At 38.5% G+C, this 57,671-nt stretch carries 48 protein-coding genes and 1 other RNA gene (1 of these 49 running past the window's edge); 31 read left to right on the top strand and 18 right to left on the bottom strand.

Annotation, left to right across the window (positions count from 1 at the left end; genetic code table 11):
- The 3 genes from H4J62_RS09025 to H4J62_RS09015 all read right to left on the bottom strand — a co-directional run.
- Positions 1 to 115, bottom strand: the beginning of a protein-coding gene (locus tag H4J62_RS09025; RefSeq protein ID WP_182214047.1) for a hypothetical protein. It extends 416 nt beyond the left edge of the window; 115 of the gene's 531 nt are visible here — the first part of the coding sequence; the start codon lies at positions 113 to 115; its stop codon lies off the left edge, out of view.
- Between the two features lie 157 nt (positions 116 to 272).
- Positions 273 to 479, bottom strand: coding sequence for a hypothetical protein (locus tag H4J62_RS09020; protein WP_182214045.1), 207 nt, complete (start codon positions 477 to 479; stop codon positions 273 to 275).
- Positions 480 to 514: 35 nt separating this feature from the next.
- The gene (locus H4J62_RS09015) at positions 515 to 901 is read right to left on the bottom strand and encodes a hypothetical protein (protein WP_182214044.1); all 387 of its coding nucleotides are present in this window, start codon (positions 899 to 901) and stop codon (positions 515 to 517) included.
- Positions 902 to 1,094: 193 nt separating this feature from the next.
- Here H4J62_RS09015 and hsdR point away from each other — a divergent pair, with 193 nt between their 5' ends.
- From hsdR to H4J62_RS08995, 4 genes are all read left to right on the top strand, one after another.
- Complete coding sequence (hsdR, locus tag H4J62_RS09010; protein WP_182214042.1) at positions 1,095 to 3,542, top strand: EcoAI/FtnUII family type I restriction enzme subunit R; 2,448 nt, start codon at positions 1,095 to 1,097, stop codon at positions 3,540 to 3,542.
- A 78-nt stretch (positions 3,543 to 3,620) separates the two neighbouring features.
- Positions 3,621 to 5,105, top strand: a complete 1,485-nt coding sequence (locus H4J62_RS09005) for a type I restriction-modification system subunit M (RefSeq protein ID WP_182214041.1) — start codon at positions 3,621 to 3,623, stop codon at positions 5,103 to 5,105.
- A gap of 2 nt (positions 5,106 to 5,107) precedes the next feature.
- Positions 5,108 to 6,832, top strand: a complete 1,725-nt coding sequence (locus H4J62_RS09000; protein ID WP_182214039.1) for a restriction endonuclease subunit S — start codon at positions 5,108 to 5,110, stop codon at positions 6,830 to 6,832.
- A 128-nt stretch (positions 6,833 to 6,960) separates the two neighbouring features.
- Positions 6,961 to 10,740: an RNA-directed DNA polymerase gene (locus H4J62_RS08995; RefSeq protein ID WP_182214037.1), complete on the top strand. Its 3,780-nt coding sequence runs from the start codon at positions 6,961 to 6,963 to the stop codon at positions 10,738 to 10,740.
- A gap of 385 nt (positions 10,741 to 11,125) precedes the next feature.
- Here H4J62_RS08995 and H4J62_RS08990 read toward each other — a convergent pair whose 3' ends face one another.
- The 7 genes from H4J62_RS08990 to smpB all read right to left on the bottom strand — a co-directional run bounded on the left by H4J62_RS08990 (position 11,126) and on the right by smpB (position 17,149).
- Positions 11,126 to 12,469: a primase-helicase family protein gene (locus H4J62_RS08990; protein ID WP_182214035.1), complete on the bottom strand. Its 1,344-nt coding sequence runs from the start codon at positions 12,467 to 12,469 to the stop codon at positions 11,126 to 11,128.
- A complete protein-coding gene (locus H4J62_RS08985) occupies positions 12,466 to 13,356 on the bottom strand; it encodes a toprim domain-containing protein (protein ID WP_182214034.1) in 891 nt (296 codons plus the stop codon). Before H4J62_RS08985 ends, H4J62_RS08990 begins: the two co-directional genes overlap by 4 nt.
- Before the next feature lie 111 nt (positions 13,357 to 13,467).
- Positions 13,468 to 13,758 (bottom strand): AlpA family transcriptional regulator, encoded by a 291-nt coding sequence (locus tag H4J62_RS08980; protein WP_182214032.1) that lies wholly within the window; start codon positions 13,756 to 13,758, stop codon positions 13,468 to 13,470.
- 144 nt (positions 13,759 to 13,902) lie between these two features.
- Entirely contained in the window at positions 13,903 to 14,673 is a 771-nt protein-coding gene (locus tag H4J62_RS08975; RefSeq protein WP_182214030.1) for a DUF6387 family protein, read from the bottom strand.
- 131 nt (positions 14,674 to 14,804) lie between these two features.
- A complete protein-coding gene (locus tag H4J62_RS08970) occupies positions 14,805 to 16,043 on the bottom strand; it encodes an integrase domain-containing protein (protein ID WP_182214029.1) in 1,239 nt (412 codons plus the stop codon).
- Between the two features lie 179 nt (positions 16,044 to 16,222).
- Positions 16,223 to 16,572, bottom strand: a transfer-messenger RNA (tmRNA) gene (ssrA, locus tag H4J62_RS08965).
- A gap of 94 nt (positions 16,573 to 16,666) precedes the next feature.
- A complete protein-coding gene (smpB, locus tag H4J62_RS08960; protein WP_070377008.1) occupies positions 16,667 to 17,149 on the bottom strand; it encodes an SsrA-binding protein SmpB in 483 nt (160 codons plus the stop codon).
- A gap of 150 nt (positions 17,150 to 17,299) precedes the next feature.
- Here smpB and H4J62_RS08955 point away from each other — a divergent pair, with 150 nt between their 5' ends.
- Entirely contained in the window at positions 17,300 to 17,740 is a 441-nt protein-coding gene (locus tag H4J62_RS08955; protein ID WP_070374314.1) for an SRPBCC family protein, read from the top strand.
- Positions 17,733 to 18,113 (top strand): RnfH family protein, encoded by a 381-nt coding sequence (locus H4J62_RS08950; protein ID WP_070374313.1) that lies wholly within the window; start codon positions 17,733 to 17,735, stop codon positions 18,111 to 18,113. Before H4J62_RS08955 ends, H4J62_RS08950 begins: the two co-directional genes overlap by 8 nt.
- Positions 18,114 to 18,182: 69 nt before the next feature.
- Here H4J62_RS08950 and H4J62_RS08945 read toward each other — a convergent pair whose 3' ends face one another.
- The 3 genes from H4J62_RS08945 to nadK form a co-directional block, all read right to left on the bottom strand.
- Positions 18,183 to 18,530: an outer membrane protein assembly factor BamE gene (locus H4J62_RS08945; RefSeq protein WP_070374311.1), complete on the bottom strand. Its 348-nt coding sequence runs from the start codon at positions 18,528 to 18,530 to the stop codon at positions 18,183 to 18,185.
- Between the two features lie 134 nt (positions 18,531 to 18,664).
- Positions 18,665 to 20,353, bottom strand: a complete 1,689-nt coding sequence (recN, locus tag H4J62_RS08940) for a DNA repair protein RecN (protein ID WP_070374310.1) — start codon at positions 20,351 to 20,353, stop codon at positions 18,665 to 18,667.
- 109 nt (positions 20,354 to 20,462) lie between these two features.
- Complete coding sequence (gene nadK, locus H4J62_RS08935) at positions 20,463 to 21,344, bottom strand: NAD(+) kinase (protein ID WP_070374309.1); 882 nt, start codon at positions 21,342 to 21,344, stop codon at positions 20,463 to 20,465.
- 455 nt (positions 21,345 to 21,799) lie between these two features.
- Between nadK and grpE the strand changes: the two genes are divergently transcribed.
- The 3 genes from grpE to dnaJ all read left to right on the top strand — a co-directional run bounded on the left by grpE (position 21,800) and on the right by dnaJ (position 25,941).
- Positions 21,800 to 22,453, top strand: coding sequence for a nucleotide exchange factor GrpE (grpE, locus tag H4J62_RS08930; RefSeq protein ID WP_182175999.1), 654 nt, complete (start codon positions 21,800 to 21,802; stop codon positions 22,451 to 22,453).
- A gap of 281 nt (positions 22,454 to 22,734) precedes the next feature.
- Positions 22,735 to 24,648 (top strand): molecular chaperone DnaK, encoded by a 1,914-nt coding sequence (gene dnaK, locus H4J62_RS08925; protein ID WP_070374307.1) that lies wholly within the window; start codon positions 22,735 to 22,737, stop codon positions 24,646 to 24,648.
- Positions 24,649 to 24,804: 156 nt separating this feature from the next.
- Positions 24,805 to 25,941 carry a molecular chaperone DnaJ gene (gene dnaJ, locus H4J62_RS08920; RefSeq protein WP_070374306.1) on the top strand — a complete coding sequence of 379 codons (1,137 nt, stop codon included), beginning with the start codon at positions 24,805 to 24,807 and terminating at the stop codon, positions 25,939 to 25,941.
- A 95-nt stretch (positions 25,942 to 26,036) separates the two neighbouring features.
- On the opposite strand, the gene H4J62_RS08915 is transcribed toward dnaJ, so the two are convergent.
- Complete coding sequence (locus tag H4J62_RS08915; RefSeq protein WP_182214027.1) at positions 26,037 to 26,894, bottom strand: choice-of-anchor H family protein; 858 nt, start codon at positions 26,892 to 26,894, stop codon at positions 26,037 to 26,039.
- Positions 26,895 to 27,194: 300 nt separating this feature from the next.
- Between H4J62_RS08915 and H4J62_RS08910 the strand changes: the two genes are divergently transcribed.
- The 5 genes from H4J62_RS08910 (at position 27,195) to H4J62_RS08890 (ending at position 31,895) form a co-directional block, all read left to right on the top strand.
- Entirely contained in the window at positions 27,195 to 27,482 is a 288-nt protein-coding gene (locus tag H4J62_RS08910) for a PepSY domain-containing protein (protein ID WP_182214025.1), read from the top strand.
- A gap of 5 nt (positions 27,483 to 27,487) precedes the next feature.
- The gene (locus H4J62_RS08905; protein ID WP_070374303.1) at positions 27,488 to 28,162 is read left to right on the top strand and encodes a response regulator transcription factor; all 675 of its coding nucleotides are present in this window, start codon (positions 27,488 to 27,490) and stop codon (positions 28,160 to 28,162) included.
- A 26-nt stretch (positions 28,163 to 28,188) separates the two neighbouring features.
- Positions 28,189 to 29,526: an ATP-binding protein gene (locus tag H4J62_RS08900; protein WP_182214023.1), complete on the top strand. Its 1,338-nt coding sequence runs from the start codon at positions 28,189 to 28,191 to the stop codon at positions 29,524 to 29,526.
- A 105-nt stretch (positions 29,527 to 29,631) separates the two neighbouring features.
- Positions 29,632 to 31,062: a DUF3300 domain-containing protein gene (locus H4J62_RS08895; protein ID WP_182214021.1), complete on the top strand. Its 1,431-nt coding sequence runs from the start codon at positions 29,632 to 29,634 to the stop codon at positions 31,060 to 31,062.
- 164 nt (positions 31,063 to 31,226) lie between these two features.
- The gene (locus H4J62_RS08890; protein WP_182214019.1) at positions 31,227 to 31,895 is read left to right on the top strand and encodes a hypothetical protein; all 669 of its coding nucleotides are present in this window, start codon (positions 31,227 to 31,229) and stop codon (positions 31,893 to 31,895) included.
- Between the two features lie 74 nt (positions 31,896 to 31,969).
- Here the strand turns inward: H4J62_RS08890 and H4J62_RS08885 are convergent, their stop codons facing one another.
- Entirely contained in the window at positions 31,970 to 32,443 is a 474-nt protein-coding gene (locus H4J62_RS08885; RefSeq protein WP_070374299.1) for an Lrp/AsnC family transcriptional regulator, read from the bottom strand.
- Between the two features lie 279 nt (positions 32,444 to 32,722).
- On the opposite strand from H4J62_RS08885, the gene H4J62_RS08880 reads away from it, so the two are divergent.
- From H4J62_RS08880 to H4J62_RS08855, 6 genes are read left to right on the top strand one after another with little or no spacing between them, the layout of a single operon-like run.
- Positions 32,723 to 35,512 carry a monovalent cation/H+ antiporter subunit A gene (locus H4J62_RS08880; RefSeq protein WP_182214018.1) on the top strand — a complete coding sequence of 930 codons (2,790 nt, stop codon included), beginning with the start codon at positions 32,723 to 32,725 and terminating at the stop codon, positions 35,510 to 35,512.
- Entirely contained in the window at positions 35,512 to 35,856 is a 345-nt protein-coding gene (locus H4J62_RS08875) for a Na+/H+ antiporter subunit C (RefSeq protein WP_070374297.1), read from the top strand. The genes H4J62_RS08880 and H4J62_RS08875 overlap by 1 nt, the downstream gene beginning before the upstream one ends.
- Positions 35,853 to 37,370 carry a monovalent cation/H+ antiporter subunit D gene (locus tag H4J62_RS08870; RefSeq protein ID WP_182214016.1) on the top strand — a complete coding sequence of 506 codons (1,518 nt, stop codon included), beginning with the start codon at positions 35,853 to 35,855 and terminating at the stop codon, positions 37,368 to 37,370. Before H4J62_RS08875 ends, H4J62_RS08870 begins: the two co-directional genes overlap by 4 nt.
- A complete protein-coding gene (locus tag H4J62_RS08865; protein WP_070374295.1) occupies positions 37,370 to 37,906 on the top strand; it encodes a Na+/H+ antiporter subunit E in 537 nt (178 codons plus the stop codon). The genes H4J62_RS08870 and H4J62_RS08865 overlap by 1 nt, the downstream gene beginning before the upstream one ends.
- Positions 37,900 to 38,169 carry a K+/H+ antiporter subunit F gene (locus H4J62_RS08860; RefSeq protein WP_182176009.1) on the top strand — a complete coding sequence of 90 codons (270 nt, stop codon included), beginning with the start codon at positions 37,900 to 37,902 and terminating at the stop codon, positions 38,167 to 38,169. The genes H4J62_RS08865 and H4J62_RS08860 overlap by 7 nt, the downstream gene beginning before the upstream one ends.
- A 10-nt stretch (positions 38,170 to 38,179) precedes the next feature.
- Entirely contained in the window at positions 38,180 to 38,512 is a 333-nt protein-coding gene (locus tag H4J62_RS08855) for a Na+/H+ antiporter subunit G (RefSeq protein WP_070374293.1), read from the top strand.
- A 244-nt stretch (positions 38,513 to 38,756) separates the two neighbouring features.
- On the opposite strand, the gene H4J62_RS08850 is transcribed toward H4J62_RS08855, so the two are convergent.
- Complete coding sequence (locus tag H4J62_RS08850) at positions 38,757 to 41,252, bottom strand: S8 family serine peptidase (protein ID WP_182214015.1); 2,496 nt, start codon at positions 41,250 to 41,252, stop codon at positions 38,757 to 38,759.
- 765 nt (positions 41,253 to 42,017) lie between these two features.
- Here H4J62_RS08850 and H4J62_RS08845 point away from each other — a divergent pair.
- Genes H4J62_RS08845 through H4J62_RS08830 form a run of 4 tightly spaced genes read left to right on the top strand, consistent with a single transcriptional unit; the run spans position 42,018 to position 45,146 of the window.
- Positions 42,018 to 43,472, top strand: coding sequence for a curlin (locus tag H4J62_RS08845; RefSeq protein ID WP_182214013.1), 1,455 nt, complete (start codon positions 42,018 to 42,020; stop codon positions 43,470 to 43,472).
- 46 nt (positions 43,473 to 43,518) lie between these two features.
- Positions 43,519 to 43,923: a curli production assembly/transport protein CsgE gene (locus tag H4J62_RS08840; protein ID WP_259364969.1), complete on the top strand. Its 405-nt coding sequence runs from the start codon at positions 43,519 to 43,521 to the stop codon at positions 43,921 to 43,923.
- Between the two features lie 17 nt (positions 43,924 to 43,940).
- On the top strand, positions 43,941 to 44,357 hold the full coding sequence (locus H4J62_RS08835; protein WP_182214011.1) for a curli assembly protein CsgF: 417 nt from the start codon (positions 43,941 to 43,943) through the stop codon (positions 44,355 to 44,357).
- Between the two features lie 3 nt (positions 44,358 to 44,360).
- Entirely contained in the window at positions 44,361 to 45,146 is a 786-nt protein-coding gene (locus tag H4J62_RS08830) for a CsgG/HfaB family protein (protein WP_182214008.1), read from the top strand.
- Between the two features lie 77 nt (positions 45,147 to 45,223).
- Here the strand turns inward: H4J62_RS08830 and H4J62_RS08825 are convergent, their stop codons facing one another.
- Positions 45,224 to 45,928 carry a LuxR C-terminal-related transcriptional regulator gene (locus tag H4J62_RS08825; RefSeq protein WP_182214007.1) on the bottom strand — a complete coding sequence of 235 codons (705 nt, stop codon included), beginning with the start codon at positions 45,926 to 45,928 and terminating at the stop codon, positions 45,224 to 45,226.
- 315 nt (positions 45,929 to 46,243) lie between these two features.
- On the opposite strand from H4J62_RS08825, the gene H4J62_RS08820 reads away from it, so the two are divergent.
- From H4J62_RS08820 to H4J62_RS08810, 3 genes are all read left to right on the top strand, one after another.
- A complete protein-coding gene (locus H4J62_RS08820) occupies positions 46,244 to 46,810 on the top strand; it encodes an elongation factor P hydroxylase (RefSeq protein WP_182214005.1) in 567 nt (188 codons plus the stop codon).
- Positions 46,803 to 47,939, top strand: coding sequence for an ATP-NAD kinase family protein (locus H4J62_RS08815; RefSeq protein WP_182214003.1), 1,137 nt, complete (start codon positions 46,803 to 46,805; stop codon positions 47,937 to 47,939). The genes H4J62_RS08820 and H4J62_RS08815 overlap by 8 nt, the downstream gene beginning before the upstream one ends.
- Positions 47,940 to 48,003: 64 nt before the next feature.
- Positions 48,004 to 48,297 (top strand): YfcL family protein, encoded by a 294-nt coding sequence (locus H4J62_RS08810; RefSeq protein WP_182214002.1) that lies wholly within the window; start codon positions 48,004 to 48,006, stop codon positions 48,295 to 48,297.
- Positions 48,298 to 48,319: 22 nt separating this feature from the next.
- On the opposite strand, the gene mnmC is transcribed toward H4J62_RS08810, so the two are convergent.
- Positions 48,320 to 49,612, bottom strand: coding sequence for an FAD-dependent 5-carboxymethylaminomethyl-2-thiouridine(34) oxidoreductase MnmC (gene mnmC, locus H4J62_RS08805; RefSeq protein ID WP_182214000.1), 1,293 nt, complete (start codon positions 49,610 to 49,612; stop codon positions 48,320 to 48,322).
- Positions 49,613 to 49,788: 176 nt separating this feature from the next.
- Between mnmC and fabB the strand changes: the two genes are divergently transcribed.
- The 4 genes from fabB (at position 49,789) to H4J62_RS08785 (ending at position 57,407) form a co-directional block, all read left to right on the top strand.
- Positions 49,789 to 51,000 (top strand): beta-ketoacyl-ACP synthase I, encoded by a 1,212-nt coding sequence (fabB, locus tag H4J62_RS08800; RefSeq protein WP_070374288.1) that lies wholly within the window; start codon positions 49,789 to 49,791, stop codon positions 50,998 to 51,000.
- A gap of 203 nt (positions 51,001 to 51,203) precedes the next feature.
- Complete coding sequence (locus tag H4J62_RS08795; protein WP_182213998.1) at positions 51,204 to 52,337, top strand: 4-phosphoerythronate dehydrogenase; 1,134 nt, start codon at positions 51,204 to 51,206, stop codon at positions 52,335 to 52,337.
- Positions 52,338 to 52,387: 50 nt separating this feature from the next.
- A complete protein-coding gene (locus H4J62_RS08790; protein WP_070374286.1) occupies positions 52,388 to 53,407 on the top strand; it encodes an aspartate-semialdehyde dehydrogenase in 1,020 nt (339 codons plus the stop codon).
- A 241-nt stretch (positions 53,408 to 53,648) separates the two neighbouring features.
- A complete protein-coding gene (locus H4J62_RS08785) occupies positions 53,649 to 57,407 on the top strand; it encodes a FimV/HubP family polar landmark protein (protein ID WP_182231333.1) in 3,759 nt (1,252 codons plus the stop codon).
- The last annotated feature ends 264 nt before the right edge of the window (positions 57,408 to 57,671 follow it).

Below are 57,671 nucleotides of genomic sequence, written 5' to 3'. Positions count from 1 at the left end.
GAGCTGTTGCGTAATTCAACAGATACTTATTACACCAACCTTTGGCACTTATACCTGTTTGGCTATGTTCAAACCAAAATTTAAGCTGCAGTTTTTCCCAATTGATTTTAGTCATGCAAAGCATCGTTGTGTATTTTATAAGAGGAAGTATATAGTTTTGAAGTTGAAATTATATCAATCTACTATTTAAAAAATAAAAAGAATGACATATAGCCGTTTAACTAACTGCTAATTGATGATTTAGAGGGGAATAGCCTATTGATGTTAAGCACTTAAGCTTGATGTTTTAGTATCGTATTGAGCGCTTCGGTCTGCGCTTCGTGTTGGTCGACTCCCATTCCCTGAAGTACTTCCATTTCCCGCACTGTCATTTTCGCTAACGCTGCCGTTTCGCTTTCCAGCTCCGTTTCGCTCATTGTTTGATACTTCGGTTTGCTGTTGAGCACTGACGCCTTGATTATCGCTTGTATTTTGTTCATCATATTATCCTCGCGTTTATTGTTTGGCCATGAAACTAAAAGCTAGCGTTTACACTATACATTTGAATGTAGCCAAAAACAGATGCTCCCAAATAGGCGAAATAACCCATTCTAGAATAAAGGACACCCGATTTTATCCCTAACTGCTCGAATACCTCTAATGAAATAGATTTTTCTTCAGAGCTACTAGCTCTAGGTTTATAAACAATTAAAACTATTATCGTAGCAAAAATAGGGGTGTTATGGTTCCAGGCAAAAAATCCGCTAACCCAAAAAACAGAGTACCCAACCATCGATATGACAAATACCCATGCTAAGGGCTTTTTCGCCAGCATGAATATAAAGTTATTAGATTGAGCAAAAATTACAATTATTATAAAGGCTAACCCTGCAATGGCTAGTATTTGACTTAAAACTTCCATGTATTTACCTATAGCATTTAACTGACATATAAAATATAGACCAGTTAAGTGACATTAGGAACTTGTTATTGTCTTTTTCGATGTTTACACACTGATTTCAATGAATATAATGTTCGATAAAATTGACAAATCATTACAATTATCGCACCTTGTATACTGCATAATGGACAAGCAGTAACACCAAGGCATAATCATGGACAAAAAGAAGCTCACCGAAACCGACATAATCAGCAAATACATCATGCCCGCAGTTCAAAGCGCTGGCTGGAATTTGATGAAGCAAATACGGCAAGAAGTTAAATTACGTGATGGTAAAGTTATCGTTCGTGGTCAATTGGGTGTACGTAAAACTGTTAAGTCAGCTGATATTGTCCTTTACCATAAGCCTAATATTCCACTGGCTGTTATTGAAGCCAAAGCCAATAAACATGAAATAGGCAAGGGCATGCAACAAGGGCTTGATTATGCCCGTTTACTTGAAGTGCCCTTTATCTTTGCTTCAAACGGCGATGGCTTTATCTTCCATGACAAAACTAACCCTGCCCAACTTGAAACACGCATAGAGCTTTCAGACTTTCCTAAACCTGCGCAACTATGGCAGAAGTATTGCGCTTATCGCGGTTTTACTGCAGCTCAGTTACCTTTAATTACACCAGACTACCATGATGATGGCAGTGGCAAAGCGCCGCGTTATTATCAGTTACAAGCCATTAATAAAACCATTGAAGCCGTATCTAACGGACAAAACCGTATCATACTGGTTATGGCTACAGGCACTGGTAAAACCTATACCGCCTTTCAAATTATTTGGCGCTTATGGAAGTCTCGCCAGAAGAAGCGCATTCTATTTTTAGCCGACCGCAATATATTAGTCGATCAATCAAAAAATAATGACTTCTTACCCTTTGGCTCAGCGATGACCAAAGTGACCAAGCGAACAGTCGACCCTGCTTTTGAAATTCACCTGGCACTTTACCAAGCATTAACCGGCCCTGAAGAGAGCCAAAAGGCTTACAAACAAGTTGATAAAGACTTCTTTGACCTTATCATTATCGACGAGTGCCATCGTGGCAGTGCAAGTGAAGACAGCGCATGGCGTGAAATACTAGAATACTTTAGCGCTGCGACTCAAGTTGGCTTAACCGCTACACCTAAAGAAACCGAAGAAGTATCGAACATCGACTACTTTGGTGAGCCGGTATACACCTATTCTCTCAAAGAAGGCATTGAAGATGGCTTCTTAGCCCCCTATAAAGTGGTTCGTGTTGATATTGATGTTGATTTACAAGGCTGGCGTCCCACCAAAGGGCAAATAGATAAACAAGGTGAACTCATTGATGATCGCATTTACAACCAAAAAGACTTTGATCGCACCTTAGTCATCGACGAACGCACAACGCTAGTGGCACAAACCATTACCAGCTATTTAGAACGAACTGATCCTATGGCTAAAACCATCGTCTTTTGTAACGATATCGATCACGCTGACCGTATGCGCCGCGCCTTGGTTAACTTAAACCCTAAACAAGTGGCTAAAAACGAAAAGTACGTGATGAAAATCACCGGCGATGACGAAATAGGTAAAGCGCAGTTAGACAATTTTATTAACCCCAAAAAAGCTTACCCTGTTATTGCCACTACCTCTGAATTAATGAGCACAGGTGTTGATGCTAAAACTTGTAAACTCGTTGTGCTTGATCAAAACATTCAATCGATGACTAAGTTCAAGCAAATTATTGGTCGCGGCACTCGTATCGACGATAGGTATAATAAGCTTTGGTTTACCATTCTCGACTTCAAAAAAGCAACAGAGCTATTCGCCGATGAAAAGTTTGATGGCGAAGCCGTTAAAGTCATGGTGTCGAAACCAAAAGATATTATTGACGATGAAAACGACTCATTTATTGATGAACTTACAGGTGATGTTGAGCAAGTAGCTCCAAGTGAAGGCGCTATTAATACAGTTACCGAATCAGAGCAAGACTATGACACTGGCGCTAACCAAGATGATGGCGAAATTAATAGTGACTGGGGTGAAGATGAAGACGAAAAACGTTTTATCAAATTCCAAGTCTCAGGCGTTAAGGTTAAGAAAATGGCCGAGCGTGTGCAATATTACGACACCGACGGCAAGCTAGTAACCGAGTCGTTTAAAGACTACACCCGTAAAACCATACAAAAGCAATTTACCTCACTTGATGACTTTACCCGCAAGTGGAATGCAGCTGAGCGTAAACAAACCATTATTGACGAATTAGCCAACGAAGGCGTTATTTGGCAGGCACTCGAAGACGATATAAGCAAAGAACTCGACCCGTTTGACCTTATATGTCATATCGCGTTTGACCAGCCACCATTAACGCGACAAGAGCGTGCGAACAACGTTAAAAAGCGTAACTACTTCACTAAATACTCAGAACAAGCACAAACAGTGCTTAATGCCTTACTCGATAAGTACGCTGACTCAGGTGTCACCGAGATAGAAAGTATACATGTGCTTAAAGTTCAGCCGTTCGATCAAATGGGCAAGCCAATGGAGATAGCAAAGCAAGCCTTTGGCAACAGAAAAGGGTATGATCAAGCCATAACCGATTTAGAAACAGCGCTTTACCAACATAGTAAAATCGATAAAGCCAGTTAACCTTAAACAAACAATTTTAATGCACCATGAGCCAATCATAGGTGCATTTTATTATCCGAAATATAAGTAGAGCCCTATATGTCAGTCAGTTCAGTGATCAAGTCCATTCAAGATATTATGCGTAAAGATGCCGGTGTAGATGGCGATGCCCAACGATTAGGGCAAATGTCTTGGTTACTTTTCCTTAAAATATTTGACGCCCAAGAAGAAGCATTAGAGTTTGAATTGGAAAACTATCAAGAGCCAATACCAACGCAGTACTTATGGCGTAACTGGGCACAAGACAATGAAGGTATCACTGGTGACGAATTATTAGAATTTGTCAACGATCAACTTTTTATCGATCTTAAAAACTTAACCGCACCCATAAAGCTTAACCCACGCGGTTATGTCGTGCGTGAAGCCTTTAGCGATGCCTTTAACTACATGAAAAACGGCACGCTACTGCGCCAAGTGATCAACAAGCTTAATGAAATTGACTTTACCGACTCACAAGAGCGTCACCTGTTTGGTGATTTATACGAGCAAATATTAAAAGACTTACAAAGTGCCGGTAATGCTGGCGAGTTTTATACCCCGCGCGCCGTTACCCGCTTTATGGTGAACCGTGTTGATCCTAAACTGGGCGAAAGCATTCTCGATCCCGCTTGTGGTACAGGTGGCTTTTTAGCGTGTTCGTTTGACCATGTTAAAGACAATTATGTTAAAACCGCCGCTGATCACCAAATATTGCAAAAACAAATTCACGGCGTTGAGAAAAAACAATTGCCGCACTTACTCTGTACCACCAATATGCTACTACACGGCATTGAAGTACCGGTACAAGTAAAACACGGCAATACCTTAAATAAACCGCTTTCAAGCTGGGATGAAGAGTTAGACGTTATTGTCACCAACCCTCCATTTGGAGGCACGGAAGAAGACGGTATTGAAAAGAACTTTCCTACTGAAACCCGTACCCGTGAAACCGCCGATTTGTTTTTACAGTTAATTGTTGAATTGCTGGCGTCGCCAACTACAGCAAAACAGGGGGGCCGTGCGGCGGTAGTATTACCAGACGGCACTTTATTTGGTGAAGGCGTAAAAACCAAAATCAAAAAACTATTAACCGAAGAATGTAACTTACACACTATAGTACGTTTACCTAATGGCGTATTCGCCCCGTATACCAGTATTAAAACTAACATACTGTTCTTTAGCAAAGGCAAACCAACGACAAAAGTTTGGTACTACGAGCATCCATACCCAGCTGGCGTTAAAAGCTACAATAAAACCAAACCAATGAAGTTTGAAGAGTTTCAAACCGAAATTGACTGGTGGGGCAACGAGGCTGATGGTTTTGCCTCGCGTGTTGAAAACGAACAAGCTTGGCAAGTGAGTATTGACGATATTATTGCTCGCAACTTCAACCTTGATATTAAAAACCCCCATGTCGGCGAAGTGATCAGTCATGATCCAGAAGAGTTATTAACTGATTACGCTAAACAGCAAGATGATATTCAAGGTTTACGTGATCAACTTAAAGGTATTTTGTCAGCGGCACTTGCTAGTGATGGTAAATAGTAATGACTGATATAAAAGACTTAATTACTGACAATATTGATTTGTGGACTAGCGCGATTAAAAAGCGTAATTCACAAGGTCGTGGTTCAAGTAAAAAGATCCAGTTAACGGGCATTAAAAAGCTGCGTAAGCTTATTTTAGAGCTAGCTGTGCGTGGTAAGTTAGTACCACAATATAACAATGATGAGTCTGTTACCGTTCTACTTGATAAAATCGCAGCAGAAAAAACGCAACTCATCGTTGATAAAAAGCTCAAAAAGCAAAAGCCACTACTAGCTATTACTAACGAAGAAAAGCCCTTTGAAATACCTACATCATGGAACTTTAAAAGGTTTGGCGATGTAATGTTTAATCGTGACGGTGAAAGGAAGCCAGTTTCAGCTGCTGAACGAAAGGGTATACAGGGAAAATATGACTATTACGGTGCTTCAGGTGTAATAGATCAAGTTAATGGCTTCTTGTTTGATAAATCACTCCTACTAATAGGTGAAGATGGTGCAAATTTAATTAGCAGAAGTACACCAATCGCTTTTCTTGCTCATGGTAAATATTGGGTTAATAACCACGCTCATGTGTTAGATGGGATTACAACTCAATTTCTCGAGTTTATCGCATTACATATTAATGCAATCTCACTTGAAGACTATATTACTGGCACAGCACAGCCTAAAATGAATCAAGCAAAAATGAACAGTATTGTAGTAGCTATACCTCCAGAAGCCGAACAACATCGTATTGTTGCTAAAGTCGACAAACTGATGGCCTTGTGTGACCAGTTAGAGCAACAAACCGAACAAAGCCTAATTGCACACCAAACCTTGGTTGAAGTGCTGCTAGCGGCGTTAACAAACAGTGAAAACGCGGACGACTTCCAAATAAGTTGGCAACGTATCGCCGAGCACTTTGACGTACTGTTCACCACCGAACACAGCATAGAGCAACTAAAACAAACCATCTTACAGCTAGCCGTCATGGGCAAACTCGTGCCACAAAATCCAAGCGACGAACCAGCCAGCGCACTACTTGAGAAAATAGCCGAAGAAAAAGCACAATTAATCGCTGATAAGAAGATTAAAAAACAAAAACCAATACCAGTCATTACTGGTGACGAAAAGCTGTTTGAATTACCTAATGGTTGGGTGTCATGCAGTTTAGCTGAATTAATTCCTCAATTTCAGAATGGGGCATCAAGTCGTGGAGATAGTGACGGTAAAGATATTATAGTATTAAGACTAGCGGATATTAAGAATTGGCAAGTATCTTTTGTTGATACTAGAAGTATTGCCATTAGTGAAAAGTCTAGTGAACGATATACCCTAGAAAAAGGTGATGTACTGATAATTCGTGTTAATGGGAGCGCTGATATTGTCGGTAGATTTATTACTTGTCATCAAAAATACGATGCAATTTATTGTGACCACTTTATACGTATGCGATTCCCAATAAAGTGCTTTTCATCTTCATATTTATCTCTGCTTGGATCTTCATCATTGATAAGAGAGAGAATAGCTGATTTGTTTGTTAGTACTGCGGGTCAAAAAACGGTTAACCAGACTCACATCGGCTCGTTAAGTGTTACTTTACCACCAATAGCCGAGCAACACCGTATCGTTGCTAAAGTCGATGAACTCATGGCCTTGTGTGAGCAACTCAATGCCCGCCTAAGCGACGCCCAAACCACACAACTACACCTCGCCGATGCTGTGGTTGAAAATGCACTTAACTAGCGTACGAGTATTTAAAACGTAATGAGAGACATATTAGTTGGCATAAAACATTAATCATTTAATTTGATGTAACGGCATAAGAAGTTGCTCAAGCCAGTTGAATTAGGCATTTATAAAAGGACATAGCGTTGAATTTACTTAACAACAAGTATAGGGAATTAAAGCCTACGGCAGACTATTTAACCGACCCTGTGGTTTTAGCTCAGGCTTGGAAAAAGGCTAATCAACATATCCGATTAACTAACTGGTATGCCGATACGTTTGAATTAGACCGTACTATCATCGATCTTGAAACCAAGCTAGCTGAATGGAAAGTTAATTACGAGAAAAAAGAGCTTTCGTTTGAAAAACTCAAGCTTATACCCGCACCTAAAACTTCCCAATGGGAGTTTCATAAGGTAGGTGTGTTTGGTGCTGTTGAGTTGATTGGTAATGACCCCGCTGATATCGAACGCCTAGAAGGACTATCACATCGCTGGCAACCTGTTGTTGATGATGAGGGTGAAGCAAAAGGTTTAAGACCACTTGCTCATATTTCGATAGCAGATCAAACTATTTTTACCTCGTTGATGATGTGCTTGGCCAATCAAGTAGAGACACTGCAAGGCAATGCTTCAACAGACTTTAATGATGTACATGAGAAGAATGTTGTTAATTATGGTAATCGTCTTTATTGCCAGTTCAGTGATGATAAAGCTAAATTTTCATGGGGTAATAGTACTACTTACAGTAAATTTTTTGCTGACTATCGAAAGTTTCTTACTCGTACACTTCATTTTGGCGGTTTGGCCTCTAGGTATAAAACTTCCAGCGAAAAGGTCTATGAAATTCATTTAGATCTCACTAAATTTTTTGACCTAATCAATAGAGATACTTTAATTGAACAAATTAAAACCATTACAGCTGATGATGACCCATTATTAGATAGGTTATTACTCGCTTTTAAAGATTGGCAATGGGACAAAGACAGCCCTGCTGTTTACAAAGATGTTTGTGCTAGTAAAGATGTTCCTGATATACCTAAAGGCATTCCCCAGGGGTTAGTAGCTGGTGGTTTTTTTGCTAATATTTACTTGCTTGATTTTGACCACTGGTTTGCCCAACAGATTGGCCAAAGCTTTAAAGACTCTAGTTTAGTATTAGCTGATTATTGTCGTTATGTCGATGACATGAGATTAATAGTTGTGGCTAAAAACGGAGAAAACCAAGGTGACGTTAAAACGTTTATCGAAAAATATATAGGTGATGAACTTGCGAAAATAGGGCTTAAATTAAATGACAAGAAAACACACGTCGAATTGTTTAAACCAAAAAATGGTGGCATCTCATCCAAACTCAATGATATTCAAAATAAAGTCAGTGGTCCTATTTCACTTAATGAAATAGATGAGCATTTAGGACATTTAGAAGGATTAGTCACTCTGGCGACAAAGCTTAGTGAAGGTAACGACACCATTGAAAATACTAATCCATTAGCAACCATTGAAAAACCAGTTCAAGACGTTCGTGGCGATACGTTATTACGTTTTTGTGCTAATAAAATCCATACATTACTTAAGCAAAAACGCAGTATGGTAGCTCAAGAAGTAAATGAGTTGGGTGAGCCTATTCCTGGCAGTTGGGATTACCTTCAAGAGCACATGGCAAGAAAGTTTATTGCCGCTTGGAGTAAAGACCCTTCACTTACTTTGTTGCTCAAAAAAGGGATAGAGTTTTTCCCGAATAAAAGCTTTATTCAACCAGTCATTGAACAGCTTGAATTAGTAATACAAAGGGGCGGTAAAGAAGAATACATAGCCCGTTACAACATGAGCGAAATTTTCAGGCATGTCGCAACAGTGGTGCATGCTAAAGATAAGTGGGCATTGCCAGCACATAGCAATGTTGGGCCGTTTTATGAGTATTTACAAAATGTGGCTATTGATATTATTGGCGATTCAACACGGGCCAATACCAGTTTAGGTAATCAAGCCAGATTTTTTTGTTTAGTTAGAAACGACTCTCCGCTAGATAAAGATACGAATGATCAGAACTTTAATATCATCACAAAAATGATGAAAGGTTATCGCAATATATCATCTAAGTTAGACAGTATTGATTTGATTTGTAATTCGATACTTGCTTTTCAAATGGCGATAGATAAACCGGCAGTTGTAAGGGCTGTATCTTGCTTATTAGAAAAACAATCTCCCTCACTAAAACAAATATCAATATTTAAAAAGTTCATTGAGATAGTTTCGTCTGAATCACCCGAGTTTTTTGAGGTACTTATTAAGTATGCAAATGCGCAAAGCCTTAACTGGGTTAAGAGCCATCGTGATTTAATTGAAAGAACTGGGTTCTATCAACAACCTATTAAAGGAAAGCTAACTGAATTAACTAGCGAGGTTTCATTATTAGGTATTGTTAAACGAACCGATAACCCTTTTGCCCATGAAAATGGCATGCTTAAATTACTTGATACGTTATTAGAGCAAGCAACAGAAAATGACAGTTATTTTGAAGAAGTCATTGATATTAATAACAGTAAAATAAAGTGTGATGATTGGACTAAGCTTCAAAACTTAGACGTTGAGATTTTATTTACTCCTACTTGGCTTGATGATAACGGTTTATATCCAATACCTGAATGGGTAAGTAAAGAGCATAAACCGTTGTACCGCGTAGGTGTTTTTATTCGTTCATGCCTTCTTGGCAAACTTGATTGGTCTTCTAGTCACTTTACACATAGAGATAATACTAAATATTCAGGAATTAAAACCAGTTTTGTAAAACGTCAGCTGGGCATGATGCATTCACCCGAAGCACTAAATGGTGATACGGCACCCATGAGTGATTGGCTTTCTTGTTTGTTATTTAGATTACTCCAGTGGCCTGGAATTCAATTAAATGATACTTACGAGGAATGGCCATCTAATTGGGATTTAACATCGCTGCATAAGTTAATTAAAAATAGAATAACTAAGCAGAGGATTTTTTTCTGCCAGTTATCAGGCATACCAGGTTATGTACAACGAATTGACTTAGGTTGGAACAAAGATAAAAAAGACTTAAAAGTTGTGATGGTACAGGCTTTGTTACCGCTTAAAGGCGACTTTCAAGCTCACGGTTTATTACTTGATAGTCCTCAATATAGAGCACGGCACCGTAGGCATGTAGCAAGTGTTGCAGAGTTAATACTTCATAAAATTAATAGCCAAAATAGTATTGATGACGATAAATATAAAAAAGCAGATGTTGATCTAATTATTTGGCCTGAACTCGCTGTAAATATTGAAGATGTTGATATTTTAGAGCGATTAGTTGATAAAACAGGAGCTATGATTTTTACAGGCTTAACATTCATTGAATTAAAAGGTATTAAAGGACCTAATAACGTTGGCATGTGGTTGATACCCAACATGCAAAAAAATGGTCGACAATTTATTCGTCGTTTGCAAGGTAAACAGCATATGATGGCCGATGAAAAAGATCATGCTATGCCTTGGAGACCTTATCAATTATTTGTTGAGTTAATTCATCCCGCATTTCCAAATGAGCCTGGATTTAAATTAACAGGCGCTATCTGCTATGACGCAACCGACATTAAATTAAGCGCTGATCTGAAAAATAAGTCAGATGCTTTTATTGTGCCTGCATTGAATAAAGATGTAGCTACTTTTGACTCCATGGTTGATTCACTTTATTACCATATGTATCAACACGTGGTCCTGGTTAATACAGGAGAGTTTGGTGGGTCTGTAGCAAAAGCGCCCTACAAAGAAAAATATGACAAGTTAATTACCCATGTTCACGGTTCACATCAAGTGAGTATTTCTAGCTTTGAAATGAATATGTTTGATTTTAGAGAAATAGGTCTTGGGATGAAATCAGGCAAAGCGGAGAAAACTAAGCCTGCGGGTTGTTAGAAATGATATTGTTTAAAATAGTTAATTATTGACGAATTATTAGAAAGGTCAGAGGCCCTAAACAGAGAGTTTAGTCGTTTTTTTAATATGGCCCAGCAGATAAAAGTAGATGCGTAGATATATAGCTCTTTTGCTCTACCACCTTTGCCATTTATTAAAATAACCATATATAACAGGGACTCTAGCTGGTATAGGTAGCTAATTGACCTATACCATTTATGTTGTTCACCTCTACCATCCGTAATAAATTATTAATAGTTAACCTTAAATTGGTATAGGTTGTCTGGCACTAGTATAGGTAGTATAAAAACCTATTCCAGTTACAAGCCTTTATACATAGGCTTGTTATTAAATTGGTATAGGTGGTATAGGTAAATTAGTATTATTAGAAAACATCATCGATGTTATGCCCTAAGTATTTAGAGAAAATTGCTTTGAAATCTTCATTGTTGGGTAAGTCGTAATATATACCTTTGCCTCTGCCCGATCGGCCTATCCCTTTGAAATTAAAGCTTATCATTGTTTTTCCTATTTGGCTTCTTACGCTGGCTTTTGTTGGTGTAAGGTTATTATTTTCAGCCCACTCCATGTAAAGTGATATTAAATCGTTAACGTAAAGCCTCGCAACATTGTTGAATGGTTTTTCTTTATGTAATTCTTCATGGAAAAAGGAAAGTGTTGGAACAAGGCTTGATAGTTTTTCTTCAATTAACCCCGTTGTTACCGGCGCCTTATAGGGATTAAATGAGCTAATATCTATCTGAAATAAATGCTCAAGAAAATAGGATGCACCATCACCGTCAATTAAAGCATTTAATTCACTGAAATACTTTTTGTCATCAACCTTTTTGGAGGATGGCTCTATGACTAAAAATCGCCTTTCTCTAGTGCCAGCTCTTAGTATTTGTCCGTGATTACCTGCAAAAATGAAACGAGCAAAATTGGGTATTGGCTCTGCATCAATGCCTTTTAACTCTAAACTGATTGTAGGCTCTGAAATAATTCCTTTCGCTTTATCAAAAACAGCTTTACTGGTTAAGTCTACTTCATCACCAAAGATTAGTAATTTTCCAGCAATAACCGAATTAAAACGGCCTGTTAGTTGATAATGTCCATTAACTTGATTCGCGTTTGAACCAAGCATTTTTTTTAATAACTTATAAAGCGTTCCTTTACCGGTTCCTTCTGCCGATTTCATTAAAATAGCAACGGATGGTTTTTCTTCTGGTTTTTGAAATATGTGCGCTAGCCAATGCAAGAAGTAGTTTGAAGCAACACTATCGCCACCACATAATATTTCGTGTATATGCTCGAGTATGAGCGTAATGTCACCTCCTAACGGGGCGCAACCAAACCCCTTAAAGGTATTAAATAGTTTTAAGGGGGCTACTGAAGCGTCTGGGTAATATCCAATTCCATCAGCATAAAATGATTTAGCAGGCCATTTAAACCAAGCTCTACCTTGATTCAATCCTGCTATTTTAGGTTTATGTTCGAAGTAATTATAAAAATCTTTAATACTTTCAAACGTCATTCGTGTGCCGTCAATTGAACAGGGCTTGAATGTCATTATTCGATGCTTGGCGCCAATAACAATATGATTATATTTATCATTCATTTTAGTTAATGTTTCAAGATCGCTATTAGTAATGACTTGCCCGTTTATTGTTACTGGCTCGGCTGGCGCGTCTACTGTTGAAAGTTCAATAACATTATTACATTCTTTCATGATACAACCTTAGTATTTAGACTTTGCTCGTAGTCGTTCCAGTCGGTTAACCCTGCAAGCTTTTGCTCAAAGGTGAATGGTGGAAAGGCTGTTTTAGCTCTGATGATAGAAGCAGCATTAATCGCTTTGTCTTTACCTGTATTTACGCCTGTTTTACGCTCGGTTAGGTAATCATCGTCACCTGTGATAATTATTTCTACATCAGGCCAACGATGTCGTGCAATTTTCGCTATGGGAGCTAAGTTATTTGCATTCATAGCGGCTAACACTGAATGCCCGGTTAATTGATAAACACTAACTGCCGTAGAAAAGCCTTCGGCAATATATAATCGTTTTAATGGTTGATTTATTGGTATTTCAATAGGGCAACATAAACCTGTAACCCTGCCACCTTTAGTGAATTTTTTAAAACCGTGCTCATTAATTGTTTGCACGTTTATTAACTCTGCTTTATCCAAAGAGTAATCAATAAGCGGGATAACCAGCAAACCATCATGGCAACGTATGACATTAGGAGGAGAAATCCCCTTAGTGGTTAGGTAGTTATGATCGGTTATCTGTTTAGCATTGTTATATAATGCTAAAGCATTTTTTGTTGCTTCAAATTGTTTTATAGTTCGTACTTTTTTAGCTGCTTCGATTGCTTTTCGAATCTCAATTCGTTCTTGTTTATTCTGAGTGTGACCATCAGGTTTCCATGTTTCAGTTATGCCCGTTTGCCAATCTCCGATTACGATAGTAGGGCTTTCAGTAAAAGCTATATACCAACCGTTTCTTCTTTGAGGACTTAATTGCGTCGGAACTCTATGAAGTTCTGCGTCACAGATTAATTGCTTAACCAACAAACCGAAATTGATAGCCGCCGTTAATTTATCTTGGTAGTTCATAGATACTCCTATGGTAAGTATTTCCATTCAATAGACAAGCAGACCTGTAAGTGTTTTTTCTTTCTTTTTGTTGATGGAATATACTTTTAAAATAATTCATAAAAACAATCCCTAATTTGAAAGATACTTGCGTTGCTCAATTAAAAGACTAACCAGTGTTTTTATTTCGTCTTGATTTTTATCTGTGGCCATAGCCACTAAAACGGCGGTGATTTCATGCTTTAAATAGCCCTTCGAATTTGCACCAAGCGTTATAGCCTTTGGCAATAAGCCAGCGTTTATCTTGTTATGAAAATTACTTTTAGATATGCCAAGCATGGTTAACGCCTGTGGTTTGCGGATGATTTGTAAATCAGGTTTTTGTACAACATTGAATGTTGGGTTATGTGCGGTATGGTTCATGGTTCGCCTCAGTTGTTTGCGAGTGGATTAACTGAGGAGATTGTTACTGTTCTGGTAGAATGTTAAATTAGTGAAAAAAAATTAATTTTTTAAATGATTTACTTACTAACAAAATTAGTAGAACTTTTACAATTTAAATTTCTACTATATGAGTCTGTAATCATCATTTAATATAATTTCAGCGAAAGGAAGTACTGTTTGTTTTAGCTCTGTTTCTCCTTTTTCTCCATTTGGGTATATAGTAACGGTTAATACTCGATGAGGAATATTTCTATTTTCTAATAAGCTCCATATTTTTAAGTCTAATAGTGGAATTATCTTATAGTCTATTATTTTTTTGAAGTGGGAAGGCTTTGAATAAATATTTTCGGTTGGTTCATTTATTTCTAATACCTTTCTCCAATGAGGAAGTAGTTTTTTTATATCTGAAAGAATTGTTTTATCTGAATTTTCCTTTAGATTAATGACCATGTGGGCATGTACATGATTTTTATTTAGATCAACTAGATCAAAGTATTCACTGTAAGCGTCGTAATCGAGCGGATTAAATTTTTCTTTGTTAGCAATTAATCGATCATCTTTAATTAATTTATGTGTAAATCCTATAGCATTTAATGCTTTTAATGGTCTAACTGCACTTGTCCACGGCAGATCAGGAAGCAACTCATCGTCATCTTTGAATTTAAACACTTCAGTCACTATCGCAATGCCATTTTTAATTAATGACCACTCAGCTTTCGAACTAATATGAGTAAAGTCAGATTCCGTTGTAAAACCGTGTTTAACACAGCGCAATAAAAACCTCCGATAACTGATTTGTTCAGTTAATTCATCATCACTCAATAAAGAGATAGAATCATAATTCTTCAGCTTAAACCAAGTAGGTAAATCTTTTTTTGTTTTAATAACCTTCATTTCTTTCTCTAAATTGACTTCGGTTTAATTGATAACAGTTACAATTTTTATTGTTTCCCATAATTGATACTGTCAACGTTTCTAGTTTCCTATTGATTTATGCTAATCACATCTTAATTATATAAATTCTATCAAACCGCTTTTAAAAACTGAGTACCTGATAGTGAAAAATTACCTGTTGCACAGGTTTCAATATGATCTGACCACCAAGTCATCATTGTAGCTCTACGGTTTAGGTAATCAGCGCGGTTATAAGCGCGTCTAACTTCATTGCTGTCAACGTGTGCTAAAGCCGCTTCAATAACATCGCCGTCAAAACCTTGTTCGTTTAATGTGGTACTAGCTAAAGAACGTAATCCATGAGCGACCAATTTATCTTTATAACCCATACGTTTTATGGCTGTGTTTGCTGTTGATTCATTAGTATGTTTCCTAGGGTTTCTATCGGCAGGGAAAATGTATTCTCTATGGCCGCTTATTGGCTTAATAGCGCTGAGTAAGTTTAATGCCTGTTGGGTCAAAGGAACACTGTGAGGACGTTTCTTCTTCATTCGCTCTCCAGGTATATTCCAAAGTTTGTTATCAAAATCTATTTCATCCCATTTAATGCCAGCGGCTTCACTTGGCCTTACCATGGTATGAAGCTGCCACTCTATTAAGTATCGGGTAACAATTTTTATGCTGGCAACACTTAAAGCTTGCATAAATTTAGGTAGTTCATCAGGTTTTATAGTTGGCATGTTTTGCTTTTTAGGTTTTTCAAAAGCAGCTTTAACACCGGCCAAAGGATTTGAATGAATAAGTCCGGTATTAACCGCGTAGCTCATTATCTCATTCAGGCGTTGATTAAGGCGCTTAACAGTTTCAAGACTGCCTTTTTCAGCTATAGGCTGTACTGTTTTAATCGCAATAGGGGCTGTAACTTCTGATATGGGGTACTTACCGAGATCAGGAAATACATGTAATTCAAGTGATCGCCAAACATCAGTCGCATAATCTTTAGAGATTTGAGCTCTTTTAACTTCAAACCATTTCGAAGCTACATTAAGCAGAGTATTCTCTATTCGTTCTTTGTTCTCGCGCGATAGATTGTCTTTATGTTCTTTTGGATCAATATCTTTAGCTAGTAACTCTTTTGCTTTGGCCCTTAGCTTTCTAGCGTCAGCTAAGGAAATGTCAGGATAAACACCAAATGTTAAGTTAGTTCGTTTTTTGGTAAAGGGCCTGTAGTACTTCAAAAGCCATTTTTTAGTACCCGTAGGATTTATTTTTAGTTCTAAACCATCACCATCAAACAAACTAGTCACTTTAGTTTGAGGTTTTGCCTTGTCGACTTCGGTATTCGTTAGGGGTCTGGTTACTCTAGCCATGGGTAAATATCCGTTTTAGTACTACATAAATACAGCTTATCATTTTGTGGTACTAAGTATAGTACTAAAAAATCTGGATTAGAGTAAACAGGATAGGACGCCACAGGTCAGTAATGCAGGGTATATCACTGATTTTAGACGAAAAAAAAGACGCCCTAGGACGTCTTTAATTCATTGTGTGGTGGAGCGGGGGGGAATCGAACCCCCGTCCAAAAAGCCTACATCCTTGGTACTACATGCTTAGTCGATTATTTGTTTAACCAATTAGACGCCAATCGACAGGCTTCGTCATGGTGAGCTTAATACTATTTCGCGGTTCAGCCTTAAGCGTGCTTCCCTCGCTATCCTATTTGGGGTGACCATCGATCCTCTAAACAATAGGAGAATTTTTGAGGCGATGGCTAGCCTAAGCGGCTAGTGCGAACGTATCGTCGTTTGCAATTATAGTTTTGCGGCTTTTTACCAGGCAAACCGCCCCTGGGCATGCACCTCGGGTTTCATGAATCTTGTCGAATCCTAGATCCGCCCCAAAGTTTTTATATCTTAATTATAAACTTATTCAGTCTATAAAGCGCATTGTACAGCGCTTCTTTTAAATAAACAACGTGTTAATTGTTAACTTGTTATCGATCTAAATTCTTATTTTTCATTAATCGGCCTTTATCAACAGCCCATTCTCTGTCTTTGATATCAGAACGCTTATCATGGTCTTTCTTACCTTTACCCAAATAAAATTCGAGTTTGACCCAATTTGCTTTCCAATACATCGCCGTGGCAATTAATGAATAACCATCACGCTCTACAGCTGCGGTTATTTTCTCTAATTCACGTCGATTCAACAGTAACTTGCGGTCACGATTAGGTTCGCATACTACGTGACTAGAAGCAGCATTGAGCGGCATTATTTCAGCACCCAGTAAATAAGCTTCACCGTTTTTTACGTGTACATAACAATCAGAAATATTAACTTTTCCGCTACGGATACTTTTAATTTCCCAACCCTGCAGGCTCATCCCACCTTCAAACTTATCAGTTAAAGAATAGTTATGACGAGCTTTTTTGTTTAACGCAATAGTATTGCTGTTTGATTTTTTTTTCTGTGCCATTATATTTCCATTTTGTTTGCCATCAAAAATAGCAATCGCAAACATTATACGGAGAATTATTGATATTTGAATGATTAATTTCAATTTTTCTGTTTAATGCCTTTTGCTCACGGCTTTGTTATCATTACCCTTTAAAGTTGAGGAAAATAAATGCCCGTAATTAGTCGCAGCGCTTTAGTGATGTATAGCGTTGACCAAATGTATCAATTAATTAATGATATTGTTGCTTATCCTCAATTTATCCCAAATTGTGGTGACAGTAAGATAATTTCTCAGCAAGGTAATGAAGTTACAGCTGCTTTGATGGTTTCGAAGGGGGTTCTAAAAAAATGGTTTACCACCAAGAATACCTTGATTGGTAATAATAAAGTGCAACTCGATTTAGTTGACGGTCCTTTTAAAAAGTTGACGGGTTACTGGCAACTAACTGAATTATCTGAAGAAGCTTGTAAGATTAGTTTGCATTTAGAGTATGAGTTTTCGAGTAAAGTATTCGATTTGGCATTTGGCCGTGTTTTTACAAGTTTGACCAATAATATGGTACAAGCTTTTACACAAAGAGCTAAAGAGGTTTATCATTCTAATGGTTGATAGCATAGAGATAGAGCAAGAACTTGCTCAACGTAAAATACAAATAGAAGTTGTTTATGGACTACCCGATAGACAAGAGCTATTAACGCTTTTAGTCGATGAAGGCACCTTGTTAGAGCAAGGTATTATCGCTTCAGGTATTTTATCTGTTTTTGAAGAAATAGATTTAACCGTAAATAATGTTGGTATTTGGAATCGAGCCGCTAAGTTAACGGATACTTTACGAGATTTAGATCGTATTGAAATATATCGACCTTTAATTGCTGACCCAAAAGAGGTTAGAAAGCGCCGAGCTGAAAAAGCAAAAGATGAAGGGCGTGCCGATAAAGTTACCGGTGGTCGTGTTGACCCGCGTCGAAATAAAGCCAGCTAAAAAAATCGCAAAATTTAAAGTAAAAAAAACGGCTATTAAGGCCGTTTTTTTATGGGACTAAAATATTTATTAGTTAACCATAGGAACGTAAAAGTTGTCACCTAAGACAAAGTCACCTTCTGCGCTGGCTAATAATTCATTATCAAAATAGAGGATAAATTTCTTCTTAACGTTAAACTCTTCACTTCGACCTGATTTTAATAAGTAAACATAGTGCAATGTATCATTGCCAAATGCATCGTTAACAACAGGGCTACCAAGTACAAATTTTACTTGTTCTTTAGTCATGCCAATTTGAAGCTTGTCGATATCTTTTTGTTCTAAAAAGTTTCCCTGAGGAATGTCAAAACGATAGACCCAGCTTGAGCAGGCAGAAAGAGATAGGGCAATAGTAATGGCTAAAATGCGAAATAACATGTTTTTTCATTTATCCTAATAAGTTCGAATGGGGATGATAACTAAGCCCGCGAAGAGATACAAAACTATTTTCAATTTATTTTGCACCTTTGTGCCTCAACTCAGGTTATTTACTTAACGCTAAAATTAATTTATTAACCGGCAAGTAACTCTTGAGCATTAGCCAAGCTGTTATCTGTTATTTTATTCCCCGCTAATAAGCGAGCAATTTCTTGGACTCTGCCATTAGCACTTAGTTCCGTTACTTTTGTTTCTGTAAACTCGCCATCGGTTAATTTACTAACAAATAACTGTTGATGCCCTTTGCAAGCGACCTGTGGTAAATGTGTTACACAGATAACTTGAGTGTTTTGGGCTAATTCTTGTAGCTTGCTACCGACCATTGCCGCTGTTGGGCCACTAATACCGACATCAACTTCATCAAATATTAAGGTCGGTGTGATCACCTTGTCAGCCAAAATAACCTGCATGGCTAAACTAATACGTGATAATTCGCCACCAGAAGCAACTTTGTTCATCGCTTCTAATTTTTGCCCTGGGTTAAGGCTAATAAGAAAGTTTATTTCATCAAGGCCAAACGGCGATAAAGCTTCAACATTAACTTGCTGTACTGATACGTCAAATATGCCGTTGTTCATATTGAGCTCTTTCATGCTCAGCGTGATTTTTTTACTGAGTTTTTTTGCCGATTTTACTCTTGATGTTGATAATGCCTGAGCAGATTGTAGGTAATGTACTTTAGCTTTTTCAATGTCTACGTATGCTGTATCTAGTCTTGAACCGTCTGAATTTATGACATGTAAGGCTTGTTTTATCTCTAAGTGTAACGTTGGCAAATGCTCGGGTGCCACTTGATGTTTTTTAGCAAGTTGAATAGCGAGCGAGTAGCGGTCTTCAATCATTTGATAAGCTTCTGGATCGAGTTCAAGCTTATCGTAGTAGTGCTTTAGTTCATCATTAGCATCTTCTACAAGAATAAGTGCTTCGCTCAAGGTGTTAGCAATATTTGCTAACTTAGGATCCATATGAACTAAATCATTCAACTGTTCGCAGTTGTTTCTTAGGCTGTCTGAAATATTGTGATTTTCGTTTTCAGATAAAGTTTGCAATGCTTTCAAAGTGCCGGTCAATAATGACTGACCGTTACTATGACGTTTGTAATCACTTTCTAGAATTTGAAACTCACCCGTTTGTAGTGAAAATTCGTCTAGCTCGGTCACTTGGTATTGTAATAACTGCAGTTTTGCTTCGCGTTGTTCTTTACTTTCTTGTAACTGTTTTAGTTCTGTATTGAGATTTCGCCATTGCTGATAGTAATATTGAACGTCGTCTAATAAGTGCTGATGATCGGCATACTCATCAAGTATTTTACGCTGTTGAGCCGGCTTAACAATGAGTTGATGATCGTGTTGGCCATGAATACTTATTAAAAATTGTGCAATATCTTTAAGTTGGGCAAGCGGAACTTGGCTACCGTTAATATAGGCCTTTGAGCGTCCTTCAGCTGATATTACTCGGCGCAAAATACATTCACAATCTAATTCAGCATCGTGTTCGTCTGTTAGGGAGAGGCCATTTTTTTTCAGCCATTTTTGTGCGGAAATGTTTTTGTTGATATCAAAGGTTGCGGCTAACTCTGCTTTTTTGGTATTGGGTCTTACAACATTAGTGAGCGCTCTATCGCCTAAACATAAACCTAAGGCATCAATAGCTATTGATTTACCCGCACCTGTTTCTCCGGTGATGGTTGTCATACCTTTGCGCCAATCTATATCTAGGGAGCGCACAATGGCGAAGTTTTGAATGTTAAGATGTAAAAGCATGAGAAACCAATTCACTGTATAAATATGTGTACCTGTTAATTTATACAGTAAAGTGGTTTTGTGCAAGTGTTAATCGAATAAAAATTCAACAGCTTGAATTTGTTAAAAATTAATAAAGCTTATTGCCCCAACTTAATTTACTTCGCAGTACATTAAAGTAGTCATGGTCTAGTGGATGAACTAATCGCAGCGTATATTCACTTTTTCTGATAATAACTTCATCACCTGGTAATACCGCTAAAATAACATGGCCATCACAACTTACTTGTAAGCTTTCATAGTTCTCATTGGCGAGTAATAATTTTATTTCACTATTGCCGTCGACGACTATGGGTCTACTGGTTAGGGTGTGCGGAAACATCGGCACTAAAGATAAGGCATTTAAATTGGGTGTTAAAATTGGACCACCTGCCGACATTGAATAGGCGGTTGAGCCAGTAGGTGTTGACACGATTAAGCCATCAGAGCGTTGGCTGAACATAAAGCTACCATCAATGTAAACTTCAAATTCAATCATGCTGGCTACTTTTCCTGCGTGTAGCACTGCTTCATTGACTGCACTGTTAGAGCTTTTTAATTTTCCGTGGCGATAAACTTCTGCTTCAATAATAAAACGTTGCTCAGCGCGCGACTCGCCACGTAAAATTTTCTCAAGTGGTTCAATTAATTCATCGGGCGATAAATCGGTAAGAAAGCCTAAGTTCCCTCTGTTTACACCAATAACACCGATATCAAAACATGATAAAACCCTCGCGGCACCTAACATATAACCATCACCGCCCACGACTATAGCCAGGTCAGCTTGTTCACCAATTTCTACTAAGGTACTAATCGTTAGATTATCGATATCGATTGATGGGGCAACTGAGCTTTCAATTAATACCTGATAACCTTGTCCGGTAAGAAATTGATAGAGCGCTGTTATTGTTGCGCCGGCTCCTTCGTGATTTGGTTTGCCTATTAAACCTATGGTGTTATAAATTTTGCTCATGTCTACGCAGTAAGTTGTTTGTATCTTAGGATTAATAATAGTTTCGCTGTATTTTCATGGCTTGTAAAGTTGACTTTTTTATAAATCATTTACTGACTACCATTTTGATTAAATTTTTCGCTTTCATCGAGATTTAAAAGATTTAGGGTTAAGGCATTAATTGAAGAGAATGCTTATTTATTCGAAACAAACAATGTAGGCTGTAAGCCTTTTAAAGTGGAGGTTTAAGCGTTTTTAAACGATTGGATAACTGCAGGTAATTGCTTTTAAATAGAATGACTATATATAAAAAAATGATATTTGTTCTCAAAACGCTAACCAGCGCTCAGTAACAACAAACTTAATTAAATTGTATTTAAGCTTGAATCGTAGCAAGAAGTCCCCATAATTACCGTTATCAGATTTATATAACCTTTATATTGTTAAATATATTATTAGTTTATTTTGGAGCTTTCATGACTAATGAGTCAACAGAAAACAAAAATACAGCTGAAGCATCAACAGAAGCTTTAACGCCCGAAGAAATTATGGCGCAAGAAATTATCGACCAAGCTGAAGAGCAAGTCGAAGTTCAACATATTCATGCCCATGAAGTGATTAGTGCCGAGCAAGAAAAGATTAACGAACTTGAGTTAAGCCTTTCTTCAGCGCAAACCACTATCGCAGATCAAAAAGATTCTGTGGTTCGTGCTAAAGCAGAAGTTGATAATATTCGCCGCCGTAGCGCACAAGACGTCGATAAAGCACGTAAATTTGCTTTAGAAAAATTTGCTGCTGAAATGTTAGTGTCAGTAGACAATTTAGAACGTGCTTTGCAGAATATAGATAAAGAAGATGAAAACAATACCGGCATTATTGAAGGTCTTGAATTAACCCTACAAGGTTTAATTGCTTCGTTAGAAAAATTTGGCGTTAAAGGTGTTGATCCACAAGACCAACCTTTTAATCCTGAATTGCATCAAGCGATGTCTATGCAAGAAGTTCCGGGCGTTGCGCCAAATACCGTTATTGCTGTGATGCAAAAAGGTTATGAACTCAATGGCCGTTTAATTCGTCCAGCGATGGTAATGGTTTCTAAATCTGCTCCGGTAGTTGATACCACAGCATAAAAAATATCATTAAAAAAAGCGGTAAGAAGTTTCTATAAAACTTCTTACCGCTTTTTTGTTTTTAGCAGGCAAATAAGTTTTATTAGGGCGTTTTATCGCTATCGGTGAGAAACAACAAAAAAATCTTCACAAATAGCTAAATAATGAAATAAATTTACTTTTTTTCTTGGAAATTAGTTGAAAAGGATTTTACTGCCCCCACTATTTGTTTCATCAACAGGTTTATTAAAAAATCTTATTTTAATAAGCTTTATTTTAATTAGTATTCGGAGATCCTCAAGATGGGCAAAATAATCGGTATTGACCTAGGGACAACAAACTCTTGTGTTGCTGTACTAGATGGCGGCAAAGCACGTGTAATTGAAAATGCAGAAGGCGATCGTACAACTCCTTCAATTATTGCATACACAGAAGATGGCGAAACGTTAGTAGGTCAACCTGCTAAACGCCAATCTGTTACAAACCCAAAAAATACATTATACGCGATTAAGCGTTTAATTGGTCGTCGCTTTGAAGACGAAGAAGTTCAGCGTGATATTAAAATTATGCCTTTTGGTATTGTTAAAGCTGACAACGGCGATGCTTGGGTTACAACACGTGATAAGAACGTTGCACCACCTCAAGTTTCAGCTGAAGTTTTAAAGAAAATGAAAAAAACTGCTGAAGACTTTTTAGGCGAAGCAGTAACAGAAGCAGTAATCACAGTTCCTGCTTACTTCAATGATTCACAACGCCAAGCAACTAAAGATGCGGGTCGTATTGCTGGTCTTGAAGTTAAACGTATTATCAATGAGCCAACTGCTGCTGCTCTTGCTTACGGCATGGACAAGCAAGAAGGCGATAAAGTTATTGCTGTTTACGACTTAGGTGGTGGTACTTTCGATATTTCAATTATTGAAATTGATGAAGTTGAAGGCGAGCACACGTTTGAAGTATTAGCGACTAACGGTGATACTCACTTAGGTGGTGAAGATTTTGATAACCGTTTAATCAACTATCTTGTTGCTGAATTTAAGAAAGACCAAGGTATGGATTTAACGACTGATCCTCTTGCAATGCAGCGTTTGAAAGAAGCAGCAGAAAAAGCTAAATGTGAACTTTCTTCAGCACAACAAACAGATGTTAACTTACCTTACATCACAGCTGACGGCAGCGGCCCTAAGCACATGAACATTAAAGTAACGCGTGCTAAATTAGAGTCTTTAGTTGAAGACATGGTTAAAGCAACGTTAATACCATTAGCACAAGCGCTTAAAGACGCAGACTTATCAGTAAGTGATATCAATGATGTTATCTTAGTTGGTGGTCAGTCACGTATGCCAATGGTACAAAAAGCAGTAACAGAATTTTTCGGTAAAGAACCTCGTAAAGATGTTAACCCTGATGAAGCCGTTGCCGCTGGTGCAGCAATACAAGCAGGTGTTCTTTCTGGTGATGTAACTGACGTACTTTTATTAGACGTTACGCCATTATCATTAGGTATCGAAACAATGGGCGGCGTGATGACGAAAGTTATCGATAAAAACACCACTATCCCAACTAAACAGTCACAAACCTTTTCTACAGCTGACGATAATCAAGCTGCGGTAACGGTTCATGTTGTTCAAGGTGAGCGTAAGCAAGCGTCTGCAAACAAATCTTTAGGTCAATTTAACCTTGAAGGTATCGATGCAGCACCACGTGGAACACCACAGATTGAAGTAACTTTCGATATTGATGCTGATGGTATTTTACACGTAACAGCTAAAGATAAGAACACAGGTAAAGAACAGAAGATTACCATTAAAGCTTCTTCTGGTTTATCTGATGAAGAAGTAGAACAAATGGTACGTGACGCAGAAGCTAACGCTGATGAAGATGCTAAGTTTGAAGAATTAGTTAAAGCACGTAACCAAGCTGACGGTCTAGTTCATACCACTCGCAAGCAAATTGTAGAAGCGGGCGATGACTTACCAAGCGAAGACAAAGAAAAAATTGAAACAGCATTAACTGAACTTGAAACTGAGATCAAAGGCGATGATAAAGAAGCGATTGAAGCTAAATCTCAAGCCGTTATCGAAGCATCAGCTAAGTTAATGGAAATTGCTCAAGCGAAAGCCGGTGCTCAAGAAGGCGCTCCTGAATCAGACGGCGCTGCGCCAGCTGATGACGATGTTGTTGACGCTGAATTTGAAGAAGTTAAAGAAGACAAATAGTCTTCAATAACGGAAAATATATAAGCGCTGGTTTAAACACCAGCGCTTCTTACGTTAAAAATCGTTATAAAATGCCATTGAAAATAGCTAACTATTTATAATGTCATTTTACTTAATTAATATCTAAAATTTCAACACCAGTTAAAAGAAGTCACTATGTCAAAACGCGATTATTATGAAGTGCTAGAAGTATCAAAAGATGCGTCTGAGCGTGATATCAAAAAAGCCTACAAACGTTTAGCGATGAAGCTTCATCCTGACCGTAATGCCGGTGATAAAGACAAAGAAGAGCTATTTAAAGAAGTTAAAGAAGCTTATGAAATTCTAAATGACGACCAAAAGCGTGCTGCGTTTGACCAATATGGTCATGCTGCATTTGAACAAGGTGGTCATGGCGGTGGCGGTGGTCATGGTGGCGGAGGCTTCGGTCAAGATTTTGGTGATATTTTTGGTGATATTTTTGGTGGTGGCCGCGGTGGCGGACGTCAGCAACGTCAACAACGAGGTTCAGATCTTCGCTACAACCTAGAGTTAAGTCTTGAAGATGCTGTTCGGGGTAAAACCTTAGAAATTAAAGTACCAACTTTTGTTAGTTGTGAGCCTTGTGATGGTTCTGGCGCTAAAAAAGGTACCAGTGCAAAATCTTGTACAACTTGTCATGGTCATGGCCAGGTACAAATGCGTCAAGGTTTGTTTGCTGTTCAACAGACTTGTCCAACATGTAGTGGTAAAGGTAAAGTTATTGCTAGCCCTTGTACCTCATGTCGCGGTCAAGGCCGAGTTGAAAAAACCAAAACACTTTCAGTGAAAATACCGCCAGGTGTAGATACAGGTGATAGAATTCGCTTGTCAGGCGAAGGTGAAGCTGGTGAACATGGTGCACCTGCAGGTGATTTATATGTACAAGCAAATGTACGTGATCATAAAATATTTGTCCGTGATGAAAACAACCTTTATTGTGAAGTGCCTATTAGCTTTACCACAGCAGCATTGGGTGGCGAAATAGAAGTACCAACACTTGAAGGTAAAGTGAAGCTGAAAATACCTAAAGAAACGCAAACGGGTAAAATGTTCCGTTTACGTGGTAAAGGTGTTAAATCAGTACGCAGCCACTCAATAGGCGACTTGATGTGTAAAGTTGTTCTAGAAACACCGGTTAACTTGTCTGGCGATCAAGCAGATTTACTGCGTCAGTTAGACGAAAAGATGGGTAAAAGCACCATAAAGCATAGCCCTAAAGAGACCGGTTTCTTTGATGGCGTTAAAAAGTTTTTTGATGACCTGAAAAGCTAAAGTACTGCCATTCGATGAGCTAAAAGTTTGTTGAAATATAGACATTAAAAAAGCCACAAACTTGTTTGTGGCTTTTTTGTTTTTCTGGCTAATGATTAATGGCGCTTTACTCGCATAAGTAGACCACTGAGTAATACCAATAATAAGCCAAACAGACTGCCGCCATGAGTTTGTCTGATCTCGACGACTTCTATTACTTCTATTACTTCTATGACTTCAGTATAAACCTGGTCATACTCAGCACTCTCTAACGGCAGTGCGTATAACGCGTTACTGTCATCCGCACTGTAACTCGCAGCGATCCCCTGATAACCGACTTGATATAAGTCGATTAACACATCGTAGTGATCACTTTCATAGCCCGACATAAATGTAGAAATAACTTCGTATTCATCGGCATCAGTGTCGCCTTCTATAAGAAAATTATCTGTGGTGAAATAGTGCTGCCAAGGGCCACCATTTTTACTGAGATAGAGTAAAGCATACACTTCGGCGAGGTGATTTTCGCTATAGCTATATACGTCTGCATCAAAAGTCACACTGAAAGTTTGATAATAGCCATCTCTGTCATAATCTTCTTGCAGAAAACTCGCCGCACTATAAATACTGAACTGTTGATCATAGTGGTTACTCACTTTTTGTGTGGCTTCACCACTTTTTGTTTGTGCCGTGCTCTTTGCTTGATTATTAAGTGTAGATCCTCTTATGTGAGCATTCGCTTTGCCGCTGACTTGATCGGATAGCTCGGCTAGCTTATTCGTTGCAATTATTTTTTTTCGCTGTGACTCAGTGATACTGTGTTTAAGTGCTCCTTGAGAAACACTAGCGGGTAAAACCTTTAATTCGCTGGCAGTGACATAAGTTAAAGGTAATATGCTAAAGGTTATCAATAACATTATTTTTTTAAGTGAATTCGCACGAACTGACTTCGCTGTTTTATTATTTATTAACATAATATATCCTACCTGCTTTGTTTAGTGGTGCTATTAAAGCGCAGTAAAGATGAATGTAAGCTGAACACTTTATCAGTACCATCGAGAAAACTCGGTACTTTAGTGCCGAGTAGTTCACTGGTAAGCTATGATATATCTGTTGATTTATCAGCGGGAACTCTAGTTACCCCTCGTTATAAAATAGATATAGCGGCTTTAAAGGAATGTTCAGCTGATATTCAGTTGCTAAGGTTTATAATTTTAAATAAGCTATGGCTATGTATAGTTAGACTCACTTTTAACGTTGTCTTTGGAATAACCATGAAATTTGCTTTACCGTTAGTTTTTCTTTTTATCGCTACACTTTCTATTGATGCAATGGCTCAAGGAACGGGTGTATCAGCAAGTAATATGCAAAAAAATAATCAGCAACAGTTGAAAGTGAAAAGTAGTAAAGATGCCGCAAAATTAGCTAAAAGTCGTTTTGGTGGAAAAGTGCTAAAAGTTGAGAATAAAAAGTCGGGTTATCGGGTAAAATTAATTAAAACTGATGGTCATATCATCTCTATTTATGTTGATGCTAAGACAGGGAAAATTAATGGAGGGTGATCACTATGCGGTTGTTATTTATTGAAGACGATATTGCTTTACAGCAAAACCTATATGCCCATTTAACTGCCGCTCATTATCTAGTCGATGTGGCGAGTGATGGCGAAACAGGCTTATTTCAAGGGCAAGAATATCCATACGACGCTGCTATTATAGATGTTGGTTTACCTATAATAGATGGTATCAGTGTGATTAGATCTCTGCGTGAAAAAAATATCGACTTTCCCATTTTGGTGTTAACTGCAAGAGATAGTTGGCAGGATAAAGTGGCTGGCTTAGATGCCGGAGCCGATGATTATTTAACCAAACCTTTTCAAGCTGAAGAATTACTCGCCCGCTTAAATGCACTGATCAGACGTTCTGCAGGGCAAGCAAGTCCGTTAATAAAGAATGGCCCGTTAAGTCTTAATACCAAAAGCTTGCAGGTTGAAGTCGATAATAAGGCAATAAAGTTAAGTAGTTCAGAATATAAGTTACTTGAGTATATGATGCTTCACCTTGACGAAGTGACTTCAAAGGCAACACTGACTGAACATATTTATGACCAAGACTTCGATCTCGATTCAAATGTTATTGAAGTATTTATCAGGCGCTTAAGAAAAAAACTCGACCCAGATAATAGCTATGGTTTTATCGAAACCTTGCGCGGCCATGGCTATAAATTAAAGCGGTTAGATTAATGAGGTCACGTGGATATACCAAGTAAATGAACTCCTTAAAAGTTCGATTATTATTAAGTACGTTAGCGATGACGGTAGTGATGCTGCCTATTATTGGCTTAACCTTATCGAATGCCTTTGAACGGCAATTAAATGTAGCGTTGAAAAACGAGTTGAAAGCCTATAGTTATTCTATTTTTACTGTGGCAGAAGTTGAAAATAATCTCTTGTTAATGCCGGAGCTCTTGCTAGAAAACCAATTCAATATTAACCAATCAGGCTTGTATGCCTTAATTACCAAACGGTCAAAAGAAACGCAAATAGGCGCGATAAAAAACAAAATACTTTGGCAATCACAATCTCTGCTGACCTTGTCTCTAACGGCGGTATTGCCATCGCCTGATGTTGGGCAAACACTGATTTCAAAAATAAGCCTAGCGGACAGTCCTCATCTACTTTATAGCTTTAGTGCGAGTTTTTCTGATAACGGCCAAGACTTTGAAATAACACTGCATCTGATAAAAGACCAACAAGCCTTATTAAGCGCTCTAAATGACTTTGAAAAAACATTATGGGCATGGCTGCTGGCATTAATGGTTGTCTTTGTTTTTGTACAAATTGCCTGGTTATTATGGACCTTGAAACCATTAACTGTATTATCTCAAGAGCTTGAGCATATAGAAAAAGGCCAAAAGAAAGCCCTAGACGCCAACTATCCTCTTGAATTACAACCGGTGACTCAGCAATTAAACGCCTTATTGGCACTGGAAGAGAACCAACGAAAACGCTATCGTAATGCCTTGTCGGATTTAGCGCATAGCCTTAAAAATCCACTGGCAGTTATTCAAAGCCAACAGAATATTTCAGCAAGCGCCGGTGAACAATTAACATTAATTAATAACATTATTGAACATCAACTTAAAAGAGCTCAAAGTGCCGGGCAGTCTTCATGGCACTTAGGTGTAAAAATTAAGCCCGTTGTAGACAAGCTAATCAGCACGTTAGCGAAAATATATCATGATAAGAATTTATCATTTGACGTCAATGTTGATGCAAGTGCGATATTTAAGGGTGATGAAGCCGATTTAATGGAAATTTTAGGAAACCTTCTCGATAACGCCTGTAAAGCGGCTAAGCATAAAATTGCCATTAGCGTGATTAGTTCTGCAAAAATATTAACGATTGAAATTGCCGATGATGGCGCGGGTATTGAAGCGTCTCAACGCGATATTATTTTATCGCGTGGTGGCAGAGCAGACACCTATCAAGCGGGTCATGGTATTGGTTTAGCTATTGTTAATGATTTAGTCAGTAGTTATCAAGGCCAATTAACCATCAGTAACTCAACAACACTTAATGGTGCTGTTTTTACACTTATCTTTTAAACCCTTGTAGGCTTTGTTAACAAATAGCCGAGAAAGCTGTTCAGGTTACGTTCAGTTTAGTGTTGTTATCTTTGTGTTCTAGAATTAGTCATAAGGATTATAACGATGAAAAAAGTCACGTTTTTATTCAGCTTTACTGCCTTAGTTAGCTTTAACTTGTACGCTGAGTACCAGCCTTCACAGTCAGCGCTTCAGCAACAAGTGCAACAAGTGCAACAAGAGCAGCAGCTATTTAGTGAAGCTGAATTAGCACAAATGCTAGCACCCATTGCACTTTATCCCGACAGCTTATTAACTCATATCTTAATTGCTGCTACCTATCCTATTGAAATAATCGAAGCCCATCGCTGGCTAAAGAAAAACACAAGACTAAATACTGAGCAAGTGGCTCAAGCGGTAAAAGATTTTAATTGGGATGCCAGTGTTAAAGCATTAGTGCCTTTTGAGCGTATTCTTAGCCGACTTAGTGACGATTTAACCTGGACTCAACAGCTCGGTGATGCTTTTTTACAAGATGAGTCGATATTATTAGAAAGTATTCAACGGTTAAGAAAGCAAGCTCAACTTGCCGGAAACCTGGGTGAAATGGATAATATGGAGGTTAGCTATCAAGACAGTAATATTGTTATTGAAGCAAGAGAGAAGGAGATTGTTTATGTGCCGTACTATGATACACGCATGGTTTATGGTGCTTGGCATTGGTCATCTTATCCTCCTGTTTACTGGCAACCTCAGCGTAGTGTTTATGTAAGTCGCTCCAATCCTTTCTATTGGCATGCTGGCGTTCATATTTCGTTTGATTATTTTTTTAGTGCTTTTCATTGGCATAATCGCCAGGTGGTTGTAGCGAATACTCGTCGTTCTTCATATCGCTACTATGAACAGCGTCCTCGTCACTTAATTGCTAATGGTGGCTATGCTAAACGTTGGAGACACCAGCCCGTTCACCGTAAAGGTGTGGCTTATCGAAACAAGCATACTCGCGTTAAGTATAAGGACAAGCGAGTAAGGATCAGCGAATCTAGCAATAGAAATCATGCTGTCGTGCACAATAAGCTACAAGGTAATACCAAGCGAGCTCTATCTACCATAAGGCACAAGCCCAATGAAAGCGCTCGACGAGTAAATCGTATAACTGACAAGGCGACAAATACTTTTTCAAAACCTGTATCAAAACATGTATCAAAGCCGACAACAAGACAGCACAGATCTTATGATCAGTCTAAAAAAACTAAAGCCGAAAAGGTTTACCGAGCGAGTCGAACTGTAAATAAAGAAAGGCCCAAACAGCTTGCCACTAACATCGATAAGAAAAGTGCCAAGCAGCATACTTATCGTTCTGCTAATATTTCAATTAGTTCTAAAAGACAAGGTTCAAACAAAAAGCATGATAACCAAAGTAGGGTCATTAAAACAAAGCGTTCAAACGAAAAGCATAATAAACAAAGTAGGATTGTTAAAACAAAGCGTTCAAACGAAAAGCATGATAAACAAATTAGGATAGTTAAAACAAAGCGTTCAAAGACTGACAAGTAACGATATTAGTCACTTTACATTTATAGCGCTGTATTTTTAAAACAAATTGGTTGAATGTTAATTCATTTAGCCTTTTTTTATAGATGGTTTATAATCACCTTTAATAATTAGACCAATCACTCGTGTTGGTCTAACGTCAAACACATTTTATCGAGCGAACTTTAATGAAAAGACTTTTACTTGTTTTACTCTTAATTATATTAAATTCAACCAGCTTTGCTAATGAAGAAGTTAAAGAGTTGCCACCAATAGACCCTTCATTTATGGGTGAACATAATATGGTGCTCTTTGTTCAGCGCTCTGCTATATATGCTTCGGTGATGACAACCTATGATAGGCCGAGTAATGTGCAGTTATTATATAAAATTGAGAATAAAGATTTAGCACTTTTGCAAACCGTACGTGATGGGCAATTAACGACGATAAAAGCCAAACCTTTTAATTTGCAACGTTTGATGCGAGGCGAGGAAATGGTCATTATGGCTGATGTATACGCAGGGCATTTTTCTCGAGGGGGAATGTTGGTTTATGAAAATGTACCCTTAACCTTTGCTAAAAAATTATACGTTCGTGAACTTGACGATATAAAGGATTCAAGTAATCAGCAAGAGTATGACGTTGTTGATTTGAAAAAGAATTATAAAATTTATATTCATAAAATTCAAAAAGCACCTAGCTTTTCACATTTACTAAATATTGACGTAGAAGCAGGGTGCTTGCCACGTTTTCGTACTTCAGCAGCCGTGCCAAAAGAAACTGAGCTGCTGTATAAGTTCCTCAATTGCGGCACAATAAGTCCACTTTATTTTGAAAGCAAAGACTTTGAAAAATAATTATTATCAATAGAAGCCTTCTTTAAAACGAGGCTTCTAGCGTTAAAGTACTATCTCATAATTACTCAGACTGATTAGTCCTCATCATCAAAGTTGGGCAATACCCCGCTGCGACTGTGTTCAAAAATAAGAGAGGTTTCTACGGTGGTTACTTCATCTCTTGAGGTAATTGCATTGAAGACAAACTGTCGTAAATGTTCACTGTCTTTAACTGACATATGAATGAAGTAATCATAGCTGCCGCCCATGTGATATAAGCTAACAATTTCAGGAAGTTTAAGTAAATCGTCGCGAAGGTTGTTAACAATATCTTCAGAATAGGGCTGCAAGCGAATAGCGGCAATGGCTTCTATATTTCCACCTAAACTTTTGAAATCAATCTCGATACAAGCGCCGGTAATTATATTTTTATGTTTCATACGCTTTACACGCTCTAAACACGTAGAAGGTGCCACCCCTATTTGAGAAGCTAACTCTTTATTAGTGATATCAGCATCGCGATATAAAATGGTTAAAATGCGTAAATCTATATCATCTAATTTTTTCATTATGGTAAGTCTTCTATTTATATAGTAAATTAACACTATACCGACTATTCTCTTATTAACCAATGCACTGTGGTTGATAATCAAACAATCGTCGAAAAAAACAATGCTTTTCCGAATATTCGTCGCTTAACTTTTATTCAGTTTATACTTAAGTGCTTTTAAATTAATTTCAATTACACTTTTATAAGGAGATAATGTTGTTAAATTTAGTTTAGCGACATATTATGTCTATGTTCCGATGTCATTACTTATAATTATAAAAATAAAAAGGCTTACTCTATGACTTTGCTTTGGATACCCTTGCTATCGTTACTCGGCAGTATTATTTCCTCAAGAACGGGAAAATTAACACGTAATCAATCAACTGCGTTGACGTTGTTAATGCCTATCATTGCATTATTGATGACGATTAGCTTAGCGCCAGCTATTTTTGCTGGCAAGGTTATTAGGGAAACAATCTCTTGGATCCCTTTACTGGGTATAGATATCGCCTTTCGTTTAGATGGCTTAGCGCTGTTGTTTGTATTTATGATCTTAGGAATAGGCATATTAGTTATCTTTTATGCCCGTTATTACCTCAGTAGTAAAGACTCTATGCCCAAGCTTTATGCTTATTTGATGTTATTTATGACAGCGATGCTTGGTATTGTCATGTCGAATAATATCATTCAGCTCTGGTTCTTTTGGGAGCTAACCAGTATTAGTTCGTTTTTGTTAATTAGCTATTGGTGGCATAAACCCGAGGCACGAAAGGGCGCAATCATGGCCTTAATCGTAACCGGTGGTGGTGGTTTAGCATTGCTGGCGGGTTTGCTTTTACTAGGTAATATCGTTGGTAGTTACAATTTAGATGCTATCTTAGCGAGCAGAGAAATTATTCAAGCGCATGCTTGGTATGAAATCACTCTAATTTTAGTCTTACTGGGCGCTTTCACAAAATCGGCACAGTTTCCTTTTCACTTTTGGCTACCTCATGCTATGGCTGCGCCAACGCCGGTAAGTGCTTATCTACATTCTGCTACTATGGTAAAGGCTGGGATTTTCTTATTAGCGCGTTTTTATCCTGCATTAGCGGGAACCGATATATGGTTTATTCTGGTGAGTTTAACCGGATTAACTACCATGTTACTCGGCGCTTATATTGCGTTATTTAAACATGATTTAAAAGGGCTGTTAGCCTATTCAACGATCAGTCATTTAGGGTTAATCACTTTATTATTTGGTTTGGACACTAAGCTTGCCGCTGTTGCTGCCATTTTTCATATAATCAATCATGCTATATTTAAAGCTTCATTATTTATGGCAACGGGTATTATTGATCATGAAACGGGTACGCGTGACATGCGGAAACTCAACGGTATGTGGCGATTTATGCCTTATACCGCGACGTTAGCAATGGTTGCTGCGGCCGCGATGGCGGGTGTACCGCTGCTAAATGGTTTCTTGTCTAAAGAAATGTTTTTTGCTGAAACACTGCATCAACAATTACTTGGGTCTATGTCTTGGCTTATACCTGTACTTGCTACCGTTGCAGGAGCATTAGCTGTGGCTTACTCAGCTCGCTTTATCCACGATGTTTTCTTTAATGGTGACCCTATAGATTTACCTAAACAACCCAGTGAGCCACCGCGTTATATGCGAGTGCCTATCGAAATACTGGTCGCTTTATGTTTAATCGTCGGGGTGTTCCCTAACTTTATTATTGATGACATTTTAAAAGCAGCGTCTTTTGCCGTACTCGGTGGATATGTTCCTGAATTTAAAGTTGCGTTATGGCACGGTTTTAATTTGCCACTCTTGATGAGTGCTATAGCGGTAATCGGTGGTTTATTTCTGTATACCCAGCGACGTTATCTGTTTCAATTTCAGGCATCTATGCCTAACTTGAACGCCAAGAAGGCTTTTGATGACAGTATATATCTCATCACAAAGTGGAGTCAGCGAAAAATAAACGACATAGAAAATGGTTCTTTACAACGTTATCTAATGCTAATGTTTGTTTTTGTTTTAATCTTTGCTGGTTGGCCATTATTTGAAATGCACCAACTAAGCGGGCAAAAAGAATTGACGCCAATTGATCTTCATAACGCGATTGGCGCAGCATTATTAATGATTGGCGCAATAAGTACGGTGATTTGGTACCGCGCAAGAGTGGTGTCGTTATTAATGATATCAGTTGTTGGTTTAATGGTGTCTGTCGTGTTTACTCGCTTCTCAGCACCTGATTTAGCATTAACGCAATTAACGGTTGAAGTCGTCACTATTGTTTTACTGATGCTGGCCTTGTTTTTCTTGCCACAGCATTCACCCAAAGAGTCTAGCTCTTTACGTGTGGTACGCGATTTAGGGATCTCTGCTGCTTTAGGGGTTGTCGTCGCGAGTATTTGCTATGCATTAATTACCCGCCCACTTGAGTCAATATCAGAATTCTTCTTAGCCAATGCTAAAACAGGTGGCGGCGGTACCAACGTTGTTAATGTTATTTTGGTTGATTTTCGCGGCTTTGACACCTTAGGTGAAATTTGCGTATTAGGTATTGCTGCGCTGGGTATTTATAAGCTTTTAATCAACCTACCGTTACTTCTTCCTGTTAGGGATAGTGAAGGGCGACTATGGGCGAAAGAGCGTTACCCTATTTTATTAGCCAGTATTTCTCAGTCATTACTCCCCTTGGCATTAATGATCTCGTTTTATATTTTCTTACGTGGTCATAATCTTCCAGGTGGTGGATTTATTGCAGGTTTAGTGACCTCAGTTGCCTTTATTTTACAGTATATTGCACACGGCTCTGCCTGGATATCTACTCGTTTAACGATTAATTATCGGAAAATTATTGCCTCAGGAATTGCTATTGCGACATTTACTGGTGTGGGTAGTTGGTTCTTTGGTAGGCCGTTCATGACTACGTGGTTTGACTATTTCGATATTCCCATTATTGGTAAAATTGAACTTGCCAGTGCACTGATCTTTGATCTGGGTGTTTATATTACAGTTGTAGGCGCGACATTAATGATTTTGGCAAGTCTTGGTCAATTAGCTAGCGGGCCTAAAGAAGAGGTGAAAATTTAATGGAATTACTTTACGCATCCTGCGTTGGGCTTTTAGTGTCTTGTGGCGTGTTTCTAATCTTACGTTCTAGAACGTTCCCTATCGTATTAGGGCTAACGATGTTTTCTTACGCGGTTAATTTATTTCTGTTTTCATCTGGGCGGCTTAGCATCAATAATGCTGCGGTGCTTGGAACCTCTTCAGAATATACCGATCCATTGCCACAAGCTTTAGTGTTAACCGCGATAGTTATTGGTTTTGCAATGACTGCCTTCGTGGTTATTTTAGCTATCAGAGGGCGAGCAGATCTAGGCAGTGACCATGTAGATGGCCAGCCAGAAAAAGATAAAAAGGTAAACGTATGATCCAGAATTTGACCTTTTTACCGATTTTATTGCCGATACTTGCGGGTGTTATTTTATTGATGCCTCCCTTTGGCTCCAATAAAAGTACCCGAAGAGTGGCTTCTGTCGTACTCAGCGTTTTTACATTTGCCGTCTCATTGGCTTTACTACTCAAAGTCCAAGCTGATGGTACTCAGGTTTATGCTATCGGCGATTGGAGTGCACCCTTTGGTATTGTACTCGTTGCTGATCCCCTCTCGACATTATTAGTGTGTTTAACGACATTGCTCGGTGTTGTCTGTGTGTTATATGCGAGTGCAGGAGATGATGATAAAGGGAGTTTTTTTCATCCACTTGTACATTTTTTAATTTTAGGGGTCAACGGCGCATTCTTAACCGGCGATGCTTTTAATCTATTCGTCTTTTTTGAAGTATTACTTATCGCCTCGTATTCGTTGCTAATGCATGGGGGAGATAAAAAAAATACCCGAGTTGCTTTGCAGTACGTGATCCTTAATCTAGTTGGCTCAGCGATTTTCTTGATTGCTTTAGGGATTTTATATGGTGTATTAGGTACACTAAATATGGCTGATATGGCTCAGAAAGTAGCACTTTTACAAGGTGATGATGTTTACTTAGCCAAAATTGGTGGGATGTTATTATTGGTGGTATTTGCTTTAAAAGGCGCTTTGCTACCACTACATTTATGGTTACCTAATACTTATGCAACAGCAATACCTGTTGTCGCGGCATTATTTGCCATTATGACCAAAGTGGGTGTCTATTCAATGATGCGTGTTTATACACTTATATTTGGTGATGAAGCGGGCGAATTAACTCATATGGCGCAAAGTTGGTTGTGGTGGTTAGGGCTTGCTACAATTGCTATGGGCGCGGTAGGTGTTTTAGCCAGTAAAGATTTAAGAAAGTTAATCGCTAATTTGGTGATTGTGTCGGTGGGTACCTTGGTTGCATTAGTTGCGGTACAAACTATTGAAGCAACTTCCGCAGCTATCTATTACTTAGTGCACTCAACGTTGGTTACAGCAGCACTCTTTATTTTAGCTGACTTAATTGGTCGTCAACGTGGTGATGTTGCCGACCGTATTTCTGCAGGCTCTGCTGTTTCTCAGCCAAAGTTGCTTGGCGCTTGTTTTTTGATTGCAGCGATTGCGGTGATAGGCATGCCTCCTTTGTCTGGTTTCATTGGAAAAGTATGGCTACTTAAAGCAACTTTAAATGCTGAATATACCTTGGTGTTTTGGCCAATATATCTTTTTGCAAGTTTAGCTATATTATTTGCTGTGTCTAAAGCAGGTAGCACTTTGTTTTGGCATCATCATGCTAAAATAACCACTGATACAAAGCAAGAACGTGTTCATCCAGCGCAATTAGTCGCCTTGCTTATTCTCATCTCTGGTGCACCATTAATGACTATTTTCGCTGGACCATTAAGTGAGTATGCCATTGGTGCAGCTACCCAGTTACATGATTTTAATAACAACATTAAACTTATCCTTTCAGGAGGACAGTAATGCGATTAGAAACACGATTTAAATGGCTACCCGCTCCTTTAATGAGCCTGGTACTGTTTACTGTCTGGTTGGTGTTAAATAACAGCTTGTCAGCAGGGCATATTTTCTTAGCCACTACTTTAGCGATAGTCATTCCTTTGGTGACTAGCCCGTTTAGAACAAAGCAACCCATCATTATTAAGCCTGGTTTAGCGTTGCGCCATTTAGCGTTGGTTTTATATGACATTATTACGGCCAATGTTCAGGTTGCTATTTTAATATTAGGGCCCACTAAAAAACTAACACCTGGGTTTGTTAAAGTACCATTAGACTTAACACACAGTTTGCCCATTACTATTTTGGCAAGTACTGTGTCATTAACGCCAGGCACTGTCAGTGCGGAAGTGTACCCTTGGAGAGAAAGCTTAAGTGAAGGTGAAAAGCTTGAACAACAGTTTTTGCTAATACACGTTTTAGATCTAAAAGATGAACAGGCCTTAATAAAAATGATTAAACAACGTTATGAAGCGCCTCTTAAGGAGATGTTTCAATGTTAGAAACTGTAATTTCAATTGTTTTTGCTATGATAGGTTTGTCGTTATTATTAAATGTATGGCGCTTATTAATGGGACCTTCTATACCCGATAGAATACTTGCACTCGATACGATGTATATCAATACAATCGCATTGATCATTTTATACGGTATGAGTATGGGCACTGCATTATATTTTGAAGCAGCGCTGTTAATCGCTATGTTAGGATTTGTTAGTACTGTTGCGGTATGTAAGTATTTGCTGCGTGGCGATATTATAGAGTAAGGGGTAAGTTATGGCAGAATGGATTATTTCAATATTATTATTAATTGGCGGCTCTTTTGTACTCGTTGGCTCTATTGGCTTAGTAAAAATGCCAGATTTTTTTATGCGACTTCATGGACCCACTAAAGCTACAACACTTGGCATGGCATCGTTGTTAACTGCTGCGATGATCTTTTTTAGTACTACTCATACAGGGTTTAGCGTAAAAGAAATACTGATCTCGCTATTTTTATTACTTACTGCACCCATCAGTGCCTATATGATGATTAAAGCGGCGATTCATCACAAGCTTGAGAGTATAGAACGCACAAAAGGCATAGATAACATTGAAGATGATGTTTAATCTTTTCTAGCGTTAACTCAATAAAGTATCTGTTAAATATAAAACACTGAACGTCTTGATGCTCAGTGTTTTTTTTACATTATTTAACTGAATATCAACACCTTATTAAAATAAAAAATCCCTAACTGTTTTAATTGTTAGGGATTTTTAGATAGCTATAACATCAGTATCTAATACTTAATATATCGGTGTTATAACTATTATCTGGCGTTTTATTGCCTGGTCATCTTCTGTTAAATGAAGCTTAGAAGTTAACGGTTACTTCATTTGAACATGCTGTTGATGCGTCACAAATTTGATACACGAATTGGCTACCTGTTGTGCGACGTTCACGGTCACGGTAAATACCCGCATTTTCTACCGTATCAATTTTTACACCATTACGGAAAATATCTACACTATCTGCTGAAGTACCTTCCCAAGTAATATCAACACGTAAGCGACCTAAACGAGACTTGTATGCACGTTTAACCGCGGCTTCAATACTTACTGATGAAACAGTGACCAGCATATTTTCTGTAGTGTTTAAACCTTCGCTATCTGTAACGGTAAGTGTAACTTCATAGTTACCCGTTGCAGCGAAAGTATGTACAGGGTTTTGTGCGCTCGATATAGCACCGTCGCCGAAGCTCCAATCCCAGCTAACCATATCGTCATTTCTATCAGTGCTGCTATCCGTAAACGTAGCGGTTAGACCGTCTGCTTGATAAGTAAAGCTCGCTTGTGGTGCGCTAGGAAGTGTTTCACCAATACCAGTAATAGTCAGTGCCCAGTTGTTTAATGTGCCGGTATCTGCCGCTGCATTATCAGCAACACTTAATATCCAGTCACCCGTGGCTACTTCGCCGTTGAAAGCTGAAGAGCTAAAGGTACTATCAATGTTATCGTCGCCGCCACCTGATGCACTGTGCAGTGGTGCCGTAGTCCCTGAAGGAGATGTTAACATGACGGTTAAGTCGCCAATCCACGTATGAGTAATATTTACATAAATATCAGAAGCAAAAACGGTAAGTTCATCTGCAACATTAATGGTTGAAGAAATACCTTCTGAATTGTTATCAGGAATACTAATAACCTCATCATTCGTGTAAGTAAACTCGTTCAACCCTTGTGGATTAACCATTAAGCGAACAGTAGATGCTTTAACTAAATCATCACTTGTTCCCGTTACCACAAAAGTATATTCACCCCATTGTGTTTCCGCTGTTGTTGGTACACTCAGTTCAAATGTTGCACCTGGCGTTGCAGTATCTGTTGATAATGTTGCACCAGCAAGTGAGCCATCTAAAGTTAAGCTAACTTCACCGTTCCAATCGGCAACAGAACCAACATTAAAGCTGTAAGTTGCTGTTTCGCCAGCTTCAATAGTGTTTGAACCTGGTGTTGCTGCAAGCGTAAAACCAGGTGTTGGATCCGCATCGTTTAGTGCATTATTAACGTTCAAGCGTTTTCCTGATACTGTTTTACCTGCAAGTGCAGCGTTATCATCACCAGAGCTCATTAAGAGTGCTTTCATTTCAATCGCACTCAGTTCAGGATTTACTGACCAGGCTAATGCTGCCGCACCGGTAACATGTGGCGTCGCCATCGAAGTGCCTGAATATGATGCGTAGCCACCACCGGGTACTGTTGATAAAATATCAGAGCCTGGAGCACCTAAATCAACAGTGGTTAAGCCCCACTGTGAAAAACTAGACATACTATCAGTACGCGTTGTACTTGCTACGGCTAAGACTGAATCATGCGGGTAGCCAGAAGGATAGCTGCTTTGCGCATCGTTGTCGTATGCATCGTTACCTGCGGCGGCAACAAACAAGATGTTAGCTTCTTCAGACGAAGTAATTGCATCAGAAAGTGCTTGGCTAAATCCGCCTCCGCCCCAACTGTTATTAGTAGCACGTACGTTTATGCCATTATTTTTTAAATCAACGAAGTAATCAATACAGGTTAATGCGTCAGAAAGGCTACCAGAACCCGATGCACTAAGGAATTTACAACCTATAATAGATACATTGTGGTTAACACCAACTACACCTAGCCCATTGTTGCCTGTTGCTCCAATCGTACCTGAAACATGACTACCATGACCTGCGTCATCCATAGGATCACCCACACCGGTAATCGCATTGATACCATGCATATCATCGATAAAACCATTGCCATCGTTATCAATACCGTCACCCGATATTTCTGCAGGGTTAGTCCAGACATTCGCCATTAAATCAGGGTGTGTATGATCAACACCGGTATCAATAACACCAATGATCACATCATGACTACCCGTAGATATATCCCATGCTTCAGGAGCATCGATATCTGCATCGGCAACACCACCACCTTGACCGGTATTATTCATGCCCCAAAGGTCAGCGAAGCTACTATCGTCAGGTGTTACGCTTGCATGAACAATATAATCAGGTTCAGCATATAAGACAGCTGGGTTTTTACGGAGTTTTTCAAGTGCACTTTTGACTGAAATATTATCAAGGGTAAATTTCGCGATACGGCCTTTTTTCAAGTTGCGATATTTATCATCAATTTCGTCATTGTTTAAATCAGAAATTTTAGCTCGCACTATGCTGCGGGCAGCACGACGGTCAAATTTAGATGCGCTATCTTTATAGACAACAATCACTGAGTCTGATTTATAAGTAAGACCTTCTTTCGAGCTAAGGTCTAGTGATGCATTAGCGAACAAAGGCAGTAACGCCAATGTTAAAGCTGATAATTTTGCTTTCATGTTTTGCTCCATGTTTATTTTTAATCGTTAATTAAATTATGTGTAGCCTACAGATAATTATTAGGCTGAATTCCTTTCTTTCTAAATATTTCTAGCTATGGGTTTACGCAACCTTATTACTTTAATCATAAAAATAGAGGTGTGACTATTAAAATGTAACAAACACGACTTTTTCATTACTTTAGCTAGATTTTTTTGAGATTTTTTACGACTTTTTTACTACTTTTTCTGTATTTAATCTGAGAAGTTATTAACTAGTCCTTTTTTGTTAGTACTTATGTTTTAACAAAGTTTTAACGTATATTTAACCTGGGGTTGTTGTTTATCTTATTGTTTTTTAATGTTTTTATTGGAATGGTAAAATAGGGTGATATATATTTGTTACTAAACAACGTACAGTTTTTAATGCAACGAAGTAAAACGAATAGAGTTTTTGTTTGGGTTTCTTATGGTTTTAATTAGAAACGTATTCAAAGTGCTTATTTACCATTTTTTATCGTTTTAAACGCTAAGGTGATATTTATCAAATTAGCGATTATGTCAATAAGCCAGGCTGGTTAAATACTGTAAGGTATATAACTTTTTTTAGGGTTAACTTATTGAAATTAAGTTTAAAATTATTATTTTGGTACTGTTCGTTATTATTGTTAAACAGTTATGGGAATACAAAACGCCAATACAGGTAAGACAACAAGCTTCTTATCCATTAAAAACATTGTGAGTAAATTGTGTACTCAAATAAAAAATAAAAAATAGGGATATATTTTGAAACTTAATAAATCATTAATCACTTGCGCCATTGTTATGGCACTAGGTTTAAATCAAACGGCTTTTGCCGGTGAAGATACCAAGGAAGTTACAAGTACGGTTGTTATTCAATCCGATCTGATGGTCAATGCTCTAGGGAATGTGATTATGTTGTCACAAAGCTCTACGGTAGGTACTGATTTAGGTAATGAAACGACTATTTTTCAAGAGGGTGATGTCAATGGTACTGGCTTTACTGTGATCGGTGAAGGCAACATCGCAGAGATCATGCAAATAGGCGCCGAGAACTTAGCTGTTGGTACCTTTATTGGTAACAATAATGAACTGTACGTTGATCAAGATGGTGATATCAACGAAACAGAAAATAACGTTACTGGTGATAATAACCTTGTTGAAGTAAGTCAGCTGGGCGCTGGTTATTTGGGTATTGGTAATCGTGTTGTTAATGAGGTTGTGGGTGACGGCAACGAAATCACTGTAGATCAAGGTGACGGCGGTCATTGGGCTATCAATAGTGAACTAACCGGAGCCGATAACACTATCGATATTGTCCAAGATGGCGAATGGAATGAAACTTACCTCACCACTATTACCGGTGACAGCAATACTGTTGAAAGCACTCAAGATGGTTATTGGAATGTGACAAGGGTATCAGCGATTGAAGGTGATGCAAACGAACTTGAAATAGAGCAAGACGGCGCTCGAAACCAGGTTACTATCGCATCAGTTGCTGGTGATGAAAACGAAATTGCTATCGATCAAGAAGGTGATAACAATATCGCTGAGTCAGGACTTTATATCGGTAATGCTAACACCACTGACATCATGCAAAACGGTGATGGAAATACGGCTAGCTTTGATGTTATTGGTGATGAAAACGACTTTAACTATATACAAGTAGGCGATAGTAACAGCAGCTATATTGGCGCTATTGGTACTAATAATGAATACACTTCTGTTCAAGTGGGTAACTTAAATGAAAGCCACGTTGTTAACTTTAATGGTAATAACAATAACATTGACGTGATGCAATCTGGCGACGAAAATGTTGCTGTTTTAGAAGCTTCAGCTGATGATAATGTCTTGACCACAAGCGAAAATGAAATTTCAATCGCTCAAACGGGTTTTGCTAATGACGCGGTAGTGGTGTTAAGTACTATTCTTAGTAGTAATGCGAATACCATAGATATTGCTCAAAACGGCGAATTAAACTCATTAGATATTCTAGTTGAAGGCAGTAACCACGAAATTGGTATCGAACAAATAGGTGATGAAAACTTAATCTATGGAACTGATGGCGGCGCTATGCTTATTGGCGGCGACAATATTGCATTTAACATAAGCCAAGTGGGTAATGGCAACGTTGTTGAGGGCTCTTTTATTAGTGATTCTGGCGTAGTTTCTATCACGCAAATGGGTGATTGGAATTCTGCGGTCATTGTACAGCAGTAATGACTTGTTAATCTAAATTTGGATAAGGGGCCACAGGCCCCTTTTTATGTCTCTTAATATGCTTAAATATATATCTTTAATCTTGATCATCCTTTTATCGTTATTTTCGCCTTCTAGCCATGCGTCTAGTGAAGTCGAAATAGGGGGGTTACTCCTTGATAATACCAAGAGTCGTTTAGGACATGATTTTTACTTTAAATTTAGTCAGTTATGGCATGACGTACCAAACACGCAAGGTATAAATGTTCAAATAATAGAACAAATTGTACCCAGAGCAGGCACTAAGCTTAGTTTAGTGCTTAACCGTCGTATTATTTATGTCACTTACTTTGGGCGACGCCAAACACCGGTCAAAGAAAAAGTAGAGCAAGCGATATTTATATTAATCGATGCAATGTCGAAGCCTCAATATAGTCGAAATAATATTGATATGGCTGGGAATGGTTTTTAGTCATAAGGAAAGTAGCCATGAAAAAATTAATATTAGCTTTAGCGATTCACCTTAGCTTAAGCGCTTACGCAATGAGCTCAGAATTAGTTTATACACCCATTAATCCAAGCTTTGGTGGTAGTGCATTAAACGGCAGCTTTTTGTTAAGTAAAGCACAAGCACAAAATAAACATAAAGCCGAGCAGAGTAAAAAAAGCTTTGAAGAAAAAGTATCAGATGCTATTGAACGGGCAACAATTAGCGATATTGTCAGTCAATATAAAGACACTGTTTTAGGTGAAAGTGCGGTATTTAACAATGAAGGCGACACCACTTTTTTTAGTGGCGATTATCAAATTGATATTTTATCTGCTAACAGTGACAGCATAACTATCGAAATTACTGATTTATTAACAGGTAAAGTAACCATAATTGAAATACCGAAGTTTGGATAAGCAATGAAAAAAATTATAATCGTGACCCTAGTTGGTCTGTTATCGGCCTGTAGTGTATTGGATTCAGCGAGTAATTTATTTCCTCCTAAGCAGTCATTAGCAACAAAAATGATGCCGTTAGAAAGTTTTAAAGAACTAAAGGCTTTACCTAAACCTAAAGGACCAATAGCCGTTTCAGTGTATGCTTATCGAGACCAAACAGGACAATACAAACCGCAAGCTAATGTCAGTTCATTCTCTACTGCGGTAACTCAAGGCGCTACCTCTATTTTGATGCAGGCGTTAAGTGACTCTGATTGGTTTTTACCGGTAGAGCGTGAAGGTTTACAAAATGTATTAACTGAACGAAAAATTACCCGCGCAGCTAATCAAGCAAACAAAGCGACAGAAAATATAGAATTACCCCCATTGACCACCGCTAAAATACTGCTTGAAGGCGGTATTATCAGTTATGACTCCAATACTAAAACCGGAGGCTTTGGTGCTGAATATTTTGGCATTGGTGCTTCAGAGCTATATCGTGAAGATCAGATCACCGTTTATATGCGTGCGGTTGATGTGCGCACTGGGCAAGTGCTTGTGTCGGTATCTACCAGTAAAAAAGTCCTGAGCCAAGAAGTACGCGCTGGATTTTTCCGTTATATCAGTTTTAAACGTTTAGCTGAAATGGAAGGCGGTTATAGTGATAACGAACCTATGCATGTTTGTGTGCAACAAGCGATTGAAAAAGCGATCACTGAATTAGTCATTAAAGGCATCGCACGAAATGTATGGCGTGCTGACGTTTAAGCGTTATTCGCAACAACTAAAAGGGCAGTGATTAATCACTGGCCTTTTAGTTTGTATTATATTTAGAGCTGATGATATTAATTCGCAGTAAATAGATAATCCTGTGTCCGACTGATCAGTTCAATACGATTTCTTGATTGGGTTTTTCTAAAAATACTATAAAGGTGCGTTTTTACTGTATTGGGACTAATGTGAAGCTGATCAGCAATTTCTTGATTTTTTGCACCACGAGAAACTAAACCAATGATGGTATTCTCACGTCGTGTCAGGCTGGGTAAGCTTATTGATTGTTGCTGTTGATTTGCAGGGAGTTGATTTAATTTACTCACTTTAACAAGTAACTCACTGAGCGCACTATTCATGGTTTTTCGTTTAAACCATCGCTCATTTTTTTGTAATCTTGTAATACCACGCAAAATAATGTCAATGCGTTCACCTTGATAAAATATCCCAGCAATGCTCGATATCAACAGTTGTTTTTCATCACATAAATTATCGGTAGCATTAAAAAAAACAACCCGTACTCTAGAGGTAAGTTGCTGTATTTCCATTGGAATATTATCTGTCAAAATATAGAATTGTAAATCAATAAAAATCAAATCAAAAACTGTTATTAGCTCATTATTAGGTAAGGTTTCTGCTAACGTGATATCAATACCACAGGTTTTAACTAGGTCGGTAAACTGGAGGGTAGAGTGGTGAACTTCATTTTTTGCAATATTACTTACTACACTATTTGTTAAAAAGAAGGCTTTGAGCTTAAGTCCATTTATTGGATCCATAGTTAACTAATTCCCTATCCATGTAATATTCAATCCTTTTTATGCTTATTTAACCGATAAGAAATTACACAGATATCTTGTGTCTACTTAACAATAATTTTGCATTTGTTACATCAACATAACAAATAAAAAGCGCAATGTCGTTATAAAAGAATAAACATTTATAATTAAAAAATCACCCTTGAAAAGTATCCAATTACCGGCATCTAATTTCATTATCTAAATGCTTTATTTAGCTAAAATAGCCAGTGCAAGCCGAATGACTTTTGGTTAGAATACCTCGTCTATTTTTTACCTATATGCCAGAATATAAAAATGCCAGAACCCTACCAAGATTTAATTCAAATCTTTAATGACACATTTAGTTCCAGCACCAATACTCGTTTGATTAAAGGCGACGACGAGCCTTTGTATAGTCCGGCAAGTAATTCCTGTGACTATCATCAAATTATTTTTGCTCATGGTTTTTATGCCAGTGCTTTACATGAAGTATCACATTGGTGTGTGGCTGGAAAAGCACGTCGGTTATTAGAAGATTTTGGTTATTGGTATATGCCTGACGGTAGAGATGCGGAGCAACAGAAAACATTTGAACGGGTAGAAATTAAACCACAAGCAATTGAGTGGGCTTTTAGTGTGGCAGCAGGGAAAAAATTTAATGTTTCAGCTGACAACCTCAATGGTGCAGCTGCCGATACTATTACTTTTAAAGAAAATGTTTTTCAGCAAGTGCAACAATATTTGCATCATGGGTTTCCTGTTCGCGCTCAAGCATTTATTGACGCACTGGCTAATTTTTATAACGTATCGTTGCCTTTGAATATCACCCAATTTTCTGCCAACGCAACATTTAATCACTCAGAGACTGTTACTCATGTTTAAACTTGGTTTTATTATCAATCCTATTGCTGGCATTGGCGGCAGTGTTGCTTTGAAAGGAAGCGATGGAGATGGCATTGCAGAACAAGCCCTAGCGCTTGGAGCTACCGCAAAAGCAAATCAGCGAGCAAGCTTAGCACTGTCAATACTTCTACCTTATCGAGATGACATTATCGTTTATTGTGCTAATGATCTTATGGGAGAGATGGCCGCTCAGGCACTTGGTTTTAAAACCCAAGTTGTTTTTCAAACCGATAAGCCTGAACATACCACGGCAGAAGACACTGAAAATACTGTAAAAGCCTTGTTAGCAGAGCACGTAGATATATTATTATTTGCTGGTGGTGATGGCACTGCCCGCAATGTTTGTAAAATTGTTGGCGACAAATTTCCTGTGCTAGGTATTCCTGCGGGCTGTAAAATTCACTCAGGTGTCTATGCCGTTACGCCAAAAGCTGCGGGGAGGGTAGTAGAGATGATGCTGACTAATCAGTTAGTTACCCTTACCGAAGCTGATGTTATGGATATCGACGAATCGTTATTTCGAGAAGGTATTGTTAAAGCAAAACGCTATGGCGAAATGCAAATTCCGGCTGAGTTACGCTATGTTCAAGCGGTTAAATCTGGTGGTAAAGAACTTGATGAGCTAGTGCTGCAAGACATTGCTGCTCATGTTATTAATGAAATGGACGATGAGCTTTTTGTGATTGGCTCAGGCTCAACCACAGCTTTTTTAATGGAAGAGTTGGCGCTAGATAATACTTTACTGGGCGTTGATCTGGTTGAACAACAACATTTAATTGCCAGTGATGTAACCGAGCCGCAATTATGGCAAGCGATAACCTTGGCGAAAGCCGATAATAAAACAATTAAGTTGGTGATCACGTTAATTGGTGGACAAGGTCATATATTTGGTCGAGGTAATCAACAGCTCAGTCCACGAGTGGTCCGCGCCATCGGCAAAGATAATATTTTAATTATAGCGACAAAAGCGAAATTAACAGCATTAGCATCAAGACCCTTAATTGCTGATACCGGTGATAGTGATTTAGATATCGAGCTTTCAGGGTATTTACCGGTAATAACAGGATACAATGATCAAGTATTATACCCGGTAGCAAGTCCACAATAATGGGCTTTCAATCTATGTTTACAACTAATCATAAATTTTTTAAAACTTAACAGTAAGTAGAATTATGTCAATTGAAGAAAAAAAATCGTTTGAAAATATTGCTGCCCTTTATCTATATTTAGATAACTTATTTGATAAAGATAACAGTGATGACCAATTATTTGCCAGCAGCTATTTACGCGGCTTTATCAGTTTATCTGTTATTGAATTTGGTGATGAGTCGCAAGCACTCTCTCAAGAACTTGCGCTAAGTATCGATGAAAAATTGCAAGCAGCCCGAACCGAATTGAGCCCGCAAGATAGAAAAATAGTACAAGACTATTGGCTAGATCTTAAACAATCATTTGTATCGGTTTAGTCATAACAGCCTTTATTAAAGACTATAAATATTTACGGCGAATAATATCGCGAATAACAAACCTGTTGGGTGATAAGTTGAAAAGTTCTTGTCTGCCAACAGGATATTCGCCACCCGTTAAATCAGTAGTCAAAATATCGGCTAATAGCGGCGCTGTACATAAGCCCCTAGCACCCAAGCCGGTAAGTACGTATAGATTTTTAATCACAGGTGCAGGTTCTTGATAACGCCAGTTTTTATCTTTTGCTAAATGGGCATAGCTGCTTTTATGCTGGGCTATATCAGGCATAGCGCCCACAACGGGTAAGTGATCTGGTGTCATACAGCGTAAACGAGCTTTACTCGAGGTAACGTCTTGTTCGCGCCATGATACTAATTTAGGCAGGCACTTTTCTAACATGGTTAAATTATATTGATCGCCAGCATCTGTTGCCACAATATCGAAACTGTCCTTTTCAAATGTCGCGCCGATGCAATGTTGTTGCTGGTGTGCAGGTGTTAGATAACCTTTGTGGCAAATAACGGTAGATAAGTTTTTGATCTGCTCGTTCGTTGCCATATTCGTTATTTGACCACGCACAGAACTCAGTGGTAATTCATCAATAATATTGAGTTTAATAGATTCAGCACCGCCGCAAAAAATAACAACTTTTTCATTTATTATGCCTTTGCTTGTTGTTAGCTGCCAACTCTTGTCGTCTTGCTGGTTAAGTGCGGTAATGTTTACTTGATTTTTTATCGACAACTGCTGAGTTTGCTGTGCTGCATTAAATAGCTGTTGAACTAATTCACCGGGCGCTATCCAGCCAGCGCTGGGCATAAACAACCCCCCGTGTTCAAGTGTAATACCGGCTAATAGTGATGCTTGCTCTGCATTTATACTGGTAATTAATTCTTTTGACCAAGGGGTGGTTTGCTCGAAAAATTTTTGTCTTTTTTCTAAAGCTGTTTTGTAGGAAATTTCAAGTAAGCCACACCAATCATGACTAAAAACAAACCCTTTGCTATGTAAGTCTTTATAGCATTTTAGTGCATGCCAAAATGCCTGTTGGTAAAACAAGCTAATGTCATCAACTTGTTGATGAATAAGTGGAAATAACGCACCGACATGATTACTCGAAGCGCCTTGGGCAATTTCTTTATCTTTACAATAAAGTGTTACTTTTATATTTTTTTGAGTCAATGCATAAGCAACACAGGCAGCAGCAATGCCACCACCAATAATGGCAACACTTTCGGGTTGCTTAATAATGGGTCTAATTTGATAGCCTTTTCTTTCAAGCGGCGTATTTAAATTTTTTTGTTGTTTAATCACAAGTATTTATTAAATCCATTGGTTTTCAAGCGCTAAAGATAGTATTTTAACGTGAATTAAATGTGTCTGTCATAAAATTGTAAAAACCAGTGTACACGTGTACACTGAGCAGACCAGTTTGTGGGCAAATTTCTGTATGATATGCCTGATTTTTCAATTTTTAAATGGTTATTCAAATGAAACGTGTAGTGATCACCGGATTAGGCATTGTATCGAGTATCGGTAACAATGCGGAAGAAGTTTTATCATCTCTTAAAGCAGGCCGTTCAGGTATTAGTAAATCTGAAAGCTTTGCAGAAGCTGGTTTAAAAAGTCATGTTTGGGGTAAGCCCACGATTGAGCCTAAAGATCATATTGATCGCAAAGCATTTCGTTTTATGGGTGATGCAGCAGGTTATGCTTACATCGCTATGGAACAAGCCATTAATGATGCCAAACTAACTGAAGACCAAGTATCAAATGTTCGTACCGGTATTGTTGCTGGCTCAGGCGGCGCGTCTTCAGAAAATATTGTTATTACCACGGATACACTCCGTAATCGCGGTATTCGCCGTGTTGGCCCTTATGCTGTGCCTAAAACTATGGGCAGTACCGTTTCAGCTTGTTTAGCAACACCTTTTAAAATTAAAGGTGTTAACTATTCAATCAGCTCTGCGTGTGCAACGAGTGCACACTGTATTGGTAACGCCATGGAACTTATTCAACTGGGCAAGCAAGACATTGTTTTTGCTGGCGGTGGTGAAGAAGTTCATTGGTCTCTAGCGATGATGTTTGACGGTATGGGCGCTTTATCTGCGGGTCGTAATGATACGCCAGAACTTGCTTCACGTACTTATGACGCTGACCGTGACGGTTTCGTTATTTCAGGCGGCGGCGGTATGGTTGTTGTTGAAGAACTTGAACACGCTTTGGCTCGTGGTGCACATATCTATGCTGAAATTGTTGGCTATGGCGCAACTTCTGACGGTTACGATATGGTCGCTCCAAGTGGTGAAGGCGCAGTACGTTGTATGCAACAAGCCATGCAAGGTGTTGAAGGCAAAGTTGATTATTTAAATACTCACGGTACTTCTACACCTGTTGGTGATGTTAAAGAGCTTGGCGCAATTCAAGAATTGTTTGGTAAAGATTCACCGGCAATTAGTGCAACCAAAGCAATGACGGGTCATGCACTCGGCGCGGCGGGTGTTCATGAAGCTATTTATTCATTACTAATGATGGAAAACAGTTTTGTTGCTCCATCTATCAATGTTGATAACTTAGATGAAAAAGCGCAAGGCCTAGATATTGTTACTGAAAAACGTGATGTTGAACTTAATTTGATTATGTCTAACAGCTTTGGCTTTGGTGGCACTAACGCTACTTTAGTGATGAAAAAATATAAATAATGACAAACAACGATACCTTGTCATTTAGTGTTTAACTAAATCAGAAATACGCTTTGAATATAATTAACCGCGTTTTTCTGTTTGGTTACATCTAAAAGACTCAGTATTATTTTGTTATTTAAAAAGCCACTTTATAGTGGCTTTTTTGCATTTAAGATACAATAACCCTCATCAGATCAATAATGACTTTAGGTTTATAAACCATGAAGATTTTTTACGATGAAAACATGCCTTTTGCTGAAGAGTTCTTTGGCGACCTAGGTGAATTACACCCATTTGTTGGTCGTGAGTTAACCGCTCAACAGGTCAAAAGTGCGGATGTTTTATTAGTGCGCTCGATTACTAAGGTTAACCAAGCGCTATTAGCAAGCAATTCAACTTGTCAGTTTGTTGGTACGGCAACAATCGGTGTTGACCATATTGATCAGAGCTATTTAACTGAACGGGGCATTACTTTTACCGCAGCGCCAGGCTGTAACGCTATTTCTGTTGCAGAATATGTGATCAGTGCCTTGGTTGTCTTAGCCGAACGTTACTTAATTGATTTGTTCTCGTTAACCGTAGGTATTGTTGGTGGGGGTAATACCGGTACTCGTTTAAGTGAAAAATTATCGGCACTGGGTATTAAGTATTTAATTTGCGATCCACTACTCGCCGCAAAACAGACAAATAATACTAAAGACCAACGCCATTACTCATCACTTGATGATGTTTTAGCTTGTGATGTCATTTCACTGCATGTTCCCATCATTGAAAATGGCGAACAGCCAACTTTTCACTTACTCAATGAAAAACGTTTAAAGCAACTGCACGAAAAGCAAATTCTTATTAACGCCTGTCGCGGTGAAGTTATCGATAATAAATCGTTACTGGCGCTTAAAAAACAAGGGCATGGTTTGAAAGTTGTTTTAGATGTTTGGGAAAATGAACCTAATATATTACATGAACTTATTGCCTACACTGAAATATCTTCTGCGCACATTGCAGGTTATAGCTTAGAAGGAAAAGCACGTGGTACAGAAATGCTCTATCAGGCATTATGTCAACAACTGAATATACCGATAGAAAAGCACCTAAGTGATTTTTTACCACGCGCCTCAATAACCGAAGTTGAAATTAATCAACCGTTCGAGCAAATACTACTAAACCAGCTCGTAAAAATGGTTTACGATGTACGTCGTGATGATGGAATTTTCAGAGAAACAATTTTAAGTCATGGCTTTGACCACATTCGGAAAACTTATCCGGCTCGCAGGGAGTTTTCTGCGGTTAAAGTAAGCATGACAAATCAAGCCAAGAGTGATGTGCCACATCATCTTGGTTTTCTTAAAAAGTAACTTATTTAACGTATATAAAGTACTAATCTTCAAAGCAAAGAGAGAGTGACATGGCACAGAAATTTGATGTCTGCGTATTAGGCGCTACAGGTTTGGTGGGTAAAACCATCATTGAAATATTAGAAGAACGTGATTTTCCAATCAATAAATTATACCCGTTGGCGAGTGCTCGTTCAGCAGGTGAATTTATTGACTTTAATGGTCAAAGTATTGAAGTACTCGATGCTGACCATTTTGATTTTAGTCAAGCGCAAATTGGCTTTTTCTCTGCGGGTGGCTCAATTTCAGCTAAGTTTGCTCCTATTGCTGGTGAAGCAGGGTGTATTGTTATAGACAATACTTCTGAGTTTAGATACGACGCAGATATTCCGCTAATCGTTCCTGAAGTTAACCCAAGTGCATTAGCTGATTATAGAAACCGTAATATTATTGCTAACCCTAATTGTTCAACTATTCAAATGATGGTCGCGCTAAAACCTATCTATGATGCTGTTGGTATTAATCGTATTAATGTTTCTACTTATCAATCAGTTTCTGGTGGTGGTAAAGCAGCAATGGACGAATTAGCTAAGCAGACTGCAGACTTGTTAAGCGGAAAACCTGTTGAGACTAAACATTTTCCTCGTCAAATCGCTTTTAATGTTATCCCGCAAATTGATGTCTTTATGGATAATGGTTATACCAAAGAAGAAATGAAAATGGTCTGGGAAACGAAAAAAATTCTAGGCGATGAAAACGTTCTTGTTAATCCAACCGCGGTTCGTGTGCCGGTATTCTTTGGTCACGGTGAAGCCTTACATATTGAAACGGGATCACCGATTTCAGCAGAAGAAGTTAAAGATTTGCTTGAGCAAGCTGAAGGTATTGTTGTTTGTCGTAATGACGAAGACTTTCCAACACAGATAGGCGATGCAAGCGGAAAAGATGCCACTTATGTTGGTCGTATTCGTGAAGATATTAGTCATAGTTGTGGGATCAATATGTGGGTTGTTGCTGACAATGTACGTAAAGGTGCGGCAACAAACAGTGTACAAATTGCTGAATTATTGGTTAAAGACTACCTTTCATAACATCCCTTTAATAAATGAGTTAGCGTTAAAGTTGAGTTAACCTTAAGATTTATTAAAGAAAAATCAAAACTCGTCGTTATAGTTAACGACGAGTTTTTTGTTTCATTATTACTAAAAAAATGTGTATTAACTTGCTATGATATAAACAGCAGGTGTAGGGTTGGAATAAAATTTGCTTTACTTTCTCTAGGCTTGAAGTGCCAAACAATTGGCAGTAAATAAAAATAATTAGGAAAACTTGATGCATCGATTATTACGCCTGTGCCTGTGGCAGGTAATATTTATAAGCATTACCACGTATAGTGTTTCTTTGTTCGCCTTTGAAGAAGGCGGTATTCGTATTCGGGGCCCCAAGGCGACGGATATGTTTCCGTACGATCAATACGGGCCTATTACCTCAAAAGATACCCTGTGGAACATTGCTTTAAAAGTTCGTCCAGACCCTACTTTGTCTGTTTATCAAGTAATGCAGGCGTTATATCAAAAAAATCCGCAAGCATTTAAAGAAAATAACTTAAACCATCTTAACAATGGCCAGTACTTAAAATTGCCGTCTGTTAGTGAGATGCGTGCCATAAATCCTCTTGCGGCAAAAAGTAAGTCAACCTCTGATGATAAAACATGGCAAAAGAAAGTTGCTAAAACTGTTAAGAAAAAAATTGTTCCTCCTGCTGAACTTGCCATTAAAAAGGAAGATTTAGACGCGACTAAAAAAGAAATCAATGCACAGCTTGAAGAAATAAACTCTAAGCAAACCGTTCGTTTAGAAACTATCCAAAATGATGTTTTAGATTCAATTGATGGCTTGCAGGCTATTCTTAAAGAAAATGCAGTTGTTGATGAAAAAATATCAACGGTGAATCAGCAGCTGAATGTTTTTAAAGAAGCTTCAACTATAGAAGATGAAAAACAAAACGCTCAATTAGCACTGATCATGTCACTTCAGCAAGAACTATTGAAAATGGCAGAAGCGAGTGAGCAAGCGTTATTATTAGAGAAGCAAAAAGCTGAACTTGAAAATGAAGGCATAACCTCGCAGCTTTGGTTTCAGATCTTAATGTCAACGCTACCAGCATTTTTTGTCTTGAGTCTTGTATTTTGGTTCTTGCGCCGTCAAAAAGGTGGAGAAACTGAAGCTGTAGCTAAGCCTAAAAAATCAAAAGCTGTTGCTCAAGAAAAAGCCAAACCAGCAGACACAGCTGAAGAACCTCTTGCTGCTTTAGATAACGAACTTTCACTTGATGATGAATTATCGCTTGATGATGAATTATCACTTGATGATGAACTTTCAATGGACCTAGGTGAGGATGAACTTAATTTAGATGATTCATTGTTTGCTGACGACGCAGATGATGGATTAGGTTCATTAGATGATGACGATGATGTTATTCAGTTAGATTATGATCTAGATCACTTGGACGGACTCGATGCTTTAGATGATTTAGAAGTCTTATCACTTGATAGCGACGAGTTAGAAGGTGGTGAGTTAGACCAAAGCGACTTAGATTCCTTACTTTCAGGTCTTGATGACGATGATGACGACGTTCCAGCGGATAAAGACCAAATTAATAACAATGAAAGTAAAGAAGAGCTGCCAGGCGAAGCATTAGAAGGTGGTGAATTAGATCAAGATTTATTGAATGACCTATTAAACGACATTGGCGACGAAGACGACGATAGTGCTTTAGAGGCAATTGAATCTGTACATGAAGAAGCTGCAACAGAACTAACCGACCCAGACGACATCGATGCACTAATGGATTCAATGGCCACCGCAGCGCCAAAACCTGAGCCAGAACCCGTAGACGATGCAGTTGATGATAGTACTGCTGAGCTAACCGACCCCGATGACATCGATGCACTGATGGATTCAATGGCCGCCGCAGCACCAAAACCTGAGCCTGAACCTGAGCCAGTAGAAGATGCTTCTGCTGAGTTAACCGACCCCGATGATATCGATGCACTGATGGATTCAATGGCCGCCGCAGCACCAAAACCTGAGACTGAACCTGAGCCAGTAGAAGATGCTTCTGCTGAGTTAACCGACCCCGATGATATCGACGCACTGATGGATTCAATGGCCGCCGCAGCGCCAAAATCTGAGACTGAACCTGAGCCAGTAGAAGATGCTTCGGCTGAGTTAACCGACCCCGATGATATCGACGCACTGATGGATTCAATGGCCGCCGCAGCGCCAAAATCTGAGCCTGAGCCAGTAGAAGATGCTTCGGCTGAGTTAACCGACCCCGATGATAACGATGCACTGATGGATTCAATGGCCGCCGCAGCGCCAAAATCTGAGCCTGAGCCAGTAGAAGATGCTTCGGCTGAGTTAACCGACCCCGATGATATCGATGCACTGATGGATTCAATGGCCGCCGCAGCGCCAAAACCTGAACCTGAGCCAGTAGAAGATGCTTCGGCTGAGTTAACCGACCCTGATGATATCGATGCACTGATGGATTCAATGGCCGCCGCAGCGCCAAAACCTGAGCCTGAGCCAGTAGAAGATGCTTCGGCTGAGCTAACCGACCCTGATGATATCGATGCACTGATGGATTCAATGGCCACCGCAGCGCCAAAACCTGAGCCTGAGCCAGTAGAAGATGCTTCGGCTGAGCTAACCGACCCCGATGATATCGATGCACTGATGGATTCAATGGCCGCCGCAGCGCCAAAACCAGAGCCTGAGCTAGAACCAGTAGAGGATGCAACTGATAATAGCACTGCAGAGTTAACTGACCCAGACGACATCGACGCACTGATGGATTCAATGGTTAAAGAAAGTGCCGTTGCTGAATTAAATGAACAAGCTGAAAATTTTGAAATATCAGATCCTGATGACATCGACGCCTTGCTAGATTCAATGTCCGCCCCAGAGCAGATGACAAAACCTATCACTGCCGATGATATCATTGATCCTCTTGATGAAATGGCTGCTGATAACTTAGATGAAAATATAGCGTTAACTGACCCTGATGATATTGATAGTTTATTAGGTGATATTCAGGGTGATGAAACTGCAGATGATACTGAGACCACAGAAGATGAAAATAAAGCGCTTATCGATAATTTTACCAATGAATACGTAGCGCCATTTTTATCGGTAGATTTTAGTGAGCTACTTAAAGATGACACCGAAGAATTAGTTGATGATACTCATGCAAGCCATGACGAAAGTATAAACGAAAAAAATAGCAATAAAAACAATGACTTGTCAGATGATTTAGACATAGATGCACTTTTAGCTGAGGTGGCTGAGGGTGACAATTCAAACGCTGATGATTTAGATATTGGTGACGATATACTTATTGATGGACAAGTTAATGAACTAGCGGCAGAAGAAGCAACTGATTATACCGATAGTGATGTATTAGCTGATTTATTAGCCGATGAAAACACCTCTGACGATGATGACAATAGTGAAATTGATGAGATTGAAGCACTCGATAATGTTGACTTTGATGACTTATTGGCAAACATAGAAGAAGAAAATCAGACAACACTTTCAGATGATCTCGACTTTTCAACTGACTTCAATGCTGATGACATTGACTTAGACGCTACTGATACCGATGATGAGATTAACATTGAAGGCGACAGCGAAGATGATTTCGATGTTGACTTAGATGATGTGTTAGATATTGGTGATGACCTCGATAGTGATAATAATTTAAATGTTGATTTTGACAATGATAATGAAGATGATTTTGTCTCTGTTGACTCTTTATTATCAGATAGTTTAAGCGACACAGAAGACGAAGAGCCCTACAATAAAACTGACTTTAATGTCGGGCTTAATGAGTTCCCTGAGTTTTCTGGTGATAACGCCGCCGAAGAAGAAGATGATAACGGTATTGCAGCTAAATTAGATTTGGCGAAAGTTTATATTGAAATAGGAGATAACGAAAACGCCGAAGTAATATTACAAGACGTAGTAGCAAAGGGCGATGCCCAGCAACAATTTGATGCTCAGCAACTACTTGATAATATTAGTTAATCGATAGACGTTATTTTCATTCTATAAAAGCCACTGTTGCGCCTATTTCTATTATATAAAAAAATTTTTTATATAATAGAAATAGGCGCAATAATAGAAAACGCCGAAGTAATATTACAAGATGTAGTAGCAAAGGGCGATGCCCAGCAACAATTTGATGCTCAGCAACTACTTGATAATATTAGTTAATCGATAGACGTTATTTTCATTCTATAAAAGCCACTGTTGTGGCTTTTTTTATATAATAGAAATAGGCGCAATAAT

This window comes from Colwellia sp. BRX8-5, assembly GCF_014077325.1.
In the GTDB taxonomy this organism is placed as follows: domain Bacteria; phylum Pseudomonadota; class Gammaproteobacteria; order Enterobacterales; family Alteromonadaceae; genus Colwellia_A.
This window is presented reverse-complemented; position numbering and strand designations above follow the sequence as displayed.

Bases quoted from the DNA above. Each gene is read 5' to 3' on its own strand.
- H4J62_RS09020 (WP_182214045.1), bottom strand. From the start codon at position 479: ATGAACAAAATACAAGCGATAATCAAGGCGTCAGTGCTCAACAGCAAA.
- H4J62_RS09015 (WP_182214044.1), bottom strand. From the start codon at position 901: ATGGAAGTTTTAAGTCAAATACTAGCCATTGCAGGGTTAGCCTTTATA.
- hsdR (WP_182214042.1), top strand. From the start codon at position 1,095: ATGGACAAAAAGAAGCTCACCGAAACCGACATAATCAGCAAATACATC.
- H4J62_RS09005 (WP_182214041.1), top strand. From the start codon at position 3,621: ATGTCAGTCAGTTCAGTGATCAAGTCCATTCAAGATATTATGCGTAAA.
- H4J62_RS09000 (WP_182214039.1), top strand. From the start codon at position 5,108: ATGACTGATATAAAAGACTTAATTACTGACAATATTGATTTGTGGACT.
- H4J62_RS08990 (WP_182214035.1), bottom strand. From the start codon at position 12,469: ATGAAAGAATGTAATAATGTTATTGAACTTTCAACAGTAGACGCGCCA.
- H4J62_RS08985 (WP_182214034.1), bottom strand. From the start codon at position 13,356: ATGAACTACCAAGATAAATTAACGGCGGCTATCAATTTCGGTTTGTTG.
- H4J62_RS08980 (WP_182214032.1), bottom strand. From the start codon at position 13,758: ATGAACCATACCGCACATAACCCAACATTCAATGTTGTACAAAAACCT.
- H4J62_RS08975 (WP_182214030.1), bottom strand. From the start codon at position 14,673: ATGAAGGTTATTAAAACAAAAAAAGATTTACCTACTTGGTTTAAGCTG.
- H4J62_RS08970 (WP_182214029.1), bottom strand. From the start codon at position 16,043: ATGGCTAGAGTAACCAGACCCCTAACGAATACCGAAGTCGACAAGGCA.
- smpB (WP_070377008.1), bottom strand. From the start codon at position 17,149: ATGGCACAGAAAAAAAAATCAAACAGCAATACTATTGCGTTAAACAAA.
- H4J62_RS08955 (WP_070374314.1), top strand. From the start codon at position 17,300: ATGCCCGTAATTAGTCGCAGCGCTTTAGTGATGTATAGCGTTGACCAA.
- H4J62_RS08950 (WP_070374313.1), top strand. From the start codon at position 17,733: ATGGTTGATAGCATAGAGATAGAGCAAGAACTTGCTCAACGTAAAATA.
- H4J62_RS08945 (WP_070374311.1), bottom strand. From the start codon at position 18,530: ATGTTATTTCGCATTTTAGCCATTACTATTGCCCTATCTCTTTCTGCC.
- recN (WP_070374310.1), bottom strand. From the start codon at position 20,353: ATGCTTTTACATCTTAACATTCAAAACTTCGCCATTGTGCGCTCCCTA.
- nadK (WP_070374309.1), bottom strand. From the start codon at position 21,344: ATGAGCAAAATTTATAACACCATAGGTTTAATAGGCAAACCAAATCAC.
- grpE (WP_182175999.1), top strand. From the start codon at position 21,800: ATGACTAATGAGTCAACAGAAAACAAAAATACAGCTGAAGCATCAACA.
- dnaK (WP_070374307.1), top strand. From the start codon at position 22,735: ATGGGCAAAATAATCGGTATTGACCTAGGGACAACAAACTCTTGTGTT.
- dnaJ (WP_070374306.1), top strand. From the start codon at position 24,805: ATGTCAAAACGCGATTATTATGAAGTGCTAGAAGTATCAAAAGATGCG.
- H4J62_RS08915 (WP_182214027.1), bottom strand. From the start codon at position 26,894: ATGTTAATAAATAATAAAACAGCGAAGTCAGTTCGTGCGAATTCACTT.
- H4J62_RS08910 (WP_182214025.1), top strand. From the start codon at position 27,195: ATGAAATTTGCTTTACCGTTAGTTTTTCTTTTTATCGCTACACTTTCT.
- H4J62_RS08905 (WP_070374303.1), top strand. From the start codon at position 27,488: ATGCGGTTGTTATTTATTGAAGACGATATTGCTTTACAGCAAAACCTA.
- H4J62_RS08900 (WP_182214023.1), top strand. From the start codon at position 28,189: ATGAACTCCTTAAAAGTTCGATTATTATTAAGTACGTTAGCGATGACG.
- H4J62_RS08895 (WP_182214021.1), top strand. From the start codon at position 29,632: ATGAAAAAAGTCACGTTTTTATTCAGCTTTACTGCCTTAGTTAGCTTT.
- H4J62_RS08890 (WP_182214019.1), top strand. From the start codon at position 31,227: ATGAAAAGACTTTTACTTGTTTTACTCTTAATTATATTAAATTCAACC.
- H4J62_RS08885 (WP_070374299.1), bottom strand. From the start codon at position 32,443: ATGAAAAAATTAGATGATATAGATTTACGCATTTTAACCATTTTATAT.
- H4J62_RS08880 (WP_182214018.1), top strand. From the start codon at position 32,723: ATGACTTTGCTTTGGATACCCTTGCTATCGTTACTCGGCAGTATTATT.
- H4J62_RS08875 (WP_070374297.1), top strand. From the start codon at position 35,512: ATGGAATTACTTTACGCATCCTGCGTTGGGCTTTTAGTGTCTTGTGGC.
- H4J62_RS08870 (WP_182214016.1), top strand. From the start codon at position 35,853: ATGATCCAGAATTTGACCTTTTTACCGATTTTATTGCCGATACTTGCG.
- H4J62_RS08865 (WP_070374295.1), top strand. From the start codon at position 37,370: ATGCGATTAGAAACACGATTTAAATGGCTACCCGCTCCTTTAATGAGC.
- H4J62_RS08860 (WP_182176009.1), top strand. From the start codon at position 37,900: ATGTTAGAAACTGTAATTTCAATTGTTTTTGCTATGATAGGTTTGTCG.
- H4J62_RS08855 (WP_070374293.1), top strand. From the start codon at position 38,180: ATGGCAGAATGGATTATTTCAATATTATTATTAATTGGCGGCTCTTTT.
- H4J62_RS08850 (WP_182214015.1), bottom strand. From the start codon at position 41,252: ATGAAAGCAAAATTATCAGCTTTAACATTGGCGTTACTGCCTTTGTTC.
- H4J62_RS08840 (WP_259364969.1), top strand. From the start codon at position 43,519: ATGTCTCTTAATATGCTTAAATATATATCTTTAATCTTGATCATCCTT.
- H4J62_RS08835 (WP_182214011.1), top strand. From the start codon at position 43,941: ATGAAAAAATTAATATTAGCTTTAGCGATTCACCTTAGCTTAAGCGCT.
- H4J62_RS08830 (WP_182214008.1), top strand. From the start codon at position 44,361: ATGAAAAAAATTATAATCGTGACCCTAGTTGGTCTGTTATCGGCCTGT.
- H4J62_RS08825 (WP_182214007.1), bottom strand. From the start codon at position 45,928: ATGGATCCAATAAATGGACTTAAGCTCAAAGCCTTCTTTTTAACAAAT.
- H4J62_RS08820 (WP_182214005.1), top strand. From the start codon at position 46,244: ATGCCAGAACCCTACCAAGATTTAATTCAAATCTTTAATGACACATTT.
- H4J62_RS08815 (WP_182214003.1), top strand. From the start codon at position 46,803: ATGTTTAAACTTGGTTTTATTATCAATCCTATTGCTGGCATTGGCGGC.
- H4J62_RS08810 (WP_182214002.1), top strand. From the start codon at position 48,004: ATGTCAATTGAAGAAAAAAAATCGTTTGAAAATATTGCTGCCCTTTAT.
- fabB (WP_070374288.1), top strand. From the start codon at position 49,789: ATGAAACGTGTAGTGATCACCGGATTAGGCATTGTATCGAGTATCGGT.
- H4J62_RS08795 (WP_182213998.1), top strand. From the start codon at position 51,204: ATGAAGATTTTTTACGATGAAAACATGCCTTTTGCTGAAGAGTTCTTT.
- H4J62_RS08790 (WP_070374286.1), top strand. From the start codon at position 52,388: ATGGCACAGAAATTTGATGTCTGCGTATTAGGCGCTACAGGTTTGGTG.
- H4J62_RS08785 (WP_182231333.1), top strand. From the start codon at position 53,649: ATGCATCGATTATTACGCCTGTGCCTGTGGCAGGTAATATTTATAAGC.